The following is a 57671-nucleotide window of genomic DNA, read 5'->3' as shown; positions in this document are numbered from 1 at the left end:
AGGCTTAGATGCATTAGTTGAAATGCCGGATGTAGATCCAGAACCAAGAGATTATCGTACTGGCGGTTACATCAAGCGTTTACCGCAAGACCCTTGGGGTAATGAATATCTATTAGTTAGCCCAGGTGAACATGGTCAAGTTGATATTTATTCTATTGGTTTAGATGGTGAAGAAGGTTCCGATGACGATATCGGCAACTGGAACATGCATGATAAGTAACTAATTGTTTTATTGAGGCACAGGTTCTTTTCTGTGCCTTTTTTTATCCAACTGAATGCATTCGATGTTAATTCTTACTCTATCAGAACGCATATCAACAATGAGCAAAGGTACACAATGAAAAATCGTACTCATCAAGAATCTGGCTTTACACTATTAGAGATAATGTTAGTTATATTCTTAATGGGCATGATGGTCACCGGTGTTGTCATGACAATGAGTTCTTCTGGCCCTGATAAGCAACTCAAAAAAGAAGCTGCTCGTTTTATCGGAGTGCTAGAACTGGCTGAAGAAGAAGCCTTACTTAGTAGTATTGAAATGGGGATCGTGATTGAAGAACAGCACTATCAATTTGTTTATTTAGATGACAATGATAAATGGTCCGCATTTAATGATTCTAAGTTTTTTGTAAAAAAAGAGCTACAAGAAGACATGCTTATGTCACTTGAGTTAGCTGGGCTGAAAGCGGAAGGCAGCTTGTTAGGTGATCGCAAGCTATTTGCTGATGATGATGGTTTGTTTGAGGATAATGGCGGGCTATTTGAAGGTGATGAAAAAGACGAACGTATCGAACCGGATGTGTTTATTTATTCAAGCGGTGAAATTACCGATTTTACGTTGACGTTTACCTATATGGATGCGGATGCAGGGGACAGTAGTATCAAGGTCCAATTTGATGAATATGGAAAATTAATGATTAATACCACGATGGATGGATTTTAATGAAACCATGTTTAGGAAAAAAAACATTCTTTAAGCAAGCTGGCATGACATTATTAGAAGTCATGGTGGCGATGGCGGTATTTGGCACGGCTGGTTTAGCCGTGATGAAAGTCGCGACTGAAAATCTCAGCAGCTTAGCCTATTTGGAAGAAAAAACATTCGCTAATTGGGTGGCTGCTAATACTTTAACTGAATTAAAGTTAGCAAAAACAATACCTGGAAAGTCATGGCGAAAAGGTGAGTCTGAATTAGCGGGTCGAACTTGGTATTGGCGTTATAAAGCAGAATCGACAGACAGCAATGATTTTGTCGGGGTGACAGTCGAAGTGGCGACAGATAAGAAGTATGACTCAACGATTAGCCATTTACTCACCTATGTGGTGCGCTAAGATGATGCGAGAACCGACAATAAAACAAAATGGCTTCACATTGATCGAGATGATGATTGCGATCGCTATTTTTGCCTTACTCAGTCTGGGGGCTTATCAAGTATTACAAGGTGTATTACGCAGCGATGAAATTTCGACAGAACGTGGGAATGCATTAAAACAATTACAACGAGCAATGGTTATTGTCGAACGTGATTTTCAACAAATGAATGCGCGTAATAATCGTAGTGATGATGACCAGACAGCAATGCCATTACAGTCTGGGAAATTTATGTTTGATAGTGATGACGATGGTATTGCTTTCGTTCGCAGTGGTTGGCGTAATCCATTATCACAGTTACCACGCTCATCGTTACAGCGGGTAATGTATCGTGTTAAAGATGCGCACTTAGAACGTTTAAGTTATGTCTATTTAGACCCCATTACAGGGGAAGAGCCCAAAAGGCAATTGATCTTGGAAAATGTCGAATCATTAACGTTCGAATTTTATCATAAAAATAAATGGAATGAGACTTGGACAAACAAGACCGCATTACCTGATGGCGTTAAAATGACGCTAACATTAAAAGGTTTTGGTGAAATTCAGCGCTTATTCCTATTACCTAAAGCGACAATCGACAAATAAAGATGAAGATAAAGATAAAGGAAAGGGCAGCTAATGATATATGCCTCTAAACAGCGTGGTATTGCACTATTAACCGTCTTACTTATTTTGGCTGTGATGGTGATTATTGCCAGTAATATGTCATCACGTTTACAGCTGGAATTACGCCGTACCAGTAACATAATGACGCATCAACAAGCCCTTTGGTATGCTTATGGTGCAGAGGCGTTGGTTGAAAAGGGCTTAAAGCAAGCATTGAAAGACGATGATACGATCAACTTAGATCAATATTGGGCCACAGAAGGCATGATGTACCCAGTTGAAAATGGACTCATTGGTGGTCAGGTTTTTGATATGCAAGCCTGTTTTAATGTTAATGCTGTTACTGGAGAAGATGATAAAAACGGTCAAGCCCCACTGAAGGTCCGTTTATTCCGTAACTTATTAGAACAGCTTGACCTAGAAGTGTATGACGCGGAGCAATTAAGTGATGCCTTACGTGACTGGATTGATACTGATACAAATGTGGTGTCGAGTTACGGTGTTGAAGATGCTTACTATGAATCCCTTGATTACCCTTATCAAGCGGGTAACCAACGTTTAATTAATGTCAGTGAACTACGGGCAATAAAAGGATTTAACCAAGCTGTTTACCGTAAGGTTCGTCCTTATCTTTGCGCCTTACCTACAGCAGACTTAAAGATAAACGTGAATACCATTGTGATTGATAAGCCTGAGATATTAGCTGGATTATTTGCAGGGCAATTATCACTAGATGTAGCGAAAACAATATTGGAAGAACGGCCTAACGGCGGTTGGAAAACAAAGGCGGATTTCTTGGCGTTACCGTTATTGGCTGGTATTAAGCTGGATACGGAAGAGCAAGCTGTGTTTGATATAACAAGTGGTTATTTTGTTGCGCTATTACAAGCTGAATTTGCTAGCGCAACCATGAAAGTAGAATCGTTATTTAAAGCTGAAAGCAAAGATAGTGTTTATGTTATTCGTCGACAATTCGGAGGAGCTCAATGAGTGAGCAATTAGTAGTAAGGCTTGGTAGTGAAAGTCGACAAGCAATACATTGGTTAGTGTGGTCAACCGTTGAAAGCGAGATCATTGCATCAGGTGTTTTGACCAGTGCCGCTGAACTTATCGAGCTAAAATCCCGTGCTGGTGGGCGACCTATCATTGCATTAGTACCAAGCTGTGATATCACGTTTAAAGAGGTGGAATTACCTGGGCGTAGTAATAAGCAATTACTCAATGCATTACCCTACATGCTAGAACAAGAATTGAGTAGTGATATTGATAAGCTACACTTTTCTGTTCTAAGTAAGACTGCGAATACAGTATCCGTTGCGGTGATTGCGCATGACAAAATGCAGCAGTGGCAATCATGGTTATCGGATGCCGAACTAGTTTGCACACAAATTATTCCTGATGCCTTAACACTGCCGTACAGTGAAGAGAGTTGGAGTGCGATTGAATTAGATGGGCAATGGCTTATTAGGAAAACTCGTACACAAGGTATGTGTATTGAGACCGCATTATTAGGTTTTGTCTTGCCAACGGTTGCTCATGTAGACGTTGATGATGAGAGTGCTGTGCAGACGGTGACTAGCTATTCTACTATCGATCATCTTGAGTTAGATAATTGGCAACAGAATACAATTGAGTTGCCAATGAAACTTTGTGCTGAGGGCGCTGTTACCAGCCGTTATAACTTATTACAAGGCGAGTACAAAATAGTACGTGAAGAAAATGTCGCATTAAAATTATGGCGTGGTACGGCTATCGCAGCAGGTCTAGCTATCGTGATGATATTTGTGAATCAATTTGTGATGTTAAATAAGTTAGAACAGCAACAAATGGCATTAGAGAATGAGATTAAGCAGGTATATAAAACGGTATTTAAACCGAAGAAAATGCGCCTAAATACGCGTTTAGTTAAAAAACAGATGCAGAATCGTTTAAATGATTTACGCGGTGGGGGCAGTGATTCAGGATTCTTAGTGATGTTAAGTCAGCTGACCCCTACATTTAAACAATCACCGGATATTAAACCTATTTCAGTTCGATTTGATACGAAACAGGCAACATTACGATTGCAAGCAAGTGCGGCGGACTTTCAGGCCTTTGATCAATTCAAATCATCGTTATCGACTGAGTTTGATGTTGAACAAGGGACGTTAAGTCAACGAAATGGCCGCGTTCAGGGCACGCTGGATATTAAGGGTAAAAAATGAAGGCATATTGGCAACAATTAGAGCAAAAAGAAAAGCAGCTCATTAGTTTATTAATCGCCACATTATTGCTTGCAGGTGGTTACTGGCTGGTTTGGCAACCGTTACAAAATGATATTAGCAATACCCAACGAAAAGTTAATGTTCAAACGCAAACACTCGCCGATGTGAAAGTGATAGGGCAAAAAATTATGAATTTACAGGGAGGCCAAGTAAACCGTCCTGAAGCGGGTGATCTTAACCAGCTTGTTAGTCGTAGTGCTAAACGTCATAAGATAATACTCACACGTATTCAAGCAAAAGCAGATAATCTGCAAGTATGGATTGATGATGTTAATTTTAATCAGCTTACCGATTGGTTAGAGCAATTGAACAAACAATACGGTATTGAAATCCAGAATATTGATCTGAGTGTGTCAGATAAAAAAGGGATGGTTAAGGTTCGCCGATTACAGTTAGGAAAAAGAGCATGAGAAATAAACTTCTAGGGCTATGTTTTGTCATGATTACGTATGTATTCTTTCTTATCGGCACACTACCAGCTACATTAGTATTATCATATATTCCATTGCCAGCGAACTTAACGATTAGCCAAGTTGAAGGTTCGGTATGGAAAGGGGAAGCAAAACAGGTATCTTTTAATCATATAGAAGTGAAAGATGTAAGCTGGGATACATCGGTAATTGCGCTATTAACGGGATCTGCACAAGTTTACGTTGAGTTTGGTCGTGGTAAGAATAGCTTACGCGGCAGTGGTGAACTAGGCTATTCAAGTGCTGGTGTCTATGCGCAAGATTTCACCGTTACGGCAAGTTCTGAATGGTTAGTCACGGCGAGTAATATTCCATTACCAGTGACGACTAAAGGTAGCGTTAAATTGACAATAGCAGAGATGCAGCAAGGAAACCCTTGGTGTGAACAACTTGATGGACAGCTGAGTTGGTCTAATGCAGGCATTGACTCACTGTTGGGCAATGTAGAAATTGATTCTGCTGTCGCTAATTTAACTTGTGATAAGGGGACTATTGTTGCGAATATCAAGCAGAGCTCTAATCAGCTGAAATTATCTGGTATTGCTACGTTAGAAAATCAAGGTAAATACACGTTTTCAGGCGTACTTGTACCAAGTAATGAATTACCGCAATCAATACGCAGTAATTTACGTTATGTTGGGCAAGAAAATGCCAAGGGTGAGTATAAGATTAATTACGCAGGCCGCATATAATGTTGTTATATAACGCGTACTCGTTATGACAAGGATGCAGAATTAAAATGACACATCAGAAACCTAAAATATTAAGCACGAAAATTGTCGCAGAAAGTCGACTATTTAAAATTGAGTCTGTTGCACTGCGCTTTTCTAATGGTGTTGAACGTACTTACGAAAGAATGAAAGGCGGTGGTCACGGCGCCGTTATGATGGTGCCAGTCGATGCGGATAATAATCTTATCTTGATCCGTGAATACGCTGTCGGTACTGATAGTTACGAACTTGGTTTTCCCAAGGGGGCGATCGATAAAGGTGAAACAGCATTGATTGCTGCTAATCGAGAGTTAATGGAAGAGATTGGATATGGGGCTAAAAGACTAAGCTTACTGAAAGAAGTTAACTTAGCACCGAGTTATTTTTCAGCTCGAATGCAGATTTATCTTGCACAAGATCTGTACCCTGAATCTTGTGAGGGTGATGAACCTGAGCCACTCGAAATTATAAAGTGGCCATTAGCCAGAGCAAATGAGTTACTTGATAATGATGAAATCACTGAATCACGCGCTATTTGCGCATTATTACTTGCCCTAAAACAACTAGATAAGTAATACTAAATCATTAAGCGATGGCGAGAATAAAGTAGGAAGTGCGATATGCAAATAATGACCTTAATTCCAGAGTTAAAAAAAATTGCACGCGCCACTGGTGCAGTGATTTATGATATTTATCAATCGGGTGAGTTTGAGCAAGAAGTTAAACTCGATCATACACCGGTCACCAGTGCTGATATCGCGGCCCATCACTATTTATCTAAGCAACTTGCGTTACTGACGCCTGACATTCCAATCTTATCTGAAGAAGATTGTGATATTGCCGTTGAAGAGCGTCAATCTTGGGAAACTTATTGGTTATTAGATCCGTTAGATGGCACCCAGGAGTTTATTTCTCGTAGTGGTGATTTTGCGACGATTATTGCATTGGTACACAAGAATAAACCTATCTTGGGGATGATTTACGGCCCTAAAGATGACGTTCTCTATTGGGCTGTTGACGGGGAAGGTGCATACAAAGAAACATTGGAAGGTGAAGAAAGAATCTTCAGTCATACATGTCTGCAACCTTTAACCAGTTTAAATGTGGTTGTGAGCCGCGTTCAGAACCCAGACAACATCCGTAAGTTAGTTGAAGATGATATTGACTTAGAATTACAATCTCTCGGCTCTGCGAGCTTAAAAGGCTGCTTAGTTGCAGAAGGTAAAGCGGATTGTTATATACGCTTAGGCATTACTGGTGAGTGGGATACAGCAGGTACGCAATGTATCGTGACTGAAGCGGGAGGGGCTATTCTTGATTTGAATTTAAACCCACTCTCTTATAACCAGCGCGATACATTAAAAAATCCTGACTTTATTGTACTCGGAGACCGTAATCTGACATGGTCTGAGATCTTAACGGGTTAAATAAATTAGTTTTATATCAAATAGTGAAAAGGTCAGCGTATTGCTGACCTTTTTATTATTCATTGAACCGTATGTTCGTTTATTGGAATGACGCGAATACTAGGATTAGTACTAATACTGGGCAAACAAATTTTACGTATACAGGCCAGATCTTCCAAAAGATAGAATGCTCTGTTACACCTTCTTGTTCTCTGATTTCTGCCATTAAGCCTTTACGGCTCCAAACCCAACCTGCAAAGATTGCTACGCCTAAACTAATGAGTGGTTGTGCGTATTGCGTCGTGAGTGTGATAACAAAACCAAACAGTGTTGAGAAGTTAAATACAATCACTAAGCTAAGTGCAGTGACGATCGTACCAACGATATAGGCCGCTTTCTTACGTGTCATAGATGCACGTTCTGCAAGATAACTTGTTGGTGATTCCATCATACCAATCGCCGATGTTAATGCGGCAACAAACAATAATGCAAAGAATAAAATTGAAACCGGGTATTGTGCAGCGCCCATCGTTTCAAATAATGCCGGTAATACCGTAAACACTAATGTATCAGAACTCAGTAGACTGCCGTCAGCAGCGAAGATCTCAACGCCATTATGTGAAGCCACATACATAGCAGGTAAGATCACCATACCTGCAAAAAATGCGACAGCGGTATCCATCAGTGTCACTTGCGCGGCTAATTTAGCAATATTTTCTTTTTTGTTTAAGTAAGAACCGTATACCATCATGCAACCACTGCCTAATGATAGTGAGAAGAATGTTTGACCGAGTGCTCCAATCAGTACGTCACGGTCTAGGATGCGGCTAAAATCAGGAATAAGTAACGCTCGTAAACCTAGCTCTGCACCTGGTTGAGTCAAGATATAAAGCATTGCAGCGATAAGCATTATAAATAACAGTGGCATTAAACGCTTCGACCATTTCTCGATACCGTCTTCTACACCTTGTTGGATAACTAGGACTGTGAACATCGCGAATATCACTGTAAATACCACGTTGCGTGATAATGACATATCTACTAACCAGTTAGCAGTTGTTGTAGAGCCCATCATGTCTGCAATTGGTGCTAAGGTATTGCTGATGAACCAACCTGATAAAATACCGTAGAAAGAAAAAATCAGTGCTGACGTTATGATTGCCGCAAGACCAATGGTAATACCAATTAATTTAACGCTTTTACTTTTAGCGAGTTTACTTAATGCATTAGCGGGGTTTGTTTGTCCATGGCGGCCGATCATCAATTCAGCAATTAGCATTGGATAACCAAGCATAAAGATGAGAACAAGATAAACCAGTAAAAAAGCACCGCCGCCGTTACTTGCTGCTTGTGTTGGGAATCCCCAAATATTACCAACACCAACAGCAGACCCTGCTGCCGCCATAATGAAACCAAATTTAGAGCTAAACTGGCCGCGTTTAGCTGATTCTATTGTTGTACTGATGGTCGACATAACTCTCCGTGTAAACTTTTATTTACTGTAGGTTTGGTTGTAACTAAATATTTACGATTAATATCCTATTTAAGCGTGTTTTCGTCAACGTTTTATTTTGGTATTGGTCGTTTATTTGGGTTTTAAGTGTTGTTTGATGATATTTTATGCGGAGTTTATTTTAAGTTGGAGTTTGTAAATAATTATTTACAAGCTCTGTTTTTAGGTTTGTTTATAACGTATTTGTACCTGTCTTAAAAACGATAAAAATAAGTTAGTTGCTGATAATGTTGAAAGTAGTATTATAATATCAATGTTAACAATCCCTACCCCTTAATGAATGACATTTAAATTATGACCGGAATTAGAGCTCAGCAAAAAGAAAAAACCCGCCGTTCACTGATCAACGCGTCATTCAGACTCGTGACTGCAGAACGAAGCTATTCAAATTTAAGCTTACGTGAAGTTGCACGTGAAGCTGGGATCGCACCTACGTCTTTCTATCGCCATTTTTGCGACATGGAAGAGTTGGGCTTAACCATGGTTGATGAAGGAGGGCTGACATTAAGACAGCTGATGCGTCAAGCACGACAACGTATTGAAACTGGTGGTAGCGTGATCAAAACCTCTGTAGAAACATTTATGGAGTTTGTTGAACAAAATCCAAATATTTTTCGAGTTTTATTGCGTGAGCGTTCTGGTACATCGGCAGCCTTTCGAGCTGCGGTATCTAGAGAATTACGTCACTTTAGCGCTGAGCTAACCGATTATATTGAACTCGCAAGTAAACTAAGCCGTGATGAAGCGACGATTCAATCTGAGGCAATGGTCACAATTGTTTTTAATGCGGGGGCTGAAGCGTTAGATTTATCGAACGAAGAACGTCGAATATTGTCTGACCGTACTATAATGCAATTGAGAATGATTGCAAAAGGTGCAGCGGTATTAAAAATGACAAGAGGTATTGCGCTGTAAACTTTGAACATTGAGGTATTTAAATGACGACAAAGAATCAAGCGGGTTATAAACCATTATACTTTGCCTTTTTAGCAGGCTTATGTGGTAACGCAACATTAGCAACGTTAACGACAAGTGAAGTTCCATTCAGTATTTTTCCGCTCATTGCATTAGTGCTGGTGGCTTATAATTGGTATCAAGTTTATATGACTAGCGCTATTGAAAGCCATATAAGCAAATCGTCATTAGGTTTGTTTGTTATTGGTGTTTTGATATACACGACATTTGTACGTATGGAATATCCTGAGTTAGGCAGTAATTTCTTCCCCTTGATATTGGTATTAGGTCTATCTGCTTGGGTAGCAAAAACCATCGGTGTGTTCAGATCTAAAAAACAGGCATAATATCGGACTTATAAAAAAGCTCGTTAGCAACAATGTTGTTAACGAGCTTTTATCTATTCAAATTAATGTTGAGTTAACTTTTCGTTAGCTCTTTTTCGTTAAGTACACACCTGATTCAATATGGTGGGTATACGGAAATTGATCGAACAATGCAAAGCGGTCGATATTGTGCGTTTGACTTAATGCTTCGAGGTTGTCACTCAATGTTTCTGGGCTGCAAGAAATATAAACGATATTATCGTATTCTTGCACCATTTTAACTGTGTCAGCATCCAAACCTGCACGTGGAGGATCGACAAAAATAGTGTTGCAATTAAATGTCGTTAAATCAACTTTTGCATCTTTAAGGCGGTTGAACTCTCGTTCACCATTAATCGCAATTGTAAATTCTTCTGCAGATAAACGTAAGATAGTTAAATTGTCTAATCCGTTTTCGGCGATATTGTATTGTGCAGACTGCACTGATGATTTAGATATTTCTGTCGCTAATACTTTTTCAAAGTTTGGTGCTAATGCGATAGAGAAATTACCATTACCACAATACAACTCAAGTAAATCACCACTACAATCTTTAGTTACGTCTAATGCCCACTCAAGCATTTTCTGATTGACGATACCGTTTGGTTGCGTGAAGCTGTTTTCAACTTGCTTGTATTTTAATTTTTTACCCGCAACGTTAAGTTCTTCAACCACGAATTCACGATCTAATACGACCTTTTGTTTTCTAGCACGGCCAATAATGTCGATATTGAAGCGTTCACTTAGTTTTTCTTTTAATGCTTTCGCTTCAGTGATCCATTCATCACTTAATTGACGATGGTAAAGTAAGCTAACCAACAGTTCACCGCTTAGTGTTGATAAAAAATCGACTTGGAAAAGTTTGAAACGCAATAAGTTTGATTTTTTTAGTTCCAAAATCAGTGCTGGCATTATCTCGTTAATCAATTTACTACCAGGCAGGAAATAATCGATTTTTATTTTTTGCTTAGTTTCTTTATCAAACATGATGTAGTCAAGATCGTCGCCATCATGCCAAACACGAAATTCAGCACGTAAACGATAGTTCTCTGCCGGAGAGTCAAAGACTTCTAATTCAGGTGGTGAGAATTTTTTAAATGTGTCACGTTGACGAGCTGCTTTATCGTCAAGCTGTGATTGGTAGTTGTCGGGGTGCATTTCGATCATGTGGGCTCACCGTAGTTAGATACTAAACAAAAGAGTAGGGATTGTAAGACCCAAATAGAGTTTGTCCAGCATATTTTACCTTCAGTTCGATACTTACCTTACCTTATCTTGAAAATATAAATAACCGAATTATAAATATACATTTATCTCACATGACTCTATACTTTTTTTTGTTATTACTTGTAGAAGTAAATCTCTAGTTTAGTAACATACATTTATTGGGGGAATCCAGTTAGATTCTGGACCTGTCGCGCAACGGTGATAGTGCTTAGCACTTAAGGCCGGTCTCCAATAGGAACCTGAGTAATTAATAAAATAATAAATACTCAATTTTGCTGAATGATTCGGCTTATTTTTCTACGCGTAAATAGGAAAAATTTACAATGTCTAAAAAACTCTTAGCAACTGCATTACTGCCGTTTGCTGCTCTTGCCCAAGATCCATCTACTACCAATAATGAAGAAGTAACAGTAGTTACTGCCAACCGTATTGAACAAGCTGTTGCTGATGTACTTGCGCCTGTAAGCATAATCACTCGTGATGATATTGAACTCACACAAGCTAAATCTGTTATTGATGTATTTCGTATGCTACCAGGAGTAGATATCGGTGTTAACGGTGGTAGAGGACAACTAGCAAGCGTATTTATTCGCGGTGGTGAGTCAGATCATGCGTTAGTACTCATTGACGGAATTCGTATGGTAACGTCAGTATCCGGCTCTCTTGATTTTAACCAAATTCCAATTAATCAGGTTGAAAGAATAGAGTTTATTCGTGGTGCTAGAGCTGCTGTATATGGTTCGGAGGCCGTGTCTGGTGTAATCAATATTATTACTAAATCAGGCCATCAACAGGGTAGCACATCATTAACAGCTGGTGTTGGTAGTGATGATTATATCGAAGGTAATTTATATTCACTTTTTAGTATTGGCGATAATACTAAGGTTAAGTTAAGTGCAAATTATGAAACTACAGATGGCTATAATGTAAAACCTCAGGCTGCTAATGCTGGAGACACGCACGGATTTGATAGCGAAAGTTACCTCGTTGCTTTAGATCATAAGTTTTCTAAAGGTTGGAGTGCTTATGTCCAGTCGCGTTATTATCAGAATACATACGAATACGATAGCTCAGGAGCAAAGAGAGAATCTTGGATAAGTAATCTAGCTGCTGATGTTGGTATTAAATATAACAAGGATGCAATAACATCTAGTTTCCAATACCGAATTTCAGAACAAGATACGTATGATTATGATGCGGGCTCTGATAAATCATCAGATAGTGATGGTGCGAACAATTACAAGCAACAGGATGCAAACTGGATAGCGACATATACTCTTAATAATTCGACGCTATCAGGCGGCGTTGATTGGCGCGATGAAGAAATGTATGCGTATGGCGGCAGTTCTGATGACTCGCGTCGAAATGCGGGTGTGTTTTCAAATATTGTTACGTCTTATCAATCGTTTACTTTTGAAGGTGCGGTTAGACTAGATGATAATGAATTTTATGGAACTCATAATACGTGGAGCGTCGGCAGTGGTTGGCAGATAAATCGTGCGTACCAGCTAAAAGCTTCAGTTAGTACGGCATTTAAAGCGCCAAGCTTAAATGAATTACATTCAAATAGTGCAAATCAGGACTTGAAACCTGAAGAGGCTATTAACTATGAATTAGGTCTGAGTGTAACTGAAGAATTATTTGATTTATCTCTGCAAGTTTATCGAAATGAAGTGTCAGATATGATCACTTATATTGGCGGTTGGCCAAATAGTGTCTACGATAATGTTGATGGTGAAAGTGTATTACAAGGTGCGGAGCTGGGATTAGGCTTTGATCTTGGAATATTATCAAATAATATTTCTTTAGAGTACCTAGATGCGCATGATGCTAAAGGTAATGAGTTATCTAGAAGAGCCAAACATAAAGCAAAGTGGCAAGGTATTATTAGCACTAATAATATAGATTGGTCTCTGCAGTATCTATATCAAGGCGAGAGAATTGATGGATCTAATACTCTTGATGCTTATAGCTTAGTTAATGCATCGGCACAATTTTTTGTTACAGACGAGTTGACTCTTTCTGCTCGCATTGAAAATTTATTTAATGAACAATATGAAACAGCGTATGGTTATGCAACAGCTGATCGTTCTGTTTACGTATCAGGTAAATATAGTTTCTAAGTAAGTATTTTTAGGATGGTATCTGATTATTTAATACCATCCTTTTTGTTTTCTTTTATACTGGATTGTTTCAATTTATTCCCCCCTTGATTATCATAAGCCTTTTGTAATAACCGAATGGCTGATACATGAGTAAGATATTGATTTTTGATTCTGGTGTAGGTGGTATATCTATATATAAAGCAATCAAAGAGCAATTACCAAACGCTGATTATCTTTACTTGTTTGATAATAAGTATTTCCCTTATGGTGAACTTGAACCTGAGTTTCTTATCGAGCGTGTTTGCCAGTTAATCGGACATATGTATGAAGAGTACAACCCTGACCTTGTTGTTATCGCATGTAACTCTGCGAGTACATTAGTACTACCCGCTTTACGTAAACGTTTTCCTATTCCTTTTGTTGGCGTTGTACCCGCAATAAAACCCGCAGCATTACAAAGTCGAAAGAAAAAAATAGGTTTGTTGGCAACGCCTGGCACTGTTTCTCGAGACTATACGCAATTACTTGTAAGTGAGCATGCCCAAGACTGTGAGATCGACATGATTGGAACAACAAGTCTTGTGTTACAAGCTGAAAACAAACTATATGGTAAACCTGTTGACTTAGATGAAATAAAAAAGGTTGTATCAAAATGGACCGTTGCTATTAATAGTCCTGATATTGTTGTATTGGGCTGTACTCACTTCCCGCTGTTAGCTGAGGAGTTAGGGCTGATTGTTGGTGAGCATATTAAATTTATCGATTCAGGGATGGCTATCGCATCTCGTGTTAAACATATCCTCGGCGATAGTGTGCTTTTTGGTGGTGACAATGATGGTGGAAAAGCGTTTTGTACCAAAATACAGGCACAAAAAAAGCTGACTTGCCTATTTAATGAAATAGGGTTAAGCCAGCCTTTATATATAGACGTATAATTTAATGAAACAAATTATTCAGCAGAATGAACCGTGCGTTCATTTGCTTCACGTACTTTTAATGTCCGTTGTTGATATTCTGCATCGTTAAGCGATTGAATTGCTTCTTTCGCGTCAGCCTCTGGCATTTCTACAAAACCAAAACCACGACGTTTACCTGTATGTTTATCTTTCATTAAGCGAACTGATAATACCTGACCATGTTCTGCAAACAATGTACGTACTGATGTTTCATTTGCTCGGTAAGGTAAGTTCCCTACGTATAATGTCGTTGTCTCTACAGCTACGCTGTCTGAAGATGAAGGTGTTGTGAATTTAATTGTAATACCAGTAATAATTGCACCAATAGCAAACGCAATAGGCGCTGGTATTGTATTTCCTATAAAGGAAAGCGCTGCAAAACCAATTGCTGCAATCGCTACCGAAATAATGGATGCTCGAGTTGCATTAGATAAAGTTGAAAAGCCCATCGTTTTAAAGAACCTCTGAAAAAACATAAGTGATTAATATTAAAGAATAATTCATCAATTGTTACTCTTGTCCCTAATAGTAACTAATATCTAGAAGAGCGACAATCAGTCTCAATGTATCAATAAAAAGCTACAAAAAATCATAGCTGTGTCTTATTTTGTCAAAAAATGTATGAAATACAAACAAAAATATTGCATTCATTCAAATATAAATGGTTACTCTGTGTATAAGCTGGTAGTAAGTTGTTATTAATATTATCTTTCGTGTTTTTATATGAAAATGCTTGTCATCATCAGCTATCTCTCTATAATGCGACCTCACTGACACGGCAGTAGCCGCTAAGTAAAGGTGTTTATCAGTATCGAAAGTTACTTTTTAACCTCCTGAAATAAAGTGCAAATATGCACTTGACTTCGAAATTGGTTTGCGTAGAATACGCAGCCTGACTACGACGCAAAGCGTTGTTGTCAATGCTCTTTAACAATTTATTCAAGCAATCTGTGTGAGCACTTGCAGAGATATAATGACCAAAAATTATATCAATGTAATTGTGAACATTAAATTAAATCGAAAGATTTGGTTTTATAAACAACAAACCTCGGTTTGTTGTTGAAGTACAGAATTCATTGAGCCGACTTAATCAACATCGTTGATTAGTCAAAAAACTTTTAATTGAAGAGTTTGATCATGGCTCAGATTGAACGCTGGCGGTAGGCTTAACACATGCAAGTCGAGCGGAAACGAAGAATAGCTTGCTATTCTGGCGTCGAGCGGCGGACGGGTGAGTAATGCTTGGGAATCTGCCTAGTCGAGGGGGACAACAGTTGGAAACGACTGCTAATACCGCATACGACCTACGGGTGAAAGGGGGCCTCTTCTTGAAAGCTCTCGCGACTAGATGAGCCCAAGTGGGATTAGCTTGTTGGTGAGGTAAGAGCTCACCAAGGCGACGATCCCTAGCTGGTCTGAGAGGATGATCAGCCACACTGGAACTGAGACACGGTCCAGACTCCTACGGGAGGCAGCAGTGGGGAATATTGCACAATGGGGGAAACCCTGATGCAGCCATACCGCGTGTATGAAGAAGGCCTTAGGGTTGTAAAGTACTTTCAGCGAGGAGGAAAGGCAGTAGATTAATACTCTACTGCTGTGACGTTACTCGCAGAAGAAGCACCGGCTAACTCCGTGCCAGCAGCCGCGGTAATACGGAGGGTGCAAGCGTTAATCGGAATTACTGGGCGTAAAGCGCATGCAGGCGGTTTGTTAAGCGAGATGTGAAAGCCCCGGGCTCAACCTGGGAACTGCATTTCGAACTGGCAAACTAGAGTTCTTGAGAGGGTGGTAGAATTTCAGGTGTAGCGGTGAAATGCGTAGAGATCTGAAGGAATACCAGTGGCGAAGGCGGCCACCTGGCAAGTAACTGACGCTCAGATGCGAAAGCGTGGGTAGCAAACGGGATTAGATACCCCGGTAGTCCACGCCGTAAACGATGTCTACTCGGAGTTTGGTTCCTTGAGAACTGGGCTCTTAAGCTAACGCATTAAGTAGACCGCCTGGGGAGTACGGCCGCAAGGTTAAAACTCAAATGAATTGACGGGGGCCCGCACAAGCGGTGGAGCATGTGGTTTAATTCGATGCAACGCGAAGAACCTTACCTACTCTTGACATCCATAGAACTTTCCAGAGATGGATTGGTGCCTTCGGGAACTATGAGACAGGTGCTGCATGGCTGTCGTCAGCTCGTGTTGTGAAATGTTGGGTTAAGTCCCGCAACGAGCGCAACCCTTATCCTTATTTGCCAGCACGTAATGGTGGGAACTCTAAGGAGACTGCCGGTGATAAACCGGAGGAAGGTGGGGACGACGTCAAGTCATCATGGCCCTTACGAGTAGGGCTACACACGTGCTACAATGGCGCATACAAAGGGCTGCAAACCAGCAATGGTAAGCGAATCCCATAAAGTGCGTCGTAGTCCGGATTGGGGTCTGCAACTCGACCCCATGAAGTCGGAATCGCTAGTAATCGTGAATCAGAATGTCACGGTGAATACGTTCCCGGGCCTTGTACACACCGCCCGTCACACCATGGGAGTGGGCTGCACCAGAAGTCATTAGCTTAACCTTCGGGAGGGCGATGACCACGGTGTGGTTCATGACTGGGGTGAAGTCGTAACAAGGTAGCCCTAGGGGAACCTGGGGCTGGATCACCTCCTTACGTAAAGTTGTTAATTTTTGTAAGTGCCCACACAAATTGCTTGAATAGAGAAATTAAAGACATAGTAAATGTCAGTAGGACTGTAGCTCAGTTGGTTAGAGCGCGCCCCTGATAAGGGTGAGGTCGGTAGTTCAAATCTACTCAGTCCTACCAATTTACTAGCCACAATGATGTGGGGCTATAGCTCAGCTGGGAGAGCGCCTGCCTTGCACGCAGGAGGTCTGCGGTTCGATCCCGCATAGCTCCACCACATCATGTTCTCAGGAAGAGACCAAAGTTAAATCTGCTTATGTATAGCAAGCGACTTAACTTTGGTTTTTTTAACTCTAAAATTCAGGGTTAGAGACGAAAACTTTGCTTTTTAGCAAATGCTCTTTAAAAATTTGGAAAGCTGAATAAATAAAGAAGTTCTTAAAACACGTTATTGCTTCGGCAATAACAATATAGTGTTCTTGAGTATTCTTGAGGCGAAAAAAAACTAGATAATACCTAGTTATTTCAATTGTACGGTCGACTTTAGATTGTATGGTTAAGTGACTAAGCGTATACGGTGGATGCCTAGGCAGTCAGAGGCGATGAAGGACGTGTTAATCTGCGTTAAGCTGTGGGGAGTTGATAAAAAGCGTTAATCCACAGATTTCCGAATGGGGGAACCCACTCTACTTTGTAGAGTATCGTAACGTGAATACATAGCGTTGCGAAGCGAACCGGGAGAACTGAAACATCTAAGTACCCCGAGGAAAAGAAATCAATAGAGATACCCTTAGTAGCGGCGAGCGAACGGGGTCTAGCCCTTAAGCAGTTTGGAAGTTAGTGGAAGATTCTGGAAAGTTTCACGATACAGGGTGATAGTCCCGTACATGAAAACGACCTTACTGTGAAATCGAGTAGGACGGCACACGTGATATGCTGTTTGAATATGGGAGGACCATCTTCCAAGGCTAAATACTACTGACTGACCGATAGTGAACCAGTACCGTGAGGGAAAGGCGAAAAGAACCCCTGTGAGGGGAGTGAAATAGAACCTGAAACCGTATACGTACAAGCAGTGGGAGCAGACTTGTTCTGTGACTGCGTACCTTTTGTATAATGGGTCAACGACTTAATTTCAGTAGCAAGGTTAAGCGAATAGCGGAGCCGTAGGGAAACCGAGTGTTAACTGCGCGAATAGTTGCTGGGATTAGACCCGAAACCCGGTGATCTAGCCATGGGCAGGTTGAAGGTTGAGTAACATCAACTGGAGGACCGAACCGACTAATGTTGAAAAATTAGCGGATGACTTGTGGCTGGGGGTGAAAGGCCAATCAAACCGGGAGATAGCTGGTTCTCCTCGAAAGCTATTTAGGTAGCGCCTCGCGTCTAACTATTGGGGGTAGAGCACTGTTAAGGCTAGGGGGTCATCCCGACTTACCAACCCTTTGCAAACTCCGAATACCAATAAGTTCAATCGCGGGAGACACACGGCGGGTGCTAACGTCCGTCGTGGAAAGGGAAACAACCCAGACCGTCAGCTAAGGTCCCAAAGTGTATGTTAAGTGGGAAACGATGTGGAAAGGCTCAGACAGCCAGGAAGTTGGCTTAGAAGCAGCCATCTTTTAAAGAAAGCGTAATAGCTCACTGGTCGAGTCGGTCTGCGCGGAAGATTTAACGGGGCTAAACATACCACCGAAGCTACGGATGCAAGACTTGTTCTTGCATGGTAGAGGAGCGTTCTGTAAGCCGTCGAAGGTGAGTTGAGAAGCTTGCTGGAGGTATCAGAAGTGCGAATGTTGACATGAGTAACGATAATGGGGGTGAAAAACCTCCACGCCGAAAGACCAAGGGTTCCTGTCCAACGTTAATCGGGGCAGGGTGAGTCGACCCCTAAGGCGAGGCCGAAAGGCGTAGTCGATGGGAAACAGGTTAATATTCCTGTACTCACTTATATTGCGATGGGGTGACGGAGAAGGTTAGGCTAGCATGGCGATGGTTGTCCATGTTTAAGGTTGTAGGCTGTGTGCTTAGGTAAATCCGGGCGCACATTAAGGCTGAGAGCTGATGACGAGTCTCTACGGAGATGAAGTAGTTGATACCCGGCTTCCAGGAAAAACCTCTAAGCTTCAGATATAAGAGAATCGTACCCCAAACCGACACAGGTGGTTAGGTAGAGAATACTAAGGCGCTTGAGAGAACTCGGGTGAAGGAACTAGGCAAAATGGTACCGTAACTTCGGGAGAAGGTACGCCGATGATGGTGAAGGACTTGCTCCGTAAGCTATTGTCGGTCGCAGAGAAATGGTGGCTGCAACTGTTTATTAAAAACACAGCACTGTGCAAAATCGAAAGATGACGTATACGGTGTGACGCCTGCCCGGTGCCGGAAGGTTAATTGATTGGGTTAGACTTAGGTCGAAGCTCATGATCGAAGCCCCGGTAAACGGCGGCCGTAACTATAACGGTCCTAAGGTAGCGAAATTCCTTGTCGGGTAAGTTCCGACCTGCACGAATGGCGTAATGATGGCCACGCTGTCTCCACCCGAGACTCAGTGAAATTGAAATCGCTGTTAAGATGCAGTGTACCCGCGGCTAGACGGAAAGACCCCGTGAACCTTTACTATAGCTTGGCACTGAACATTGAACCTACATGTGTAGGATAGGTGGGAGACGTTGAAGCATTGTCGCTAGATGATGTGGAGTCAACCTTGAAATACCACCCTTGTACGTTTGATGTTCTAACGTAGGTCCCTTATCGGGATTGCGGACAGTGTCTGGTGGGTAGTTTGACTGGGGCGGTCTCCTCCCAAAGAGTAACGGAGGAGCACGAAGGTTGGCTAAACATGGTTGGACATCATGTGGTTAGTGCAAAGGCATAAGCCAGCTTAACTGCGAGACAGACACGTCGAGCAGGTACGAAAGTAGGTCTTAGTGATCCGGTGGTTCTGAATGGAAGGGCCATCGCTCAACGGATAAAAGGTACTCCGGGGATAACAGGCTGATACCGCCCAAGAGTTCATATCGACGGCGGTGTTTGGCACCTCGATGTCGGCTCATCACATCCTGGGGCTGAAGTTGGTCCCAAGGGTATGGCTGTTCGCCATTTAAAGTGGTACGCGAGCTGGGTTTAGAACGTCGTGAGACAGTTCGGTCCCTATCTGCCGTGGGCGTTTGAGAATTGAGAGGAGCTGCTCCTAGTACGAGAGGACCGGAGTGGACGAACCACTGGTGTTCGGGTTGTTATGCCAATAGCATTGCCCGGTAGCTAAGTTCGGAACTGATAACCGCTGAAAGCATCTAAGCGGGAAGCAGGCCTCGAGATGAGTTCTCACTGGGACTTTAAGTCCCCTGAAGGGCCGTTGGAGACTACAACGTTGATAGGCAAGGTGTGTAAGTGCTGTGAGGCATTGAGCTAACTTGTACTAATTACCCGTGAGGCTTAACCATACAAATTAAAGTATGATTAATTGAAATATCGACTTAAGAATAGATTGAACACTACTATTTATCGAAAGATAGGTTTTAAAGACTTCTTTATTTATAGCTTTTCAGATTTTAAAGATACAACTTGAAAGCAAACCAAATTTGCTTGGTGACCATAGTGTTGCGGTACCACCTGATCCCATTCCGAACTCAGTAGTGAAACGTAATAACGCCGATGGTAGTGTGGGGCTTCCCCATGTGAGAGTAGGGCATCGCCAAGCGCCAAATTAAATTGTTGTAACGATAGTTACAGCAATTTTCAGATAACACTCCTTGAGTGATATTTGAAAATTGCCGTGTTTAACACGCCAATGCTCTTTAACAATTTATTCAAGCAATCTGTGTGAGCACTTGCAGAGATATAATGACCAAAAATTATATCAATGTAATTGTGAACATTAAATTAAATCGAAAGATTTGGTTTTATAAACAACAAACCTCGGTTTGTTGTTGAAGTACAGAATTCATTGAGCCGACTTAATCAACAACGTTGATTAGTCAAAAAACTTTTAATTGAAGAGTTTGATCATGGCTCAGATTGAACGCTGGCGGTAGGCTTAACACATGCAAGTCGAGCGGAAACGAAGAATAGCTTGCTATTCTGGCGTCGAGCGGCGGACGGGTGAGTAATGCTTGGGAATCTGCCTAGTCGAGGGGGACAACAGTTGGAAACGACTGCTAATACCGCATACGACCTACGGGTGAAAGGGGGCCTCTTCTTGAAAGCTCTCGCGACTAGATGAGCCCAAGTGGGATTAGCTTGTTGGTGAGGTAAGAGCTCACCAAGGCGACGATCCCTAGCTGGTCTGAGAGGATGATCAGCCACACTGGAACTGAGACACGGTCCAGACTCCTACGGGAGGCAGCAGTGGGGAATATTGCACAATGGGGGAAACCCTGATGCAGCCATACCGCGTGTATGAAGAAGGCCTTAGGGTTGTAAAGTACTTTCAGCGAGGAGGAAAGGCAGTAGATTAATACTCTACTGCTGTGACGTTACTCGCAGAAGAAGCACCGGCTAACTCCGTGCCAGCAGCCGCGGTAATACGGAGGGTGCAAGCGTTAATCGGAATTACTGGGCGTAAAGCGCATGCAGGCGGTTTGTTAAGCGAGATGTGAAAGCCCCGGGCTCAACCTGGGAACTGCATTTCGAACTGGCAAACTAGAGTTCTTGAGAGGGTGGTAGAATTTCAGGTGTAGCGGTGAAATGCGTAGAGATCTGAAGGAATACCAGTGGCGAAGGCGGCCACCTGGCAAGTAACTGACGCTCAGATGCGAAAGCGTGGGTAGCAAACGGGATTAGATACCCCGGTAGTCCACGCCGTAAACGATGTCTACTCGGAGTTTGGTTCCTTGAGAACTGGGCTCTTAAGCTAACGCATTAAGTAGACCGCCTGGGGAGTACGGCCGCAAGGTTAAAACTCAAATGAATTGACGGGGGCCCGCACAAGCGGTGGAGCATGTGGTTTAATTCGATGCAACGCGAAGAACCTTACCTACTCTTGACATCCATAGAACTTTTCAGAGATGAATTGGTGCCTTCGGGAACTATGAGACAGGTGCTGCATGGCTGTCGTCAGCTCGTGTTGTGAAATGTTGGGTTAAGTCCCGCAACGAGCGCAACCCTTATCCTTATTTGCCAGCACGTAATGGTGGGAACTCTAAGGAGACTGCCGGTGATAAACCGGAGGAAGGTGGGGACGACGTCAAGTCATCATGGCCCTTACGAGTAGGGCTACACACGTGCTACAATGGCGCATACAAAGGGCTGCAAACCAGCAATGGTAAGCGAATCCCATAAAGTGCGTCGTAGTCCGGATTGGGGTCTGCAACTCGACCCCATGAAGTCGGAATCGCTAGTAATCGTGAATCAGAATGTCACGGTGAATACGTTCCCGGGCCTTGTACACACCGCCCGTCACACCATGGGAGTGGGCTGCACCAGAAGTCATTAGCTTAACCTTCGGGAGGGCGATGACCACGGTGTGGTTCATGACTGGGGTGAAGTCGTAACAAGGTAGCCCTAGGGGAACCTGGGGCTGGATCACCTCCTTACGTAAAGTTGTTAATTTTTGTAAGTGCCCACACAAATTGCTTGAATAGAAACGTTAAAGACAGTCTTATGAAAATAAGACAACGTTTGGGATGAAATCCAAACGTAGAAAGTAAATAGTGTCCCGTTCGTCTAGAGGCCTAGGACACCGCCCTTTCACGGCGGTAACACGAGTTCAAATCTCGTACGGGATACCATCTTTCTTCTGTAAGGAAGATGGAGTATTTTTTCTTTCTGATTAAAAATCAAAGCTAAGCAGCGAATGCTTATCTTTGCTTTTTAGCAAATTGCTCTTTAAAAATTTGGAAAGCTGAATAAATAAAGAAGTTCTTAAAACACGTTATTACTTCGGTAATAACAATATAGTGTTCTTGAGTATTCTTGAGGCGAAAAAAACTAGATAATACCTAGTTATTTCAATTGTACAGTCGACTTTAGATTGTATGGTTAAGTGACTAAGCGTATACGGTGGATGCCTAGGCAGTCAGAGGCGATGAAGGACGTGTTAATCTGCGTTAAGCTGTGGGGAGTTGATAAAAAGCGTTAATCCACAGATTTCCGAATGGGGGAACCCACTCTACTTTGTAGAGTATCGTAACGTGAATACATAGCGTTGCGAAGCGAACCGGGAGAACTGAAACATCTAAGTACCCCGAGGAAAAGAAATCAATAGAGATACCCTTAGTAGCGGCGAGCGAACGGGGTCTAGCCCTTAAGCAGTTTGGAAGTTAGTGGAAGATTCTGGAAAGTTTCACGATACAGGGTGATAGTCCCGTACATGAAAACGACCTTACTGTGAAATCGAGTAGGACGGCACACGTGATATGCTGTTTGAATATGGGAGGACCATCTTCCAAGGCTAAATACTACTGACTGACCGATAGTGAACCAGTACCGTGAGGGAAAGGCGAAAAGAACCCCTGTGAGGGGAGTGAAATAGAACCTGAAACCGTATACGTACAAGCAGTGGGAGCAGACTTGTTCTGTGACTGCGTACCTTTTGTATAATGGGTCAACGACTTAATTTCAGTAGCAAGGTTAAGCGAATAGCGGAGCCGTAGGGAAACCGAGTGTTAACTGCGCGAATAGTTGCTGGGATTAGACCCGAAACCCGGTGATCTAGCCATGGGCAGGTTGAAGGTTGAGTAACATCAACTGGAGGACCGAACCGACTAATGTTGAAAAATTAGCGGATGACTTGTGGCTGGGGGTGAAAGGCCAATCAAACCGGGAGATAGCTGGTTCTCCTCGAAAGCTATTTAGGTAGCGCCTCGCGTCTAACTATTGGGGGTAGAGCACTGTTAAGGCTAGGGGGTCATCCCGACTTACCAACCCTTTGCAAACTCCGAATACCAATAAGTTCAATCGCGGGAGACACACGGCGGGTGCTAACGTCCGTCGTGGAAAGGGAAACAACCCAGACCGTCAGCTAAGGTCCCAAAGTGTATGTTAAGTGGGAAACGATGTGGAAAGGCTCAGACAGCCAGGAAGTTGGCTTAGAAGCAGCCATCTTTTAAAGAAAGCGTAATAGCTCACTGGTCGAGTCGGTCTGCGCGGAAGATTTAACGGGGCTAAACATACCACCGAAGCTACGGATGCAAGACTTGTTCTTGCATGGTAGAGGAGCGTTCTGTAAGCCGTCGAAGGTGAGTTGAGAAGCTTGCTGGAGGTATCAGAAGTGCGAATGTTGACATGAGTAACGATAATGGGGGTGAAAAACCTCCACGCCGAAAGACCAAGGGTTCCTGTCCAACGTTAATCGGGGCAGGGTGAGTCGACCCCTAAGGCGAGGCCGAAAGGCGTAGTCGATGGGAAACAGGTTAATATTCCTGTACTCACTTATATTGCGATGGGGTGACGGAGAAGGTTAGGCTAGCATGGCGATGGTTGTCCATGTTTAAGGTTGTAGGCTGTGTGCTTAGGTAAATCCGGGCGCACATTAAGGCTGAGAGCTGATGACGAGTCTCTACGGAGATGAAGTAGTTGATACCCGGCTTCCAGGAAAAACCTCTAAGCTTCAGATATAAGAGAATCGTACCCCAAACCGACACAGGTGGTTAGGTAGAGAATACTAAGGCGCTTGAGAGAACTCGGGTGAAGGAACTAGGCAAAATGGTACCGTAACTTCGGGAGAAGGTACGCCGATGATGGTGAAGGACTTGCTCCGTAAGCTATTGTCGGTCGCAGAGAAATGGTGGCTGCAACTGTTTATTAAAAACACAGCACTGTGCAAAATCGAAAGATGACGTATACGGTGTGACGCCTGCCCGGTGCCGGAAGGTTAATTGATTGGGTTAGACTTAGGTCGAAGCTCATGATCGAAGCCCCGGTAAACGGCGGCCGTAACTATAACGGTCCTAAGGTAGCGAAATTCCTTGTCGGGTAAGTTCCGACCTGCACGAATGGCGTAATGATGGCCACGCTGTCTCCACCCGAGACTCAGTGAAATTGAAATCGCTGTTAAGATGCAGTGTACCCGCGGCTAGACGGAAAGACCCCGTGAACCTTTACTATAGCTTGGCACTGAACATTGAACCTACATGTGTAGGATAGGTGGGAGACGTTGAAGCATTGTCGCTAGATGATGTGGAGTCAACCTTGAAATACCACCCTTGTACGTTTGATGTTCTAACGTAGGTCCCTTATCGGGATTGCGGACAGTGTCTGGTGGGTAGTTTGACTGGGGCGGTCTCCTCCCAAAGAGTAACGGAGGAGCACGAAGGTTGGCTAAACATGGTTGGACATCATGTGGTTAGTGCAAAGGCATAAGCCAGCTTAACTGCGAGACAGACACGTCGAGCAGGTACGAAAGTAGGTCTTAGTGATCCGGTGGTTCTGAATGGAAGGGCCATCGCTCAACGGATAAAAGGTACTCCGGGGATAACAGGCTGATACCGCCCAAGAGTTCATATCGACGGCGGTGTTTGGCACCTCGATGTCGGCTCATCACATCCTGGGGCTGAAGTTGGTCCCAAGGGTATGGCTGTTCGCCATTTAAAGTGGTACGCGAGCTGGGTTTAGAACGTCGTGAGACAGTTCGGTCCCTATCTGCCGTGGGCGTTTGAGAATTGAGAGGAGCTGCTCCTAGTACGAGAGGACCGGAGTGGACGAACCACTGGTGTTCGGGTTGTTATGCCAATAGCATTGCCCGGTAGCTAAGTTCGGAACTGATAACCGCTGAAAGCATCTAAGCGGGAAGCAGGCCTCGAGATGAGTTCTCACTGGGACTTTAAGTCCCCTGAAGGGCCGTTGGAGACTACAACGTTGATAGGCAAGGTGTGTAAGTGCTGTGAGGCATTGAGCTAACTTGTACTAATTACCCGTGAGGCTTAACCATACAAATTAAAGTATGATTAATTGAAATATCGACTTAAGAATAGACAGAACACTACTATTTATCGAAAGATAGGTTTTAAAGACTTCTTTATTTATAGCTTTTCAGATTTTAAAGATACAACTTGAAAGCAAACCAAATTTGCTTGGTGACCATAGTGTTGCGGTACCACCTGATCCCATTCCGAACTCAGTAGTGAAACGTAATAACGCCGATGGTAGTGTGGGGCTTCCCCATGTGAGAGTAGGGCATCGCCAAGCGCCAAATTAAGACTGATGGAAACATTAGCACAGATTGTGCGGAGTGGTAGTTCAGTTGGTTAGAATACCGGCCTGTCACGCCGGGGGTCGCGGGTTCGAGTCCCGTCCACTCCGCCAACAACAAAAAAAGCCTGAATCGAAAGATTCAGGCTTTTTTTGTGCCTGAAATTCAGGATACAAAAAATACAGATTGTTCGGAGTTGTCGTTCAGTTGGTTAGACTCTTTACCTAAAAAAGGCGGCCTGTCACGCTGCCGAAGGCTTCGCGGGTTCTAGTCCCGGCACTCCGCCAACAACAACGAAAGCCTGAATCGAAAACTTTTTGTTAGAAATAGAGGCTTTTTTTGTGCCTGAAATTCAGGATACAAGAATACAGATTGTTCGGAGTTGTCGTTCAGTTGGTTAGACTCTTTACCTAAAAAAGGCGGCCTGTCACGCTGCCGAAGGCTTCGCGGGTTCTAGTCCCGGCACTCCGCCAACAACAACGAAAGCCTGAATCGAAAACTTTTTGTTAGAAATAGAGGCTTTTTTTGTGCCTGAAATTCAGGATACAAGAATACAGATTGTTCGGAGTGGTCGTTCAGTTGGTTAGACTGTTTACCTAAAAAAGGCGGCCTGTCACGCTGCCGAAGGCTTCGTGGGTTCGAGTCCCGGCACTCCGCCAACAACAACGAAAGCCTGAATCGAAAACTTTTTGTTAGAAATAGAGGCTTTTTTTGTGCCTGAAATTCAGGATACAAGAATACAGATTGTTCGGAGTGGTCGTTCAGTTGGTTAGACTGTTTACCTAAAAAAGGCGGCCTGTCACGCTGCCGAAGGCTTCGTGGGTTCGAGTCCCGGCACTCCGCCAACAACAACGAAAGCCTGAATCGAAAACTTTTTGTTAGAAATAGAGGCTTTTTTTGTGCCTGAAATTCAGGATACAAAAATACAGATTGTTCGGAGTGGTCGTTCAGTTGGTTAGACTCTTTATAAAACCATAAGCGGCCTGTCACGCCGGGGCTCGCGGGTTGTGTTTGTAGAAAGCCGTCCGCTTTCTCTTTGCCAACAACAACGAAAGCCTGAATCGAAAACTTTTTGTTAGAAATAGAGGCTTTTTTTGTGCCTGAAATTCAGGATACAAGAATACAGATTGTTCGGAGTGGTCGTTCAGTTGGTTAGACTCTTTATAAAAAGATAATCGGCCTATCACGCAGGGGCTCGCGGGTTGTGTTTGTAGAAAGCCGTCCGCTTTCTCTTTGCCAACAACAACGAAAGCCTGAATCGAAAACTTTTTGTTAGAAATAGAGGCTTTTTTTGTGCCTGAAATTCAGGATACAAGAATACAGATTGTTCGGAGTGGTCGTTCAGTTGGTTAGACTCTTTATAAAAAGATAATCGGCCTATCACGCAGGGGCTCGCGGGTTGTGTTTGTAGAAAGCCGTCCGCTTTCTCTTTGCCAACAACAACGAAAGCCTGAATCGAAAACTTTTTGTTAGAAATAGAGGCTTTTTTTGTGCCTGAAATTCAGGATACAAGAATACAGATTGTTCGGAGTGGTCGTTCAGTTGGTTAGACTCTTTATAAAAAGATAATCGGCCTATCACGCAGGGGCTCGCGGGTTGTGTTTGTAGAAAGCCGTCCGCTTTCTCTTTGCCAACAACAACGAAAGCCTGAATCGAAAACTTTTTGTTAGAAATAGAGGCTTTTTTTGTGCCTGAAATTCAGGATACAAGAATACAGATTGTTCGGAGTGGTCGTTCAGTTGGTTAGACTCTTTATAAAAAGATAATCGGCCTATCACGCAGGGTGACGCGGGTTGTGGTATATAAAAAGCCGTCCGCTTTCTCTTTGCCAACAACAACGAAAGCCTGAATCGAAAGATTCAGGCTTTCGGATAAACACTAACCATTTAATTTTAGGTTGGGACTGCTCGCTAACTTAGCACTCATTATTACCTTGCTGTCTTACCTGCCAAGTTAATGTTGGTTTTATACGGGGAAATGATAAATCATCGATGTATTGTTGAATTCTCGCTCCGCACCAGGATTCTGCCGCTGCACGACTTGTAATTGGTGAAGTACTAAAGCACTGACGTTCATCTGTTTTTTTATACAACCAGCTAGAGGATGTTAATACATCACAAGTTACGTAAGAGCCTTCTTCGTAAACATTAATTGTTTCTGTTTTTGTATTTGTGACACCTTCTTTACTCGCGACAGTTAAAACCACGTTGTAAGGGCCTTCTGATGGGTAAGTTGCGGAGGCCGTAATCCCCGTTGCTGATTCTCCATTACCAAAATCCCAGTTATAAGACGAGATATCGCTGCTTTGGTTGGAACTTTCGCTCGCATCGAAGCTTACAACTAACTTATCCTTTGTATAGTTTAACTTTGCAGTTGGAGTTGTTATTTCATCAACAACGTAAACAGTCGTTGCTGTTGTTGCTTGGGTGTTATCTTCGGCTGTGACTTTTAAATGAACAATATGTTGCCCTGTTTTGCTAAAACTATGGGTGACTTGAGGTCCTGACAACTCTTGACCTTCAATCACCCAATCAATTTGAGATAAAGAGCCTTCACTATAGCTAGAGGAATCGCTATTAAACGTATATACCGTTGTTGCTCTATCCGTAATGCCTATTATTGCGCGTGGGGATAGGGGCTGTGTAGCTATATCTTCTGCACTGATTGTTAAATTTTTTGAAAACTGAGCTAAAGCTTCTCCAGTATGATTCTCTACAGTTAACTTTACTTTGTAGGTGGAAGCTTCTTTAAACTCATATTGAGGTGCTTGTTCTGGATATAATGAGGTTACTTGTCCTTCACCTTCTAAGCTTACTGACCAGTTAAAAGTCATGTCGTCAGTGGATTGCTCAACATCATTTACGGTATAAACGGAACTGAAATTATAAATGGGTGAGTTTATATCACTAGGTGTAGCTGAAAAACTCACGGATGATATCGTTTTTAATTTGTCATCCTTATCGTCATTATCAAATACATCCTCAGAACCGCAAGCTGTAAGCGTTGATAATAGTGCTACCAGTAGTAATTTCTTCATCGTATTTCTTCCATGAGTTTATATTTTGAGTAACAGATCCATCTTGGCTACTCGGGTTGGAAGCACATTATCATTATAACGATTATAAGAAGTACCAATTTGATTGTGGTACAAAACGTTGTGTCACCTTTTGTCTGGTGCTCTTATTGAAATGATTTAATTTATTTTAAATGAATTATATCAAACTTAATTATTTAGACTTAAATGAGCCTAATTAGTAGTAATGATTAACAATTAAAATTAATTAATTTATTACGTAATTTTAAGGTATAAGAAGTTATTAAAAGTGGGATTACGATCTCACATTTTATAGTTGTTAACATTTGAACAACAATTGCACTGAATTGGGGTTAACAACTTCGCTGCTGCACCAAGTTAGTGCTTTATAGATGCGTAAATGTGGGGGTGTTATATTAAACTGTTGAATTTACTTTGTTTTAATTGTTGGCACGGACGTTGAATTAAGTTTAATCATATAGATACTCAATACACTCAGGCAAGGAGCTCTTTATGAAGCTAATAAGCGCAATCATTAAACCATTTAAACTCGATGATGTTCGTGAAGCAGTAGCAGATATCGGTGTTGAAGGATTAACAGTAACTGAAGTGAAAGGCTTTGGTCGTCAAAAAGGTCATACCGAATTGTATCGTGGTGCAGAATATCAAGTTGATTTTTTACCTAAAGTTAAGTTAGAAATCGCAACACAGAGTGAAAATGTTGATCGCGTAATTGAAGCTATTAATAGTGCTGCTTATACGGGAAAAATTGGTGATGGTAAGATTTTTGTTTACGATTTAACACAAGTTGTGCGTATCCGTACGGGCGAAATGGACTCAGAAGCAATTTAAAGGAAATAAATTATGCAAGAGCTAACAACTACAGTTACTGAGCTGCGTTTTGCACTCGATACTTTTTACTTTTTAATGTCAGGTGTACTTGTGATGTGGATGGCGGCAGGTTTTGCTATGCTCGAAGCTGGCCTCGTTAGATCTAAGAATACAACTGAAATTCTGACAAAGAACATCGTGCTTTATTCTATCGCATGTATCATGTTTTTATTAGTCGGTTATAACATCATGTATGTTGGTAATGCTGAAGGCGGCATCATCCCATCATTTGGTTCTTTAATTGGCTCACAATCTGAGGGCGCTGATCACTCATTAGAATCAGACTTCTTCTTCCAAGTTGTATTTGTTGCAACAGCAATGTCGATTGTATCAGGTGCGGTTGCTGAACGTATGAAACTATGGGCTTTCCTCGCCTTCACGGTCGTTTTGACTGGTGTTATTTACCCGATGGAAGGTTACTGGACTTGGGGTGGTGGTTTCTTAGCTGAAGCTGGTTTCTCTGATTTTGCGGGTTCAGGTATTGTTCACATGGCTGGTGCGACGGCTGCATTTGCTGCAGTACTTCTATTGGGCGCTCGTAAGGGTAAATATGGTAAGAACGGTGAAGTGTATCCAATCCCTGGTTCAAATATGCCACTAGCAACATTAGGTGCATTTATCTTATGGATGGGTTGGTTTGGTTTTAACGGTGGCTCACAACTACTACTTTCAGATGCTGAAAATGCAACGGCTGTTGGTCAAATCTTTCTGAACACGAACGCGGCGGCGGCTGCCGGTGCTGTAGCTGCATTGCTCATTACTAAATTAATGTGGGGCAAAGCTGATTTAACAATGATTCTTAATGGTGCATTAGCTGGTTTGGTTACTATCACGGCAGACCCTCTGAGTCCTGCACCAGCATTTGCTACATTATTGGGTGCTTTAGGTGGTGCGTTAGTCGTATTTAGTATCGTAGCATTAGATAAAGCGAAGATTGATGATCCAGTTGGTGCTATCTCAGTACATGGTGTTTGTGGTCTATTTGGCTTAATGGTTGTTCCATTTAGCAATTCAGATGCAACATTTAGTGCTCAAATATACGGCGCAGCGATTATCTTTGCTTGGGTATTCGCAGCAAGTATCTTAGTGTGGGCTGTACTGAAAGCGACAATGGGTATTCGTGTTACTGAAGAAGAAGAAGTTACAGGTATGGATATGGCTGACTGTGGTATCGATGCTTACCCTGAGTTTGTATCAGTTAAATAAATTGAGCTAATAGCAGGTTATAAATAACAAAAGCTCAGCAACTGCTGAGCTTTTTCTTTGTTTCTTTAAACATAAAGATGACTCAGTCGTGTCGATTTATTCGAAGGCACATTATTAGAATCCAATTTCTACCTATGATATTATTCACTCAGTTTCCTCATTAGAATTTTAATTCCGCATGTTACTTATTATCGATAACTACGATAGTTTTACGTTTAATTTATTTCAATACTTCTCAGAGCTTGGGCAAGAAGTTGTCGTTAGGCGTAATGACGAAATTTCACTGGAGCAAATATCTATCTTGTCTCCTGATTATTTGGTTATTTCTCCAGGACCGTGTACACCCAACGATGCTGGTATTTCATTATCTGTTATCGAACAGTTTGCGGGGAAAATACCAATTTTAGGCGTTTGCCTTGGTCATCAATCTATTGCCCAAGTATTTGGCGCAAATGTCATTAAAGCTAAAAAAGTGATGCATGGTAAAACATCGAAAATACAGCATAAAGGTAAAGGCGTTTTTGCGGGGTTAAATAACCCTTTAACAGTTACGCGTTATCATTCTTTGATTGTTGAGACCTTGACGTTGAGTGACGAATTTGAGATCACAGCATGGACTGAAGATGATAAAGGTGAATTTGATGAGATTATGGCATTTAAGCATAAAGACTTTGCATTAGAAGGTGTGCAGTTTCATCCAGAAAGTATTTTAACCGAGCAAGGCAAAGAGTTATTAAATAATTTCCTTCTCAAAAATCAATTTATTTCAAGGGATTAATCTTAGCTCAAGAATTAATGAAATTTCTGCTGTGTTATTACATATTAAACTTGACGCGTGACTATTTATTTATAATTATTGAATATGTATGCACCTATCTATTGGTGTAACTAAAGGATTTAGACATTCACTGAGAGGAAAGGGATATGAGCAATAATGTAATGAATGTTACTCGGGTAGATTTTGATAATGTAATGGTTCCTAACTATGCTCCGGCTGTTATGATCCCAGTTCGAGGTCAAGGGTCACGTGTTTGGGATCAAAATGATAATGAATACATTGATTTTGCTGCTGGCATTGCCGTTAGCTGTTTAGGCCATTGCTATCCCCTTTTAGTTAAAACGCTACAAGCACAAAGCCAGAAATTATGGCATGTGAGTAATTTACTCACTAATGAGCCAGCATTAAGGCTAGCCAACAAACTGATAAATGCGACGTTTGCGGATAAAGTATTCTTTGCTAACTCCGGTGCGGAAGCAAATGAAGCAGCGTTAAAATTAGCGCGTCGTTATGCACACGATAAATTTGGTGAAGGCAAAGATCAGATCATCGCCTTTAATCAGGGATTCCACGGCAGAACTTTCTTTACAGTCACTGTGGGGGGGCAATCGACTTACTCGGACGGGTTTGGTCCTAAGCCTGGAGCTATAGAGCATGTTAACTTCAATGATCTTAATGCATTCGAAGCATTAATCAGCGACAAAACCTGTGCAGTAATAGTGGAACCTTTACAAGGTGAAGGGGGCATACATGCGTCTAATCAACAGTTTTTGATTGGTGTGCGTGCGCTTTGTGATAAATATAATGCGCTGCTGATATTTGATGAAGTACAAACAGGTGTTGGTCGTACAGGGCATTTTTATGCTTATCAACATACCGATATCAAACCTGATATTTTAACGTCAGCAAAAGGCCTCGGTGCCGGTTTCCCTATTGCGGCAATGTTAACAACAGCGACTATTGCTGATAGTTTTACCGTGGGTACGCATGGCAGTACTTATGGGGGTAATCCGCTTGCTTGTAGTGTTGCCGAGGTTGTTGTTGATACAGTTAATGATGAGTTTTTTTTAGCGCAAGTTAAAGCAAAGTCTACGATTTTCCAAGACGCATTAACCGAGATAAATAATCAATATGCTATTTTTTCTGACATTCGTGGTGAAGGCTTGTTATTGGGTGCCGAATTAACTGAGCAATATCAAGGTCAGGCAATTGCGATTATGAGGCAAGCGGCTCAAGAAGGGTTATTACTATTGGTCGCTGGTGCGAATGTTTTACGTTTTACACCCGCTCTGAATATTCCAGAAGAAGATATTCATGCAGGTATGAAAAAGCTTCGTCTTGCTATTGAAAAATGGTTATCCGCTTAACATATACTAATACGTGAGTCAGGTAGTACCTATAGCACCCCTTGCAGCGTTTAATACTGACTTATCATTTATAGGTGTTGGTTATGATCATGATGTCCGTAGCGTTGTCTATGGTGGCACTGCTATTTGTTTTGAAGAAGGAGTGCGTAATGGTTCTTTGGTGTCGATTGCGAAGTGAGTTGATAGTTTTATGCTGAATTACAAGATGAAGGTGAGTCGTGAAGTGATACGTCAGTGTTAATTAAGCTATTGAATAAACTACAAGGTAATTCAAAATAAACCATACATAATTAAAAATAACGCCTGATTTATTATATAACAAATCAGGCGTTGCTTTTATTATTTTAGTTAACGAGTTGGATTAGCGCGTGCCAAATACAACAATCGTTTTACCATGAGCTGAGATTAGCTCTTGCTCTTCAAGCATTTTCAAAATACGGCCAACGGTTTCACGTGAACAACCAACGATTTGACCAATTTCTTGACGAGTAATTTTAATTTGCATGCCGTCTGGGTGCGTCATTGCGTCAGGCTGTTTTGCTAAGCTTAATAGCGTTTGTGCAATACGGCCAGTTACGTCTAGGAATGCTAGATCACCAACTTTTTGACTTGTTATCTGTAGACGTTCAGCCATTTGACCTGATAAACGCATTAGGATTTCAGGGTTGACTTGGATTAATTGACGGAATTTCTTGTATGAAATTTCTGCTACTTCACATGGTGATTTAGCACGGATCCATGCACTACGTATAGGTTCTTCAGTATCTTCAAATAGGCCTAGTTCACCCATGAAGTCACCTTGATTTAGATAAGAAAGGATCATTTCTTTGCCTTCTTCATCTTTAATTAGAACTGCCACAGAGCCTTTAACGATAAAATACAAAGTTTCCGCTTTTTCTCCAGCATGGATCAGTGTACTTTTTGAAGGGTACTTATGAATATGGCAGTGAGATAAAAACCATTCTAAAGTAGGGTCAGATTGTGGCTTGCCGATAACAACCATGGGTATTCCTCTGTAAGTTATTATAATCGCAAATTATGTCCGTGTTGCGATATTTTAATTTTATTATTATTACTGACTTGATAGCATAAGAGACAATAACACTAATAAGCAAGAACTGAGTTGATTTCTGTTCAATATCAACGTGAATATATCATTTTTTGAATATTGACTTGCTGTTTATTTGTGACTTTTAACTATATTTGGGATATGAGACAGTATTTGATTACTAATCTGGTGTTAAATATTGTCTAATGCCTTCGAATTAGACATTAACGAGGTGTTTTATGAAAGCAAATGTGAAGTGGATCGACAAAATGCAACTGATGGGTACGTCAGAAACGGGTCACGGTATCCTTATGGATGGTGATCGTAATGGTATCGCAGCAAGCCCGATGGAAGTTGTACTTATGGGAATGGGGGCGTGTAGCTCTATTGATGTTGTCGATATTTTGAAGACAGGCCGTCAAAACATCCTTGGTTGTGAAGTTAATTTAACCAGCGAACGTGCTGCAGAACCGCCACGTGTATTTACTAAAATTAATGCCCATTTTGTTGTTTCGGGTAATGACCTAAATGAAAAAAAAGTAAAACGCGCTGTTGAATTGTCGATGGAGAAATATTGCTCAGTCGCTAAAATGCTAGAAAAAGCAGCGGAAGTGACCTCAAGCTATGAGATTGTAGCTAAATAAATTGCCTTGATCGCCAATTATTAATGGTCGGTATACTGCATGCTTATTGTTAATTTGTCTCTCCCAAGTTATTGCATCCTTGTAATATAACAATGATGAAAATATACACAATAGGGTTATTGATAATATAATGTGTTTCAGATTGAACATTAATTGTCATTTTCCTTATTGTTTACAATCGTTTATGTTTTTTATGTGTTAGCATAATGATAGATTATTTTGTTGTGTTAAGTTGTAGAGGCTGTAATGTGCCGTCGTAATTCTGTTATCTGTAAAATTACCTTATGTGTTGTATTTAGTTTTATCGCGTTGATTTGTATCGCATTGGGTTATTTATCAATATTACGTGAAGAAATGCTGGCAGAAAGAAAGTCGCGTCTTGTTAATATTATTAATAAAACGGAAATTATCTTTCAACGCTACGATTTGTATTACCAGTCTGGCGTGTTGTCACTTGAGCAGGCACAAAAGCAAGCTTTAAAGCACCTGTCTCTACTGGATAGGAATTATATTTTTGTCTTCGATGATAATTACACCTTGCTTGCTTCTTTAGGTGGTTTGGATAACTCAACCCATAATGTTAAAATGCTTCAAGACGCTCATGGTAATTACACCTATCAAGTCATCTATGAAAAAGCAAAAAAACTAACGACTGGTAGTTTTGTAAGTTATTGTTTTCCCTTGTTTGTGGGCGGTAAGGCCGTGCGTAAAATCTCTTATAGTAAGCGTTTTGAGACCTGGGGCTGGACCTATGGTGCTGGTGTTTATATTGATAATATTGATTCGATTATCAGTCATACGCTTATTTCGTTCGATGAACACGTTGTATAATAAATATGTCATTCTTTATTCGTTAATATAACTATGTTTAGGTGTAAGCTATCCCCCCGATATAATTAAGCGTAAAATACTCGAACTATTGAATAATTCATACGATTAGAATTATTTATCGATAATGGTTATCTATACTCTCCGCGGGTATTTATTTTAGGCTAAGCTATGCACTCTATTTCAAAAAAAACGCTGCTGCTGACATTGGGCTACTTTGCTCTATGGTGTGCAGGACCGTTATTATTACAAACGCAAGGTGACTGGTGGGGACTTCCCGTTTGGTTCTGGTTTTCTTGCCTGTTTGCACCCTTATTACTTATTTTCATCCTTATTTTAATGATTAAATCGACTTATCATGACTAATCTTATCCCTATTCTTATCTATCTTGTTGCCAGTTTGCTCATTACCCGTTGGTGGAGTGCTCGTCAATCAAAACAATCAGGGGACTTGTACCAAGATAAAGCCAAACGCTTTTTTATTGGTGGACGTTTTCTTAATGGCCCGTTACTCGCACTGACATTAGTGGCGACCTACACCAGCGCCAGTTCATTTATTGGCGGACCTGGTGCAGCCTATAAAATAGGATTGGGCTGGGTATGGCTTGCGCTGATCCAAGTACCAGTCGCTATGCTTACATTGGGTGTATTAGGGCCTAAGTTATTGGCGCAACGTAAAGCCGAGCACGCGACGTTAATCGAGTGGCTTGATGCGCGGTATCAGAATAGTTGGCTAACTAAATTAGCATTAGTGAGTCTGGTTATGGGTTTCATTGCCATGATATCGGTGCAGTTTATTGGTGGTGCACGTTTATTCTCGGGGGTTAGTGGTATTAGCTATGAACTAGGGCTCGGGCTATTTGTTATTACTGTATTGGCTTATACACTTACCGGCGGCTTTCGTGCTGTGGTGATTACCGACGCATTTCAAGGTATTTTGATGATCATTGGTGTATTAGTCATCTTCTTGACATTGTTGTCACAGGGAGGGTTAACAGCACTTATGGCGGATGTTAGCGCGCAATCTCCGACGTTATTAAGTCCACAAGGTAATGATGGTCAGCTTGGGTGGCCAATGATGTTGTCATTTTGGATGCTGATTTGTTTTGGTACGCTAGGTTTACCGCATACTGTCGTGCGATTATTAGCGGTCAAAGATACCAATGCATTAAAACGTGGGATGATTTGGGGAACAATTATTAGCTTTCTAATGACTTTGATTCCGCATTTGAGTGGTGTGTTAGGCCGTGCTTTATATCCTGATCTAACGATACCTGACGAAATCATGCCTAGATTAATTACCGGCTTGTTTACCCCGTTCTGGGCTGGCGTATTGTTGGCTGCGCCTATTGCAGCAGTGATGTCATCGGTGGATTCGATGCTATTGCAATCAGCGGTTAGCTTGGTACGCGATGGCGCTGTGCGTTGCTATCCAACGATGACAGCAAGTAAGCAAGTATGGCTAACTCGTCTTGCCATGTTGCTGATTACCTTGATTGCAACTTATTGTGCGATTGAACCACCGAAAATGATTGTTTGGCTTAATCTTGCTGCTTTTGGGGCATTGCAGGCTGTGTTTTTATGGCCTGTATTGGCGGGACTTTATTGGCCAAAAGTTTCGGGGCATGCCGCTTTATCTGCAATGCTGACAGGTCTTGTGAGTTATTTGTTATTACTGTGGTTTAAACCTGCGATGTTTGGTATTCATCCTATTGTCCCAGCATTATTAATATCCATGTTTGGGATGTTGGCTGTTCATCGTTTTCAGCAAGTTTATAAAAACCAAAAAGCATAGCTGAATAAGCAACACTAGGGCAGACCTTTACGACAGTTAAGGTCTGCTTAACACTATTGCAAGATATAAACACTAAATACGGTTTTAAACTGGCCCTATCATATCGATACTTTTATCCATTAAAGCTTCTATATCAAGCACATCTGTTGTTATATCATGTTGAATACCTGTTACTGGATCGGTAAATTTGAGCTGTTGGGCTAGCAGCTGTAATGGCTGATTAAAATTATCATCACATCGGTCTAATAATGTTGGATACAAGCGGTCGTTTACCAATGGCATGCCTAAACTATGCATGTGTAAGCGTAATTGGTGTGTCTTACCGGTAATTGGGGACAGTTTAAATAAACCAAACTCACCTTTAACGTCAATCAGTTCTATCTGAGAGTGACTGTTAGCTTCGCCATCGCTGATCTGCATCGTGAAGCTTGGCTCACCTTTTACAATTCTATTTTTTACTGTCCAATTGCGTGGAAACGTGAGGCTACCTTCATTGTGTTGTCGTTGTAAGTCCGGTGTTAACCGAGCAATGGCTTGGTAATGTTTGGTGATATTGCCATGTTTAAATAAGTCATGGTATAGATGGCGCTGCTCAGGGTGTTTAGATAGCAGCATTAAGCCAGCGGTCGCACGGTCAAGGCGATGCGCAGTTACTAGTGTTTCGATACCGGTTTTTATTCTTAGGCGATTCACTAAGCATTCATTAACAAATTGCCCGCTGGGACTGACCGCTAAAAAGTGTGGCTTGTAGGCAACAATAATGTGGTCATCTTCGTAAATAATTTTTTCTGCAAAAGGGATCTTTTTTTCTACCGCTACCTCACGGTAATAATAGACCCGCTCTCGTGGTACAAATGCACAATCTAGTGTAATTAAGCGACCATCACGCCAATGCACTTTGCCATCGATGATCCGTTGTTGCCATATCGTCGCGTCAATCTGTTTGAAATGATTGATAAGAAAGCTGAATACGGTAGGCTTATCGGTCACGCTTTCTGGTAATACAATATGCGAAGCATGGGTGGCACGAACGTGAGACATAAGATTAATAAACTCGGTTAAAACGGGAATAGGGTTAAGTGGGGGAGTGTACCTCAATTCTCCTCGAAAAACCCTATATCGAAAATGAAGAAATACCAACTTGATAAAGAAGACTTCATCGTAAAGTGAAGTTGTAACCAGCTGTTATATAGGAAAATTAATAATTGTAATGATGAGTGCAATTACATATTAGGTGATTTAGTATCACCAGTACTGATAATTATTTGATGCTTATTCACATTACTTATAACAGTAGATAAGCGAACACAGAAATAATAATTAATCAGCCAAATGGATAATTGCTTATTAAAAGGAAATACAAAATGAAGCAAATACTAAAGGGCTCAATCGTGCTCATACTCGGGTTAACTTCAATCACAGCTTGGGCTCATGAGTCGGCTAATTTAGGTCCTCGTCCAGCATATTTAGTCAATAATATGGATGATAGCGTCCTCAAAACTAAATTACAGCAATGTAGTGCAGGGCCATTTCAACGAAGTAGCTTTTCTATTGGCCACCGTGGCGCTGCCATGCAGTTCCCTGAACACACCAAAGAGTCTTACCTTGCAGCCATTGAAATGGGTGCCGGTGTGGTTGAGTGTGATGTGACGTTCACTAAAGACAAACAACTTGTTTGTCGACATTCACAAAACGATCTACACACAACAACCAATGTATTATCAAAACCAGAACTTGCTAAGAAGTGTACTGTACCGTTTACACCTGCGAACGCTGCAACAGGCGAAGATGCCAAAGCAGAATGTAGAACGTCTGATTTCACTCTGGCTGAATTTAAGACGCTTAAAGGTAAAATGGATGGTTCAAATCCGAAAGCAACGACTGTCGAAGAATACATGAATGGTACACCAGGCTGGCGTACTGACCTTTATACGCAAAATGGTACATTAATGACCCATGCAGAAAGTGCTGCATTATTTAAAGCGCATGGTGTGAAAGTAACACCAGAACTTAAGTCGACTGCCGTTGCTATGCCATTTAATGGCTTTACTCAGGAGATGTATGCACAGAAATTAGTTGATGAACTAAAAGCAGCAGGTATTTCAGCATCGGATACCTATTTACAGTCATTTGATTTGAATGATTTAAAGTACTGGATTAAAAATAATCCAAGCTTTGGTAAACAAGCCGTATATCTTGATGAGCGTGTTTATGAACAAAAAGATTTTGTAGCATCGAAAGCCAGCATGAAAGCACTCAAAGATGCTGGTGTAAATATTATCGCTCCACCTTTGTATGCACTTGTCGATTTAGATAAGAAGAAAAACCTTGTACCTTCAAATTACGCCAAACTGGCGAAACAAGCTGATCTTGACATTATAGCATGGACACTAGAACGTTCAGGACCACTGGAACAAGGCGGAGGTTGGTATTATCAAAGTGTCAGCGAAGGTATTAATAATGATGGCGACATGATGAATATGCTTGATGTATTAGCACAAGATGTCGGTGTAATTGGTGTTTTCAGTGATTGGCCAGCAACAGTGACCTATTATGCAAACTGCATGAATTTAAAATAGCGAAGCAGTATTAATATTGTTAATAAGGACACGGTTTTAACATTATTAATCCACTGTAGACAATAAAAAGGGCTTTCGAGCTCTTTTATTTTGTCTGCGTTAAAAGTGAGAGATATATGACCAATATACCTCTTTAATACATGGGAAGTTATAATCAATATTTGAAATAAGCTTATTTCGGTATCATCGATATTCGCATTCAGGTTCTTACTTTAAATGTTAGCATTGATATCAATCCCTGTTCGTTCAACGATTTCAGTTTCAAAACCATCAATACTTTGTTGATTTTGTTTAACCCAGTATTTTTCAATACCTTCTTTACCTTGACGAGTCGACCAGTTAGCTAAGTCATCGCGATCTTCATTATAATTGAAGTAAGGTACAGATTTGCCACAAGATGATTGAACCATTTCTATATCTAAAATGAATATTTGTCGGGCTGCCACACTTTGTGGGAATAGCGCGCAGTATTTATCCCATTCAGGATCTTTTTGATGGATTACTTTTGCATTGCCATAAGCGCGAAGGATCAAAGGTGCCCCTTCAAAAGCGCAAAACATGACTGTCATTCGTGGGTTAATGAGCACGTGAGAAGCTGACTCATTACCGCTGCCCGTCAGGTTAAGCCAAGCAATGGTGTTTGTATTGATAACACGAAGTGAGTCTCCACCTTTAGGTGAAAGGTTCACATTGCCAGTATCTGCTGCAGTGCCGACAAAATAAAGGCGCTGTTCGCCAATAAATTTAATATGCTGTTCTGTTAACGCCGAAAATTGCTTCCCCATGTCATATTCCCTCGTGACTTGTATTTATGTTGAATACTATATGTCGTTTATTGTCATGATTTATCTATGTATATTTTTAGCATACCTAAGCCGTAACAACTACCAATCACGACACAGATTAATGACGATATAACCATAAATGTGATATCAGTTGCCAGTTCAACCATGTAGTCTGAGCTCGCAAATAAAACGACAGGAATACCGATAAGACCTCTGGCCAAAAAAGCAAAGGCAATCAAGAATAAAGCCGTTTTTAAAAATGGCATTTTTTTGATAATGCCTGCACCAGAAATAGCGTAGATAGATGAGATAGCTAAGAGCAGGGCAATGATACTGGTGATGATGGTTGGATAAATAGAGCCTTGTTCACTCATTACTGCCATTTCTTCACCCGCACCAAAAAAACGGTACCAGTCTGCACCGCCAAAGATAATGGCGATATGTAGAAATGATGCGATTAATGTAAATATTCCCGCTAATTTTAATGACCTCATTATGCAACTCCTTTGCATATAATTTAATTCTTAACGTACGACGTTAGCAGCACTTTGTTTATGCAGCAATAAGACTGTAAAAGTTATGCTTAGTTAAGCCGTTCAACTTAACCTCTATTTAAACATAGGTTTAGCTGATTTGATGAACTTTAGTTTATATTCACTCATTGAAAAAAACGATTAAACATATAGTTTTAATCAATTACCCCAAAAGTATTAATGAGGATAATCTTATTGGCAATAATCCACAATAAAAATAAGGTTATAACCATGAATAAAAAAGTAGCATTATTAGCTTTAATCTCTTTATCTTCGGTAAGTTTTATACAAAATGCGAGGGCAGCTGATTTAGACTTAGGACCATTAATTAATTTAATAGGTATATGGGAAAGTACAAAATTCGGAGGTGTAGATGTTGCACCAGGGCAGGCCGGTAGTAATGTTGGTAAAGGAGGTCCTGCTGTTGAACCATATTATGAAACTATTACATTTGAACCTGCAGCAGATGCAACAAATGCAAGTGAACAATATCTAACAGCTCTATATTACAAACAAGAAGTTTTTAGAAAAAGAGATAATGGTAAATTTCATGATCAAAGAGGTTATCTGATTTACGATAAAAAAAATCAGATGGTATATAACTCTTTCTGTATTCCAAGAGCGGTATGCGTAGTGGCCGAAGGTAAAGCAGGGCAGGTCATTAACTTTGAGAGTTCAACGAGGGGGGTTGCTGAAAGTAAATTTATGACAGAAAAAGATACAACAACTAAATTTAAAATGTCTTTGGATATGTCAGAAAAAGACATATTGAAATACTCTCAAATTACGAGTTTGGAAGTATATGGAGGGGCGTTTACGCACACGGATTCAGGTACTTTTAAAAGAAAGAATGAACAAACACCTAAATCTTAGATCGCAGGGTCTGTCATATGAGTCAGGCCTAGCTTAGCTTAGCTGTCAGAACCAGAGATAGGCAAGAGTCACTTTCTTACAGGCATAAAAAAACACCCGATATTGCTATCGAGTGTTCTAAGAATTGGTGGGCCCTCCCAGACTTGAACTGGGGACCTGCCGATTATGAGTCGGATGCTCTAACCAACTGAGCTAAGGGCCCTGATCTTTCAAACGTTCTTACGACGCTTTAAGATGCAGAAAGTATATAAGTATACTTTCTGCGTGTCTAGGCTATATTCAATAACTTAGACAAGAAATCAGCTAACTGTTCAATTATTCATCGAAGACGCTACCTGAATGCCTACCGTTAATAAATAGGGCCGTCATTATTGATTTTATTGCGGGCATAAAAAAACACCTAATGTCGCCATCAGGTGTTCTTTGTAATGCAGAAGAGCATTAACTGTTCAATTATTCGTCTAAGAAGCTACGTAGTTGTTCGCTACGGCTAGGATGACGTAATTTACGTAATGCCTTTGCTTCAATTTGACGAATACGCTCACGCGTTACATCGAACTGTTTACCCACTTCTTCAAGTGTGTGGTCTGTATTCATATCGATACCAAAACGCATACGCAGTACTTTAGCTTCACGGGCTGTTAGGCCTGCTAAAACGTCGTCTGTCGCGCCTTTAAGACTATCTTTTGTTGCAGCGTCAACTGGTAAAGAAAGCGTTGTATCTTCAATGAAATCACCTAAGTGAGAATCTTCATCATCACCAATAGGCGTTTCCATTGAGATTGGCTCTTTAGCAATCTTCAATACTTTACGAATACGATCTTCTGGCATCATCATGCGCTCGGCCAATTCTTCTGGCGTTGCTTCACGGCCCATCTCTTGCAGCATTTGACGTGAAATACGATTCAGTTTATTGATTGTTTCAATCATATGCACTGGAATACGGATTGTACGCGCTTGGTCAGCAATAGAACGTGTGATTGCCTGACGGATCCACCATGTAGCGTAAGTCGAGAATTTGTAACCACGACGGTATTCAAATTTATCTACAGCTTTCATCAGACCGATGTTACCTTCCTGAATTAAATCGAGGAACTGTAGACCACGGTTGGTGTATTTTTTTGCTATCGAAATTACCAGACGTAAATTCGCTTCAACCATTTCTTTTTTCGCACGACGAGCTTTCGCTTCACCAATACTCATACGACGGTTGATGTTTTTGATCTGTGAAATAGACAGACCAGTAGTACTTTCTACTAATTTTAATTTGTTGACACAGCGGCGTACGTCAAAGTCGATACGTTGTAATGCTTGCGCATAAGGTGCTGCTGATTGCTGTGCTTTTTCAAACCAAGTAATGTCAGTTTCGTGGCCAGCGAATGCTTCAACGAATGCTGCTTTTGGCATTTTGCATTGTTCAACACACATCTTGATGACAAGACGTTCTTGAACACGTACGTGATCCATCATGTCACGCATGCTATTTACAATGCGATCAAACTGTTTTGGGATCAGACGGAAAGTACGGAATACTTCACTTAGCATTTCAACGTGTAGGCGTGTTTTCGGATGTTCTAACCCGTCTTCTTTAATGCCTTTCAGTAATGCTGCATGATATTTGCGTAACTCGGCAAATTTCTCAGCTGCTTCTTCTGGATCCGGGCCTTTATTACCTTCTTCCTCATCTTCGTCATCATCAGCATCATCAGAATCAGTTTCTTTGGTTGGAACTTCAGAACCAATATGTGTTGCTGTTGGTGCCACATCTTCTGCATTCGGATCGATGAAACCAGTGATGATGTCACTTAAACGTGTTTCTTCAGCAAGGAACTTGTCATATTCAGCTAATAACGAGTTAATTGCTTCTGGGTATTCTGCAACGGCAGTTTGTACCGCATAGATACCTTCTTCAATTCGTTTGGCAATTTTGATCTCGCCTTCACGAGTCAATAATTCAACGGTACCCATCTCACGCATGTACATACGTACAGGATCGGTAGTTCGGCCAATTTCAGATTCTACAGAAGCAAGCGCTGCAGCTGCAGCTTCTGCGGCATCATCATCTGGCGCCGTTGTATTTTCGGCCATCAACAAATCATCTGCATCAGGTGCTGTTTCTAGCACTTGAATACCCATGTCATTGATCATTTGAATAATATCTTCAACCTGATCTGAGTCCACAATATCTTGTGGTAAGTGATCATTTACTTCTGCATATGTTAGGTAACCTTGTTCTTTACCTTTAGCTACAAGAAGTTTTAATTGTGATTGAGGGGATTCCATAGAATACTTCCACTCCGGTGACGTGGTTCAAAGATACAGACGCAAAAGCACTGCGCAAACAAAGCAGTATAGTGCTAAACGGTGCTTTTTTCTACTTGTTGGTATAATTATGTGGTCAAAATGCGCGTAATTTTAACTTTTATCACGTTATATTAGGCGAAAGCTTTTAACTCAGTGTAATAAATCGATTTAATTCGACTCTTTTTTGTTAGTACATTAAATGGGGTTTAATGGATCATATTTCAAGCGTTATGATGATTTTAATTCATCGAGAATACTTTTATATTCTAAACGCTCAGCTTTAGTCAATCCACCTTGCGCTAATTTCAATTGTAGTTCACTGAAACGTTGTTCGATGACTTGTGTTGAAAGAACAAATAAAGTATCGAAAAACTCTGCTTCGACCGCTTCATCTGCTCCATGATCCCAAACAGCTAGTTTTATCAGTGCTTTCTGCTCTGGTGTATCGTGCCAATATTCTAATAACTGTGCTGTATTGATCTGATCGCTACTGTTTGTTTGTGCTAATAATTTTAATAAAATATTAATGCCGGGTAATTTTAATTGCTTTAAATCATCGAATACCGGCAGGTTAAAACCAATGTGAGGATTTTGTAATAATAAACCAATCGCGCGGCGTATTGGTGTTATTTGGAGCGATTTTTTGGCCGGCTTACTCGTCGCTACAGTAGTAAATAGTTTATTTAACTTGGCTTCATCCCAAGCTAAGAAACGTGCTAATTTTTTTAATACGATACCACGGTAGAAACCGTCAGGCATTTTTTCAATCAGCGGCTTAGCTTGGCTGGCTAATTTACTACGCCCTACATCGGTATGGGTATCGATATCTTGGCTTAAGCGGCTGAATAAAAAATCCGGTAAGGTCTGTGCATCTTTAAACAGTTGCTCAAGTGCATCTTTACCTTGGTTACGAACCAATGAATCAGGGTCTTCACCATCGGGTAAAAATACAAATTTTAGATCTTTACCATCACGTAATTGCGGTAAGGCATTTTCGAGTGCACGCCATGCAGCGGCACGACCTGCTTTATCGCCATCGTAACAACAGATCACTTCATTGGTATTGCGGAACAAGGTCTGCATGTGATCGCCAGATGTCGATGTACCCAGTGACGCGACTGCATAATCAATCCCAAACTGGGCTAATGCCACCACGTCCATATACCCTTCAACCACGACAATTTTGGGTATCTCTTTATAAGCCTGACGTACTTCATATAGTCCATAAAGCTCTTTACCTTTATGGAAGATCGGTGTTTCGGGTGAATTCAGGTATTTTGGTTTTTCATCACCCAGTACTCGACCACCATAACCAATGACACGTCCACGTTTATCCCGGATCGGGAACATGACGCGTTCACGAAAACGATCGTAACGACGTGATTGACCTTCGTTCTCAATTAACACACCTGTGGTGAGCAACTGTTCTTCGGTGTGTTTGTCACGGCCAAAGCGTTTTAATACGTTGTCCCAACCTGGGGCTGCATACCCAATGGCATATTTAGTAATGACTTCTGCAGACAGTCCGCGCTGCTTTAAATAGTCATTAACCACACGTTTATTCGGGTGTTCTTTTAATTGGTACTGATAGAAGCGCGTGACACTTTCGAGTAGTTGGTAATAATCTTTACGCTCAGGTGCTGTCGGGCCGTTATTATTGCCACCTTCTTCTCTGGGTACTGTAACACCGTAAAAGCCCGCTAAATCTTCAATGGCGTCGACAAACTCAAGGTTGTCGTATTCCATTAAAAAACCAATGGCGTTACCGTGCGCACCACAACCAAAGCAATGGTAGAACTGTTTATCTTGGCTGACAGTAAAAGAAGGGCTTTTCTCATTATGGAACGGGCAGCAAGCATGGTAGTTTTTACCTGCTTTTTTAAGCTTTACGCGTTTTTCGACGATATCTACGATATCAGCTCGACCTATCAAGCCATCGATAAAGTCGCGAGGTATTCTACCGGCCATATGTACCTAACTAATGAGTGTGAAGATTATTGGGAATCGCAATTACAGTAACAATTACAGTAAATACGTGACTTATTTTGAACAAATCAGTTATGTACTGGCATCGTTATAAGACTAGGGTAATAAATTTTATGAGTCTTGAAAAGCAAACAAGCCGTGACTCTAGGAGTTCACGGCTTGTTAATAGGCGTTATCTTCAGCAGACTAAGTCAGAAACTTACTCAGTGGGATAAGCCTAAAATGCATACAGTAGTTATACTAATAGAGATTAGTATAGACGTACGCGACGTGCATTTTCACGAGACAGTTTCTTAGCTAGACGCTTAGATGCTGCTGCTTTAGCACGTTTACGAACTGTAGTAGGTTTTTCGTAATGCTCACGACGACGTACTTCAGACAAGATACCTGCTTTTTCGCAAGAGCGTTTGAAACGACGTAGTGCAACGTCAAACGGTTCGTTTTCACGTACTTTAATTACTGGCATGTTTTCTTCCAACCTTTGGGCTTGATGGTTCCAAGTTATCTGGAACCTAAAAATATTTTTATAGAAATTCTATAAAAATGGTGCCGAATTGTACTCTAGAACGCAATTAAATGTAAAGCGTAATAATTTGGCGCTGGAGAAATAAGTATAGCGCAGGTACTATTGTGCAGTCATGTATAAGGTGAATGAATAAAATGCGCGTAATAGGAATAGAAACATCATGTGATGAGACCGGCATTGCAATTTATTGTGATGAACAAGGGCTAATGGCTCATCAACTTTATAGCCAAGTAAAACTGCATGCCGATTATGGCGGTGTGGTACCGGAATTAGCGTCACGTGATCATGTGCGTAAAATTATTCCACTGATTAAAGCCGCATTAGCAGAAGCGGGCTGTACTAAAGATGATATTGACGGTATTGCCTATACAACGGGTCCTGGACTGGTTGGTGCATTAATGGTGGGGGCGACGGTTGGTCGTAGTATCGCTTATGCGTGGGATATTCCGGCATTAGGTATTAACCATATGGAAGGTCATATGTTAGCGCCAATGCTTGAAGAGAAAACCCCAGATTTTCCTTTCTTAGCGATGCTAGTGTCGGGTGGTCATACTCAGATCGTGCGTGTTGATGGTATTGGTCAATATGAATTACTGGGTGAATCTGTTGATGACGCTGCCGGTGAAGCATTTGATAAAACCGCGAAACTGCTGGGCTTAGATTACCCTGGTGGCCCAAGATTATCAGCATTAGCAGATAACGGTGTCGCTGGACGTTATAAGTTTCCACGCCCAATGACTGATCGTCCCGGCTTAGACTTTAGTTTTTCAGGGCTAAAAACATTCGCGGCGAATACGATTGCTAAAGAAAAGAAGTTAGCAGAAGAAGCGGGTGCAGATGCGGTTGATGAACAAACCCGTGCTGATATTGCGTTTGCATTCCAAGAAGCGGTTGTAGATACCATTTCGATTAAGTTAAGAAGAGCAATTAAAGAAACCGGTATTAAGCGTCTGGTTGTTGCTGGTGGTGTAAGTGCAAATAAATACTTACGCATCAAATTAGCAGAAATGATGAATAAGCAAAACGGCGAAGTATTTTACCCGCGTATTGAGTTCTGTACTGATAATGGCGCGATGATCGCGTATGCCGGTTTACAGCGTTTACGTCACGGTGGCGATGACAGTTTAGAGATCACTGCACGCCCACGTTGGCCATTAGATCAAATGGATGCGATATAAGTCATAACTATTTGATAATTTAGTTGTCATAGCTACCGATATCGGTAAATTTGAACAAAATAAACCAGACTATCGGTAGATTGTCTGGTTTTTTTTATGCTTGTGTAAAGGCTACGTAAGTGTATTTGGCTAAATATTATTTTAAATTATAATACTATATATTATCTAAACACTTTTTAGGGATAAGTTAATCATGAAAATAGCAACATTGAAAGTTACGGTCGCAGCCGGAATAATGGCTTTATTATCAGCATGTTCTAGTCAAACTAGCATTGACAGCGACTTAGGCGTTAGTGGTGCACCTGATTGGGTTAATATTGGTACACAAGCCGTTGAAAATGATTCAGGCCGTCTATTACACGGTGTAGGGATGTCAAATGGCATTGCTGACGAATCTTTACAAAAATCTGTTGCAGATAGTCGTGCACGTGCCGAAATAGCGCGTATCCTAGCTACATCTGTTGATGCGATGCAGGCTGATTATACAGCCGCTGCCAATGGTGAAGTAAGCGCTAATGTTGAGCGCGAAATTAAAGCGAAAACGAAATTAGCACTGAATGGCGTGAAAATTATTGGCCGTTGGAAGAACCCAGACAATGGCGATATTTATGCTTTTGCAGAATTAGACCTGTCTGATCTTGAAGCGGCAATTAAGCGTGCAGCAGCATTAGAATCAAAGCAGTAACCGTATTTAGTAAGTTATTAATAGTCGTTCGTCAAATTGGAAAGGAAAATAGCAATGAATAAGTTATTCAAATTAGTATTAGGCTCGATCTTAGTATCGTCATTATTAGCCGGCTGTAGTACCTCTGTAGAGCGTATTGATGCGGGTCAAACGGTAGATTTAAGTGGTGCTTGGAATGATACTGATTCACAAATGGTAGCGCAGGAAATGATCAGCGATGCGCTAGCGCGTCCTTGGTATAGCAACTTCGCGGCAAAAACAGGTAAAGCACCTGCTGTGATCGTGGGTTCTGTGCGTAATTTAAGCCATGAACACATTAATACCAAAACATTTGTTAATGAAATGGAACGTGAATTAATTAACAGTGGTCGTGTTGAGTTTGTTGCATCAAGTGACGAACGTAGCGAGATCCGTGAAGAGCGTATTGACCAAGATTTAAATTCTTCTGAATCAACACGTAAAGCTGCAGGCCAAGAGAAAGGTGCAGACTTTATCCTAAAAGGTCAGATCAACACAATTCTTGATACTGCATCTAGCGAGCAAGTACGTTATTACCAAGTTGATTTAAGCCTAATCAGCCTAGCGGATAACCGCAAAGTATGGGTTGGTCAGAAGAAACTGAAGAAACTCGTGTCTAACGGTAAACTACGTTATTAATAGGTCGTAATGAAAGCTGTATTAACATTTTTACGTTCGCGGCGTTATCTCGCGGTTATCGTATTTAGCTTGTTGCAAGGCTGCTCGTTGCAGCAGCATCAACTCAATGATTTGGCACAAACGCTAGATAATGGTAATGCCAGTCAGGTATTGGCCGACGTTGCGCAACGGGAATACCCCGAGCGTGACTTAGCCCAATATAAACTGACATTAGGCTTATTGCGCGCTGTAAATGGTGATTTTGCGGGTGGTATTCGTGAACTACAAGCCGCTAAAACTGAAATTAATCAGTTACAAGCGTTAAGTGTTAGCGAAAACATTGGCGCTGTAACTGTTAATGAAACGTTACGGAGCTATACCAGTACTGCCAGTGAACGAATGTTATTACAGCAGTTATTGATCTTGTCTTACTTGATGGAGGATGACCTTGATGGCGCCCGTGTTGAAGTATTGCAAATGCAAGAGTTGGCAAAAGGGCTGTCGGATAATGGATTATCAGGGCTAGTATCAAGTAGTTATTATTTGGGCGGTTTGGTGTATGAACTTGGCGGTGAAACCGATAATGCCATGATCAGTTATCGCCAAGCTTACCAAGTAATGCAAACCAGTAAGATCAAGATACCGAGAGTATTGCAAGACAGCTTACTGCTTGCGTCTAAGCAATTAGGTCTCAGCTCTGAACATGCTAAATATGTGAAAAAATTTGGCCATGACGTAAAGTCGCCTGATCGCAGTAAAAGTCAGTTGGTCTTAGTATATTGGGGCGGTGTTGTATCAGCGAAGCAACAACGTTATTTAAGTGTTTATGTACCAAGTTTAGGCTATAACATTTCCTTGGCATTACCTTATTATGACAATGATTATGTTAAACCTGTACCTTGGCGCTTTAGCGTACTTGGTAAAACGGCCGAAACTGAAATATTTGATGATGTAAACTTATTAGCACGTGCCGATCTTGATGCTGAGTCTGCTGATATATATGCAGCAGCATTAGCGCGGGTTATTATTAAACAAACTGCATTACACGAAGTGAAGAAAAATGACGAGGGTGGATTAGCGACCTTGTTATTGAATGTTACTAGCATGGTCAGTGAAATGGCTGATGTACGTAGCTGGAATATGCTACCGGCGAGTATTCAAGTGCAACGTTTGGCATTAGATCCAGGCGCTTATTATTTACAGCAACCAAGCCAGACTAGAGGCTTATCTGTTACTGATATCGCGCCCGTTATACCTGTATTAGCAGCATCAGTTGACCCAACATTAGTTAATGCAACCGCAAGTATTACCGATAAGACTAGCAATAGTGCCGCTGAATCTGACAACGGATTTAGTTTACCGCAGTCAAATACAACACTTGCTAATGATAAAGATAATCTTGTTAGTATGGATGACCCGAGTTCAGAGACGGTAGCAATGACGAATATTAGCGATGTTCCGGTTGTTGTTAGTGCGAAGCCTTTGTTATTGAAGCCGGGTAAAACCGTTTTACTATTCTATTCAAGTGCCGCTAAAAAGGCATACTACACCTTATCACCTTAGTTATTCATGAATTGCTGGCCCTATATTCAATGTGGGCTAGCGTTCAAGTAACGGCTTGTTACAGGACTCGAACATATGATAAATAAATTCTTTTCTACCAGTTTAATTTCTGCTGCTGCAATCTTGATGAGCGCGTGTAGTAGTACCCCTGAACGTCCAGCTTGGTTAGACGGTGCTGATGTTAACTATCCTGAAAACGTTTATTTAAGCGCATCTGGTCAAGCGAAATCGGCTAGTGTGGCAGATAATCGTGCATTAGCTAATTTAGCAAAAATTTTTGAAGTATCGATTGCTGATGAAAGTATTGATTTTAGCGAAGCAAGTATCAGTCAAAGTAATGCCAGTGGCAGTACTATTCGTCAGGTCGATAACAAGCAAACCTTATCTCGTTTTGTAAACACGCAAGCGCAACAAGTTCTGCAAGGCACCCGTATTGTCGAACGCTGGCAGGATCCGGTTAGCGGTGAGCAGTCTAGTCTCGCAGTAATGAAAAAAGCACCTGCGGCGGCATTATTTATGCAGTCAATACGCGCTGCAGATGAACAAACAAGTGCAGCAGTGAAGTATGCTGAGCAGCAAGCGCCGAACCCTCTTATTGCCCTTAGTTCATTAGAAAGTGCCCGTCAGCGCCAAATTACACGCTTAAATGACAATAATAATCTACGAGTTGTGACAGGGAATGACATTAACGTTGAATATTCGGTCGAAACCTTAACTAAAATGATTAAAAGCCGTTTAGCTGCATTATCATTTTCAACGTTGGCAACAGATGAGCAAGCGTTATTGTCTTTGCAGGGAGGGGCGTCAGAGGTTGGCGTACAGCTAAAAGATGATAGCCAATACAAACTAGTATTAACATTGGATAAAGGCGCTGTAGAACAACGTCAGGCGTGGTATTGGTTACGTGGCAACATTGTATTGAATGTGATGGATGGCAACAGCAGTATTAGTAATAAACGTTGGCCATTTAAGATCTCTGCACAAAGTGAGCAATTATTAGAGCAACGATTAGCGACTAAGTTGAGTTCTGAATTACCCGGATATGTATATCAAGTATTAACGCCGGAAATATAATTTATTCATTTTATTGGCACATCTTATTTTGTGTATAAAAAAAGCCAGTCCTGATTTATCAGGGCTGGCTTTTTATTACATTACGTTATGACAATGACGCTTAGTTCATACCGTAACGTTTTAGTTTCTTCCGAAGAGTACCACGGTTGATGCCCATCATCACAGCTGCACGGGTTTGGTTACCGCGAGTATACTGCATAATGATATCTAGCATTGGCGCTTCAACTTCTGCTAATACCAAGTCATAAAGGTTTTCTACGTCTTGGCCATTTAATTGTGCAAGGTAATTTCGTAGTGCTTGTTGGACAGAATCACGTAATGGTTTCTGTACAATTTGCTCAGCTTGTTGCACGGTTGCAGTAGTTGTTAGGGCACTAGGAGCCAGATTTTGTTCAAACATATATTGCTCTTCTCGTTAGCTTAAATCATCAAAATATTTCATTAATGCAAGGTGTTGTTCAGCAGAACTCTCCAATGCATTAAAGCTTTTACGAAACTCAACACCATTAGTCTGGTGTTGTATGTACCAACCGACGTGTTTGCGTGCAAATCGAACGCCCTTAAACTCACCGTAAAACTGGTGTAGGTTTTCGACATGTTGCAAAATGACTCGGCGAACTTCGTCTGCAGTTGGTACGGGTAATTTTTCACCTGTTTTAAGATAGTGATTTATTTCCCGAAAAATCCAAGGATTACCTTGAGCGGGACGTCCGATCATAAGACCGTCTGCACCTGTGTACTCAAGTACCTGCTTTGCTTTTTCTGGGCTATCAATATCACCATTCGCGATCACAGGAATGCTAATGCTAGCTTTAATCGCTTTTATAGTGTCGTATTCTGCATTGCCCTTATACAGGCAGGCTCGAGTACGACCATGAACCGCAAGGGCTTGAATTCCAGCTTGCTCTGCGATTTCTGCTATCTGTATACCATTGCGATTTTCTGGATCCCAACCGGTACGTATCTTTAGTGTTACTGGTACATCAACCGCGTTCGTTACCGCGTCTAAGATTAGCTTCACTTGCTCCGGATGTTGCATTAATGCAGACCCAGCCATTTTTTTATTCACTTTTTTCGCAGGACAACCCATGTTGATATCAATGATCTGCGCACCATTTTTTACATTATGCTGCGCGGCTGCTGCCATCAACGCCGGATCTGCACCTGCGATTTGCACTGAACGGATCCCGGTTTCGCCAGCATGATCCATACGCTGTTGCGATTTTTCTGAAGACCAAACTCGAGGGTTACTCGATAACATCTCTGACACGGCCATACCAACACCCAATTCACGACAAAGTTGACGGAATGGGCGGTCAGTAACACCAGCCATTGGAGCCAAGAATAGTTGGTTATCCAGAAGATAAGGACCTATTTTCATCTGTTGCGGCTCATTTGCTCTAAGGCGGCGTATGTTACGCAGTTTTCACCCGAGTTAAAAGGTTAATAATTAGACTATTGAATATTTTTTTAGTTAAAATCATTAAATAGTAAAAAAAACACCTCAAAATCAAATTATAACAACAGATAATCGAGCTAAATTACTTATTATTCAATTTTCACTTAGATTAAATGTGAAATTGAGATAGCTTGCATTTTAGCCTGATTAATTACTGTTCGCACGTTTTTTACGTACTTACTGTTCGTTTTATCTACACAAGCCTCGTTTTTGAATTTGCTTATGTAGAATAAACAGTATGGCTAGTATTATTTGATTTGGCCGTTTAAGCGTGCCCACTCATCAGAGAATGTTGGTTCATCCATGATACAGTGCTGACGATAAATTTCGTTCAATTCTGCTGCTTGGTGATCCAAAATACCAGATAAGGCCAGTTTACCACCTGGTTTTAAGAAGCTGACGATAAGCCCTGATAGCTCACGTAGTGGTGCTGCAAGGATATTCGCAACCACGATATCAGCTTTGATACCTTCAGGTTGATCTGCGGGTAAATACAATTCAATTTGGTCTGCAACGCCATTACGTTCAGCGTTATCACGACTTGCTAAGATAGCTTGTGGGTCGATATCTACCCCGATCACACGTTTTGCGCCTAGTTTAAGTGCTGCGATTGCTAAGATACCAGAGCCACAACCGAAATCGACAACGGTTTTACCAGCTAAATCTTGGCCATCTAACCATGTTAGGCATAAGGCGGTAGTCGGGTGGGTACCAGTACCAAATGCTAAACCTGGGTCAAGCATGACGTTAACGGCATTTTCATCTGGCACTGGGCGCCAGCTTGGGCAGATCCATAGACGCTCACCAAACTGCATTGGATGAAAGTTTTCCATCCATTCGCGTTCCCAATCTTTATCTTCTAATAATTCTAATTTATAGCGGAAATCTGGACCTAATACCTTGGTTTTTGCTAAGAAAGCGAGGATTGGCTGCATGTCTTTATCTGCATCAAACAAACCTGTTACATCAGTATCACCCCAAAGCAGTGTTTCACCCGGCAGTGGTTCAAAGATTGGTGTATCTTGTGAGTCCATAAATGTGACAGCACTTGCTCCTGCGCCAGATAGCATGTTGCTTATCTTCTCAGCTGTTTCTTCGTTAGCATTAATTTTTAATTGGATCCAAGGCATCGATTTTCTCTCAGTTATTTCGTGGGCATAATTGTACGCACCTAAGCCATAAGACACCATCGGAATATGATAATTAAATGCAATTTTACGTTTTTTATGGACCTAACTATGGCGCATTAACATCTACAGTTGTGCGCTTATGGACTAAGCGTTATTAAAATTAGTCTAACACTGACATAGTTATCAACAAATTTATACGTTATCATTCGTTCTTGGTTATTCATTGTCATCTTCTACATTCTATTTTTAGAGTATAAACTCTATTTGTGGTTGTTATTGTATAAACGTGACCGTGTGTACAGTTATTGAAAATATTACCCATCGTTGTTTAATTGTTTGATATTAATTAATTAATATCAACGGGCTATGCCACAACGGCGTGATTTTAGGAATAAAGTATGAAAACAGTCTTTTATGGCGTTATTTCTGCCATTGCATTAAGTTGTAATGTACAAGCTGCTGCTATCGATTTTTCTGAAGCTTGGTATCAAGTAGTGCAGAAAAATGATGCATTGCAAGCAAAAAAAGAAGAAGTGAAGCACTCTGAAGCATTACAGAGTGCAGCGAAGTCGCTCTATTTGCCGAATGTTGATATTACGGGGTCATATACTCATTTAGATAAACCGATAGAAATCGATACATCAGGGGTGAAAGGAAAAGTGGGTGCTATTTCCCCTATAATAGCTGGAATGCTCCCTAATAGCGTCCCGTTATCCAATCAAAATGTAGCTCACTCTTCATTGAATGCAGTATTGCCGATTTATACTGGCGGTCGAATTACCGCGGCACAAGATATTCGTGAAGCACAAGTGAGTGAAGCGGAAAGTAATTATGATTTAGCTACGCGTGCGACATTTACGCAATTGGTGCAGTATTATTTTGGGGTGGTGTTATCCGAGCAAGTGTATCAAGTTCGTCTCGATGCGGTGGATGCTTTAGCCGATCACCTTAATCACGCGATTAAATTAGAACAGCAAGGTCAAATAGCCAAAGTTGAACGACTTATGGCGCAAGTCTCGTTAGACAAAGCGCAAATTGAAGCGCAAAAATCGCTACGTGATTATGAAATTGCCAAACTTGCGTTAACCAAGATGTTAAAACAGCAAGATTCGGTATTACCAACCACGCCGTTATTTGTGAATAACAGTGCGACTTCTGTAACGCCATATTTAAGCAAAACATTAACAGACCATCCTGGTATTGCGGTTTTAAATGCCAAGCGTGAGCAAGCTAAAGGCATGGTTGAAATGGCTTTCGCTAAGCATCTACCAGAAGTGATGCTGTACGGTAATTATAATTTATATTCTGATGACTCTGTTATGGGCCAATCGGTACCAGAATGGATGGTCGGTGTTGGTGTTCGTATTCCTATTATTGAGCGTTCGGGTACTTCGCAAGAAGTTGTTGCAGCAAAAAGTTCAGTACGTCGTGTGAACTTATTACAAATGCAAATGCAGCAAGATTTATCCATTCTAGTGGAGAAAACCTATGCCGAAATGAGCCAAGCGTTAGAAGAATATAATTCTTTGGCATCGAGCCAAGCGTTATCAGAAGAAACTGTGGTACTGCGTCAAAAGGCATTTAGCCAAGGTCTATCAACATCACTGGAAATGGCCGATGCACAGTTATATGCAACGAGTATTCGTGTTCAGCGTCTATCTGCAAGCTATAACTATGTTAAATCACTTGCACAATTACTATCTGTTAGCGGCGATATCGATCGCTTTATGGACTATCTAAAAATCAATGGTATCGAGGTTAAATAAATGAGTAACGTTAAAACAGGCATCATTGCGGTAGTCGCACTCGCTGTTATTGGCTGGCTGGTATTTGAATTCAATAGTGCTTACGAGCCGAAAAGCATATTGTTACAAGGTCAAATAGAAGCCGAGCAATATAATATATCGTCTAAGATCCCGGGGCGTATTGCCTCGGTAGACGTAAAAAAAGGCGAATTGGTTAGCCAAGGGCAATTAATCTTCTCACTGGCGAGTCCTGAATTAGAGGCTAAGTTGGCGCAAGCAAAAGCGGGTCGTTCTGCGGCAAGTGCGATGCGTAAGCAAGCTGAATCAGGTGCCCGTGAACAGCAAGTTATTGCGGCTAACGATCAGTGGAAAAAAGCTCAAGCGGCAGCGGAGTTGATGGAAAAAACCTATCAGCGAGTTGATAATCTTTATAAAGACGGAGTATTGCCTGAGCAAAAACGTGATGAAGTCTACACCAAGTGGCAAGCAGCTAAATATACTCAAAATGCCGCGTATCAAGGTTATCAAATGGCTAAAGAAGGGGCGCGTAAAGAAACCAAACAAGCGGCTATCGAGCAAGAACGCATGGCGGAAGGTGTGGTTGCTGAAGTCGAGTCTTATACTAAAGATACCAAGCAATACGCACAGCGTGATGGTGAAGTGGTACAGATATTATTAAAAGAGGGTGAGCTTGCACCGACTGGTTTTCCTGTGGTGAGTATTGTCGATATTAACGATAGCTGGGCGGTATTTAATATTCGTGAGGATTTATTACCACGGTTGAAAAAAGGCACGATATTAACGGCGCGTATTCCAGCGTTAGGTGAGGCAACATACCAATATCAAATATCTCATATTGCAGTGATGGGGGATTATGCGACTTGGAGATCGACAGACAGTGCGAAAGGGTTCGATTTACGTACTTTTGAAATTGAAGCAAGACCTGTTAAGCCTATTGCTGATCTACGTGTCGGTATGAGTGTATTAGTTGAGCTGGCTCCGTCAGCGACAGCGCAGTAAGTTGGTTTGATGATGAGTTTATTTATTACTCAGGTCAAAGCGGTTTGGCAGCGGGAAAACCAACTGATATTGGCATCGAAATGGCAACTATCATTGGTGACTTGGTTACCAATTGCTTGCATGTTGTTGGTGTATGCTATTTTTTCACAGGGGATTCCACGTGATCTTTCTGTCGCGGTTGTTGATCAAGACCACAGCCGATTGTCACGCAGCTTGGTGCGTTATATTGATGGCAGTCCTTCGCTTGCGGTGACGGCTCAATTGACAAGTCTTGCCGAAGGTAAAG

General features: G+C 41.4%; 46 protein-coding genes, 5 tRNA genes and 6 rRNA genes (2 of these 57 only partly in view). 42 read left to right on the top strand and 15 right to left on the bottom strand.

What is annotated here, in order from left to right; genetic code table 11:
• From gspG to cysQ, 10 genes are all read left to right on the top strand, one after another.
• A protein-coding gene (gene gspG, locus HWV03_RS20785) for a type II secretion system major pseudopilin GspG (RefSeq protein ID WP_211677752.1) crosses the window boundary here: on the top strand, positions 1-220 show its 3' portion. The gene continues 215 nt to the left of window position 1, outside the view; only the last 220 of its 435 coding nucleotides appear in the window; its start codon lies beyond the left edge, outside the window; it ends in the stop codon at positions 218-220.
• 117 nt (positions 221-337) lie between these two features.
• A complete protein-coding gene (gene gspH / locus HWV03_RS20780; RefSeq protein WP_211677751.1) occupies positions 338-943 on the top strand; it encodes a type II secretion system minor pseudopilin GspH in 606 nt (201 codons plus the stop codon).
• Positions 943-1332, top strand: coding sequence for a type II secretion system minor pseudopilin GspI (gene gspI / locus HWV03_RS20775; RefSeq protein WP_211677750.1), 390 nt, complete (start codon positions 943-945; stop codon positions 1330-1332). Before gspH ends, gspI begins: the two co-directional genes overlap by 1 nt.
• Positions 1289-1957 (top strand): type II secretion system minor pseudopilin GspJ, encoded by a 669-nt coding sequence (gene gspJ, locus HWV03_RS20770; RefSeq protein WP_255546965.1) that lies wholly within the window; start codon positions 1289-1291, stop codon positions 1955-1957. The genes gspI and gspJ overlap by 44 nt, the downstream gene beginning before the upstream one ends.
• A 33-nt stretch (positions 1958-1990) precedes the next feature.
• Entirely contained in the window at positions 1991-2968 is a 978-nt protein-coding gene (gspK, locus tag HWV03_RS20765) for a type II secretion system minor pseudopilin GspK (protein ID WP_211677749.1), read from the top strand.
• The gene (gene gspL, locus HWV03_RS20760; protein WP_211677748.1) at positions 2965-4182 is read left to right on the top strand and encodes a type II secretion system protein GspL; all 1218 of its coding nucleotides are present in this window, start codon (positions 2965-2967) and stop codon (positions 4180-4182) included. Before gspK ends, gspL begins: the two co-directional genes overlap by 4 nt.
• Entirely contained in the window at positions 4179-4652 is a 474-nt protein-coding gene (gene gspM / locus HWV03_RS20755) for a type II secretion system protein GspM (RefSeq protein ID WP_211677747.1), read from the top strand. Before gspL ends, gspM begins: the two co-directional genes overlap by 4 nt.
• Entirely contained in the window at positions 4649-5404 is a 756-nt protein-coding gene (locus tag HWV03_RS20750) for a type II secretion system protein N (RefSeq protein WP_211677746.1), read from the top strand. The genes gspM and HWV03_RS20750 overlap by 4 nt, the downstream gene beginning before the upstream one ends.
• A gap of 47 nt (positions 5405-5451) precedes the next feature.
• Positions 5452-5997, top strand: a complete 546-nt coding sequence (gene nudE / locus HWV03_RS20745) for an ADP compounds hydrolase NudE (RefSeq protein WP_211677745.1) — start codon at positions 5452-5454, stop codon at positions 5995-5997.
• A 45-nt stretch (positions 5998-6042) separates the two neighbouring features.
• Positions 6043-6849: a 3'(2'),5'-bisphosphate nucleotidase CysQ gene (cysQ, locus tag HWV03_RS20740; protein ID WP_211677744.1), complete on the top strand. Its 807-nt coding sequence runs from the start codon at positions 6043-6045 to the stop codon at positions 6847-6849.
• A gap of 79 nt (positions 6850-6928) precedes the next feature.
• Here the strand turns inward: cysQ and HWV03_RS20735 are convergent, their stop codons facing one another.
• On the bottom strand, positions 6929-8302 hold the full coding sequence (locus HWV03_RS20735; RefSeq protein ID WP_211677743.1) for a sodium-dependent transporter: 1374 nt from the start codon (positions 8300-8302) through the stop codon (positions 6929-6931).
• Between the two features lie 333 nt (positions 8303-8635).
• Here HWV03_RS20735 and fabR point away from each other — a divergent pair, with 333 nt between their 5' ends.
• Positions 8636-9256: an HTH-type transcriptional repressor FabR gene (gene fabR / locus HWV03_RS20730; protein ID WP_211677742.1), complete on the top strand. Its 621-nt coding sequence runs from the start codon at positions 8636-8638 to the stop codon at positions 9254-9256.
• 23 nt (positions 9257-9279) lie between these two features.
• Positions 9280-9642 carry a DUF1422 family protein gene (locus HWV03_RS20725; protein WP_211673286.1) on the top strand — a complete coding sequence of 121 codons (363 nt, stop codon included), beginning with the start codon at positions 9280-9282 and terminating at the stop codon, positions 9640-9642.
• An 84-nt stretch (positions 9643-9726) separates the two neighbouring features.
• Here HWV03_RS20725 and trmA read toward each other — a convergent pair whose 3' ends face one another.
• The gene (gene trmA / locus HWV03_RS20720) at positions 9727-10827 is read right to left on the bottom strand and encodes a tRNA (uridine(54)-C5)-methyltransferase TrmA (RefSeq protein ID WP_211673285.1); all 1101 of its coding nucleotides are present in this window, start codon (positions 10825-10827) and stop codon (positions 9727-9729) included.
• A gap of 383 nt (positions 10828-11210) precedes the next feature.
• On the opposite strand from trmA, the gene HWV03_RS20715 reads away from it, so the two are divergent.
• A complete protein-coding gene (locus HWV03_RS20715; RefSeq protein ID WP_211677741.1) occupies positions 11211-13010 on the top strand; it encodes a TonB-dependent receptor domain-containing protein in 1800 nt (599 codons plus the stop codon).
• Positions 13011-13138: 128 nt separating this feature from the next.
• Entirely contained in the window at positions 13139-13927 is a 789-nt protein-coding gene (murI, locus tag HWV03_RS20710; RefSeq protein ID WP_211677740.1) for a glutamate racemase, read from the top strand.
• Between the two features lie 14 nt (positions 13928-13941).
• Here murI and HWV03_RS20705 read toward each other — a convergent pair whose 3' ends face one another.
• Positions 13942-14397 (bottom strand): RNA recognition motif domain-containing protein, encoded by a 456-nt coding sequence (locus tag HWV03_RS20705; protein ID WP_211677739.1) that lies wholly within the window; start codon positions 14395-14397, stop codon positions 13942-13944.
• Between the two features lie 670 nt (positions 14398-15067).
• Between HWV03_RS20705 and HWV03_RS20700 the strand changes: the two genes are divergently transcribed.
• The 10 genes from HWV03_RS20700 (at position 15068) to HWV03_RS20655 (ending at position 25831) form a co-directional block, all read left to right on the top strand.
• Positions 15068-16612: ribosomal RNA gene (locus HWV03_RS20700) — 16S ribosomal RNA — on the top strand.
• 76 nt (positions 16613-16688) lie between these two features.
• Positions 16689-16765, top strand: a tRNA-Ile gene (locus tag HWV03_RS20695).
• A 21-nt stretch (positions 16766-16786) separates the two neighbouring features.
• Positions 16787-16862 (top strand) — tRNA-Ala (locus HWV03_RS20690).
• 277 nt (positions 16863-17139) lie between these two features.
• Positions 17140-20031, top strand: a 23S ribosomal RNA gene (locus HWV03_RS20685).
• Between the two features lie 141 nt (positions 20032-20172).
• A 5S ribosomal RNA gene (rrf, locus tag HWV03_RS20680) occupies positions 20173-20288 on the top strand.
• Between the two features lie 289 nt (positions 20289-20577).
• A 16S ribosomal RNA gene (locus HWV03_RS20675) occupies positions 20578-22122 on the top strand.
• 119 nt (positions 22123-22241) lie between these two features.
• Positions 22242-22317 (top strand) — tRNA-Glu (locus HWV03_RS20670).
• Between the two features lie 248 nt (positions 22318-22565).
• Positions 22566-25457: ribosomal RNA gene (locus HWV03_RS20665) — 23S ribosomal RNA — on the top strand.
• Positions 25458-25598: 141 nt separating this feature from the next.
• Positions 25599-25714: ribosomal RNA gene (gene rrf, locus HWV03_RS20660) — 5S ribosomal RNA — on the top strand.
• The 16S, 23S and 5S rRNA genes sit together here with 4 tRNA genes alongside, the layout of an rRNA operon.
• 40 nt (positions 25715-25754) lie before the next feature.
• Positions 25755-25831, top strand: a tRNA-Asp gene (locus HWV03_RS20655).
• Between the two features lie 1802 nt (positions 25832-27633).
• Here the strand turns inward: HWV03_RS20655 and HWV03_RS20650 are convergent.
• Positions 27634-28755, bottom strand: coding sequence for a PKD domain-containing protein (locus tag HWV03_RS20650; protein WP_211677738.1), 1122 nt, complete (start codon positions 28753-28755; stop codon positions 27634-27636).
• 510 nt (positions 28756-29265) lie between these two features.
• Here HWV03_RS20650 and glnK point away from each other — a divergent pair.
• The 4 genes from glnK (at position 29266) to HWV03_RS20630 (ending at position 32994) form a co-directional block, all read left to right on the top strand.
• On the top strand, positions 29266-29604 hold the full coding sequence (gene glnK, locus HWV03_RS20645) for a P-II family nitrogen regulator (RefSeq protein ID WP_211673280.1): 339 nt from the start codon (positions 29266-29268) through the stop codon (positions 29602-29604).
• A 12-nt stretch (positions 29605-29616) separates the two neighbouring features.
• Positions 29617-30849, top strand: a complete 1233-nt coding sequence (locus tag HWV03_RS20640; protein ID WP_211677737.1) for an ammonium transporter — start codon at positions 29617-29619, stop codon at positions 30847-30849.
• A gap of 178 nt (positions 30850-31027) precedes the next feature.
• Positions 31028-31627 carry an anthranilate synthase component II gene (locus tag HWV03_RS20635; RefSeq protein WP_211677736.1) on the top strand — a complete coding sequence of 200 codons (600 nt, stop codon included), beginning with the start codon at positions 31028-31030 and terminating at the stop codon, positions 31625-31627.
• Positions 31628-31788: 161 nt separating this feature from the next.
• Entirely contained in the window at positions 31789-32994 is a 1206-nt protein-coding gene (locus HWV03_RS20630; protein WP_211680353.1) for an aspartate aminotransferase family protein, read from the top strand.
• A gap of 361 nt (positions 32995-33355) precedes the next feature.
• Here HWV03_RS20630 and crp read toward each other — a convergent pair whose 3' ends face one another.
• Positions 33356-33997: a cAMP-activated global transcriptional regulator CRP gene (crp, locus tag HWV03_RS20625; protein ID WP_006032405.1), complete on the bottom strand. Its 642-nt coding sequence runs from the start codon at positions 33995-33997 to the stop codon at positions 33356-33358.
• Positions 33998-34281: 284 nt separating this feature from the next.
• Between crp and HWV03_RS20620 the strand changes: the two genes are divergently transcribed.
• The 4 genes from HWV03_RS20620 (at position 34282) to panF (ending at position 37309) form a co-directional block, all read left to right on the top strand.
• On the top strand, positions 34282-34686 hold the full coding sequence (locus HWV03_RS20620; RefSeq protein WP_067041997.1) for an OsmC family protein: 405 nt from the start codon (positions 34282-34284) through the stop codon (positions 34684-34686).
• 246 nt (positions 34687-34932) lie between these two features.
• Positions 34933-35517 (top strand): cache domain-containing protein, encoded by a 585-nt coding sequence (locus tag HWV03_RS20615; RefSeq protein WP_211677735.1) that lies wholly within the window; start codon positions 34933-34935, stop codon positions 35515-35517.
• 168 nt (positions 35518-35685) lie between these two features.
• Positions 35686-35880, top strand: coding sequence for a DUF997 family protein (locus HWV03_RS20610; protein WP_211673276.1), 195 nt, complete (start codon positions 35686-35688; stop codon positions 35878-35880).
• Positions 35873-37309, top strand: a complete 1437-nt coding sequence (panF, locus tag HWV03_RS20605; RefSeq protein WP_211677734.1) for a sodium/pantothenate symporter — start codon at positions 35873-35875, stop codon at positions 37307-37309. Before HWV03_RS20610 ends, panF begins: the two co-directional genes overlap by 8 nt.
• An 84-nt stretch (positions 37310-37393) precedes the next feature.
• On the opposite strand, the gene HWV03_RS20600 is transcribed toward panF, so the two are convergent.
• Positions 37394-38350, bottom strand: coding sequence for a pseudouridine synthase (locus tag HWV03_RS20600; RefSeq protein WP_211677733.1), 957 nt, complete (start codon positions 38348-38350; stop codon positions 37394-37396).
• A gap of 323 nt (positions 38351-38673) precedes the next feature.
• Here HWV03_RS20600 and HWV03_RS20595 point away from each other — a divergent pair, with 323 nt between their 5' ends.
• Positions 38674-39888 carry a glycerophosphodiester phosphodiesterase family protein gene (locus HWV03_RS20595; RefSeq protein ID WP_211677732.1) on the top strand — a complete coding sequence of 405 codons (1215 nt, stop codon included), beginning with the start codon at positions 38674-38676 and terminating at the stop codon, positions 39886-39888.
• 212 nt (positions 39889-40100) lie between these two features.
• Here the strand turns inward: HWV03_RS20595 and HWV03_RS20590 are convergent, their stop codons facing one another.
• The gene (locus HWV03_RS20590; RefSeq protein ID WP_211677731.1) at positions 40101-40673 is read right to left on the bottom strand and encodes a pyridoxamine 5'-phosphate oxidase family protein; all 573 of its coding nucleotides are present in this window, start codon (positions 40671-40673) and stop codon (positions 40101-40103) included.
• Between the two features lie 53 nt (positions 40674-40726).
• Positions 40727-41167 carry a hypothetical protein gene (locus tag HWV03_RS20585; RefSeq protein WP_255546962.1) on the bottom strand — a complete coding sequence of 147 codons (441 nt, stop codon included), beginning with the start codon at positions 41165-41167 and terminating at the stop codon, positions 40727-40729.
• A 270-nt stretch (positions 41168-41437) separates the two neighbouring features.
• Here HWV03_RS20585 and HWV03_RS20580 point away from each other — a divergent pair, with 270 nt between their 5' ends.
• Complete coding sequence (locus HWV03_RS20580; RefSeq protein WP_211677729.1) at positions 41438-42079, top strand: heme-binding beta-barrel domain-containing protein; 642 nt, start codon at positions 41438-41440, stop codon at positions 42077-42079.
• Positions 42080-42204: 125 nt separating this feature from the next.
• On the opposite strand, the gene HWV03_RS20575 is transcribed toward HWV03_RS20580, so the two are convergent.
• The 4 genes from HWV03_RS20575 to rpsU all read right to left on the bottom strand — a co-directional run bounded on the left by HWV03_RS20575 (position 42205) and on the right by rpsU (position 46835).
• Positions 42205-42281, bottom strand: a tRNA-Ile gene (locus HWV03_RS20575).
• Between the two features lie 251 nt (positions 42282-42532).
• Positions 42533-44362, bottom strand: a complete 1830-nt coding sequence (rpoD, locus tag HWV03_RS20570) for an RNA polymerase sigma factor RpoD (RefSeq protein ID WP_211677728.1) — start codon at positions 44360-44362, stop codon at positions 42533-42535.
• A 249-nt stretch (positions 44363-44611) separates the two neighbouring features.
• The gene (gene dnaG, locus HWV03_RS20565) at positions 44612-46351 is read right to left on the bottom strand and encodes a DNA primase (RefSeq protein WP_211677727.1); all 1740 of its coding nucleotides are present in this window, start codon (positions 46349-46351) and stop codon (positions 44612-44614) included.
• A 268-nt stretch (positions 46352-46619) separates the two neighbouring features.
• Entirely contained in the window at positions 46620-46835 is a 216-nt protein-coding gene (gene rpsU / locus HWV03_RS20560; protein WP_006032380.1) for a 30S ribosomal protein S21, read from the bottom strand.
• A gap of 194 nt (positions 46836-47029) precedes the next feature.
• Here rpsU and tsaD point away from each other — a divergent pair, with 194 nt between their 5' ends.
• The 5 genes from tsaD (at position 47030) to HWV03_RS20535 (ending at position 52031) form a co-directional block, all read left to right on the top strand.
• Positions 47030-48073 (top strand): tRNA (adenosine(37)-N6)-threonylcarbamoyltransferase complex transferase subunit TsaD, encoded by a 1044-nt coding sequence (gene tsaD, locus HWV03_RS20555; RefSeq protein WP_211673267.1) that lies wholly within the window; start codon positions 47030-47032, stop codon positions 48071-48073.
• Positions 48074-48266: 193 nt separating this feature from the next.
• The gene (locus HWV03_RS20550) at positions 48267-48758 is read left to right on the top strand and encodes an LPP20 family lipoprotein (protein ID WP_211673266.1); all 492 of its coding nucleotides are present in this window, start codon (positions 48267-48269) and stop codon (positions 48756-48758) included.
• A 54-nt stretch (positions 48759-48812) separates the two neighbouring features.
• Entirely contained in the window at positions 48813-49415 is a 603-nt protein-coding gene (locus HWV03_RS20545; protein ID WP_211673265.1) for a penicillin-binding protein activator LpoB, read from the top strand.
• Between the two features lie 9 nt (positions 49416-49424).
• A complete protein-coding gene (locus HWV03_RS20540; RefSeq protein ID WP_211677726.1) occupies positions 49425-50957 on the top strand; it encodes a hypothetical protein in 1533 nt (510 codons plus the stop codon).
• A 75-nt stretch (positions 50958-51032) separates the two neighbouring features.
• Positions 51033-52031, top strand: coding sequence for an LPP20 family lipoprotein (locus HWV03_RS20535; RefSeq protein WP_211677725.1), 999 nt, complete (start codon positions 51033-51035; stop codon positions 52029-52031).
• Between the two features lie 100 nt (positions 52032-52131).
• Here HWV03_RS20535 and fis read toward each other — a convergent pair whose 3' ends face one another.
• The 3 genes from fis to prmA form a co-directional block, all read right to left on the bottom strand.
• Entirely contained in the window at positions 52132-52431 is a 300-nt protein-coding gene (gene fis / locus HWV03_RS20530) for a DNA-binding transcriptional regulator Fis (RefSeq protein WP_045108812.1), read from the bottom strand.
• 15 nt (positions 52432-52446) lie between these two features.
• Complete coding sequence (gene dusB, locus HWV03_RS20525) at positions 52447-53412, bottom strand: tRNA dihydrouridine synthase DusB (protein WP_211673262.1); 966 nt, start codon at positions 53410-53412, stop codon at positions 52447-52449.
• Positions 53413-53738: 326 nt separating this feature from the next.
• The gene (gene prmA, locus HWV03_RS20520; RefSeq protein WP_211673261.1) at positions 53739-54620 is read right to left on the bottom strand and encodes a 50S ribosomal protein L11 methyltransferase; all 882 of its coding nucleotides are present in this window, start codon (positions 54618-54620) and stop codon (positions 53739-53741) included.
• A 398-nt stretch (positions 54621-55018) separates the two neighbouring features.
• Here prmA and HWV03_RS20515 point away from each other — a divergent pair, with 398 nt between their 5' ends.
• The 3 genes in view from HWV03_RS20515 to HWV03_RS20505 are tightly spaced (at most 9 nt apart) and all read left to right on the top strand, a layout consistent with a single transcriptional unit that may run on beyond the window.
• Positions 55019-56386: a TolC family protein gene (locus tag HWV03_RS20515; protein ID WP_211677724.1), complete on the top strand. Its 1368-nt coding sequence runs from the start codon at positions 55019-55021 to the stop codon at positions 56384-56386.
• Positions 56387-57385 carry an HlyD family secretion protein gene (locus HWV03_RS20510; RefSeq protein ID WP_211677723.1) on the top strand — a complete coding sequence of 333 codons (999 nt, stop codon included), beginning with the start codon at positions 56387-56389 and terminating at the stop codon, positions 57383-57385.
• A gap of 9 nt (positions 57386-57394) precedes the next feature.
• Positions 57395-57671: the start of an ABC transporter permease gene (locus HWV03_RS20505; protein ID WP_255546961.1), read on the top strand. The gene runs 932 nt beyond the window's last position; 277 of the gene's 1209 nt are visible here — the first part of the coding sequence; its start codon is at positions 57395-57397; its stop codon lies off the right edge, out of view.

Origin of the sequence: Moritella sp. 36 (genome assembly GCF_018219415.1) — a bacterium.
In the GTDB taxonomy this organism is placed as follows: domain Bacteria; phylum Pseudomonadota; class Gammaproteobacteria; order Enterobacterales; family Moritellaceae; genus Moritella.
The sequence above is the reverse complement of the archived record's forward strand: the minus strand, read 5'-3'. Positions and strand labels throughout refer to the sequence as shown.

What these genes read in the sequence shown, in the direction of transcription:
- gspH (WP_211677751.1), top strand. Translation starts at nt 338, where the DNA reads ATGAAAAATCGTACTCATCAAGAATCTGGCTTTACACTATTAGAGATA.
- gspI (WP_211677750.1), top strand. Translation starts at nt 943, where the DNA reads ATGAAACCATGTTTAGGAAAAAAAACATTCTTTAAGCAAGCTGGCATG.
- gspJ (WP_255546965.1), top strand. Translation starts at nt 1,289, where the DNA reads ATGACTCAACGATTAGCCATTTACTCACCTATGTGGTGCGCTAAGATG.
- gspK (WP_211677749.1), top strand. Translation starts at nt 1,991, where the DNA reads ATGATATATGCCTCTAAACAGCGTGGTATTGCACTATTAACCGTCTTA.
- gspL (WP_211677748.1), top strand. Translation starts at nt 2,965, where the DNA reads ATGAGTGAGCAATTAGTAGTAAGGCTTGGTAGTGAAAGTCGACAAGCA.
- gspM (WP_211677747.1), top strand. Translation starts at nt 4,179, where the DNA reads ATGAAGGCATATTGGCAACAATTAGAGCAAAAAGAAAAGCAGCTCATT.
- HWV03_RS20750 (WP_211677746.1), top strand. Translation starts at nt 4,649, where the DNA reads ATGAGAAATAAACTTCTAGGGCTATGTTTTGTCATGATTACGTATGTA.
- nudE (WP_211677745.1), top strand. Translation starts at nt 5,452, where the DNA reads ATGACACATCAGAAACCTAAAATATTAAGCACGAAAATTGTCGCAGAA.
- cysQ (WP_211677744.1), top strand. Translation starts at nt 6,043, where the DNA reads ATGCAAATAATGACCTTAATTCCAGAGTTAAAAAAAATTGCACGCGCC.
- HWV03_RS20735 (WP_211677743.1), bottom strand. Translation starts at nt 8,302, where the DNA reads ATGTCGACCATCAGTACAACAATAGAATCAGCTAAACGCGGCCAGTTT.
- fabR (WP_211677742.1), top strand. Translation starts at nt 8,636, where the DNA reads ATGACCGGAATTAGAGCTCAGCAAAAAGAAAAAACCCGCCGTTCACTG.
- HWV03_RS20725 (WP_211673286.1), top strand. Translation starts at nt 9,280, where the DNA reads ATGACGACAAAGAATCAAGCGGGTTATAAACCATTATACTTTGCCTTT.
- trmA (WP_211673285.1), bottom strand. Translation starts at nt 10,827, where the DNA reads ATGATCGAAATGCACCCCGACAACTACCAATCACAGCTTGACGATAAA.
- HWV03_RS20715 (WP_211677741.1), top strand. Translation starts at nt 11,211, where the DNA reads ATGTCTAAAAAACTCTTAGCAACTGCATTACTGCCGTTTGCTGCTCTT.
- murI (WP_211677740.1), top strand. Translation starts at nt 13,139, where the DNA reads ATGAGTAAGATATTGATTTTTGATTCTGGTGTAGGTGGTATATCTATA.
- HWV03_RS20705 (WP_211677739.1), bottom strand. Translation starts at nt 14,397, where the DNA reads ATGGGCTTTTCAACTTTATCTAATGCAACTCGAGCATCCATTATTTCG.
- HWV03_RS20650 (WP_211677738.1), bottom strand. Translation starts at nt 28,755, where the DNA reads ATGAAGAAATTACTACTGGTAGCACTATTATCAACGCTTACAGCTTGC.
- glnK (WP_211673280.1), top strand. Translation starts at nt 29,266, where the DNA reads ATGAAGCTAATAAGCGCAATCATTAAACCATTTAAACTCGATGATGTT.
- HWV03_RS20640 (WP_211677737.1), top strand. Translation starts at nt 29,617, where the DNA reads ATGCAAGAGCTAACAACTACAGTTACTGAGCTGCGTTTTGCACTCGAT.
- HWV03_RS20635 (WP_211677736.1), top strand. Translation starts at nt 31,028, where the DNA reads ATGTTACTTATTATCGATAACTACGATAGTTTTACGTTTAATTTATTT.
- HWV03_RS20630 (WP_211680353.1), top strand. Translation starts at nt 31,789, where the DNA reads ATGAATGTTACTCGGGTAGATTTTGATAATGTAATGGTTCCTAACTAT.
- crp (WP_006032405.1), bottom strand. Translation starts at nt 33,997, where the DNA reads ATGGTTGTTATCGGCAAGCCACAATCTGACCCTACTTTAGAATGGTTT.
- HWV03_RS20620 (WP_067041997.1), top strand. Translation starts at nt 34,282, where the DNA reads ATGAAAGCAAATGTGAAGTGGATCGACAAAATGCAACTGATGGGTACG.
- HWV03_RS20615 (WP_211677735.1), top strand. Translation starts at nt 34,933, where the DNA reads ATGTGCCGTCGTAATTCTGTTATCTGTAAAATTACCTTATGTGTTGTA.
- HWV03_RS20610 (WP_211673276.1), top strand. Translation starts at nt 35,686, where the DNA reads ATGCACTCTATTTCAAAAAAAACGCTGCTGCTGACATTGGGCTACTTT.
- panF (WP_211677734.1), top strand. Translation starts at nt 35,873, where the DNA reads ATGACTAATCTTATCCCTATTCTTATCTATCTTGTTGCCAGTTTGCTC.
- HWV03_RS20600 (WP_211677733.1), bottom strand. Translation starts at nt 38,350, where the DNA reads ATGTCTCACGTTCGTGCCACCCATGCTTCGCATATTGTATTACCAGAA.
- HWV03_RS20595 (WP_211677732.1), top strand. Translation starts at nt 38,674, where the DNA reads ATGAAGCAAATACTAAAGGGCTCAATCGTGCTCATACTCGGGTTAACT.
- HWV03_RS20590 (WP_211677731.1), bottom strand. Translation starts at nt 40,673, where the DNA reads ATGGGGAAGCAATTTTCGGCGTTAACAGAACAGCATATTAAATTTATT.
- HWV03_RS20585 (WP_255546962.1), bottom strand. Translation starts at nt 41,167, where the DNA reads ATGAGGTCATTAAAATTAGCGGGAATATTTACATTAATCGCATCATTT.
- HWV03_RS20580 (WP_211677729.1), top strand. Translation starts at nt 41,438, where the DNA reads ATGAATAAAAAAGTAGCATTATTAGCTTTAATCTCTTTATCTTCGGTA.
- rpoD (WP_211677728.1), bottom strand. Translation starts at nt 44,362, where the DNA reads ATGGAATCCCCTCAATCACAATTAAAACTTCTTGTAGCTAAAGGTAAA.
- dnaG (WP_211677727.1), bottom strand. Translation starts at nt 46,351, where the DNA reads ATGGCCGGTAGAATACCTCGCGACTTTATCGATGGCTTGATAGGTCGA.
- rpsU (WP_006032380.1), bottom strand. Translation starts at nt 46,835, where the DNA reads ATGCCAGTAATTAAAGTACGTGAAAACGAACCGTTTGACGTTGCACTA.
- tsaD (WP_211673267.1), top strand. Translation starts at nt 47,030, where the DNA reads ATGCGCGTAATAGGAATAGAAACATCATGTGATGAGACCGGCATTGCA.
- HWV03_RS20550 (WP_211673266.1), top strand. Translation starts at nt 48,267, where the DNA reads ATGAAAATAGCAACATTGAAAGTTACGGTCGCAGCCGGAATAATGGCT.
- HWV03_RS20545 (WP_211673265.1), top strand. Translation starts at nt 48,813, where the DNA reads ATGAATAAGTTATTCAAATTAGTATTAGGCTCGATCTTAGTATCGTCA.
- HWV03_RS20540 (WP_211677726.1), top strand. Translation starts at nt 49,425, where the DNA reads ATGAAAGCTGTATTAACATTTTTACGTTCGCGGCGTTATCTCGCGGTT.
- HWV03_RS20535 (WP_211677725.1), top strand. Translation starts at nt 51,033, where the DNA reads ATGATAAATAAATTCTTTTCTACCAGTTTAATTTCTGCTGCTGCAATC.
- fis (WP_045108812.1), bottom strand. Translation starts at nt 52,431, where the DNA reads ATGTTTGAACAAAATCTGGCTCCTAGTGCCCTAACAACTACTGCAACC.
- dusB (WP_211673262.1), bottom strand. Translation starts at nt 53,412, where the DNA reads ATGAAAATAGGTCCTTATCTTCTGGATAACCAACTATTCTTGGCTCCA.
- prmA (WP_211673261.1), bottom strand. Translation starts at nt 54,620, where the DNA reads ATGCCTTGGATCCAATTAAAAATTAATGCTAACGAAGAAACAGCTGAG.
- HWV03_RS20515 (WP_211677724.1), top strand. Translation starts at nt 55,019, where the DNA reads ATGAAAACAGTCTTTTATGGCGTTATTTCTGCCATTGCATTAAGTTGT.
- HWV03_RS20510 (WP_211677723.1), top strand. Translation starts at nt 56,387, where the DNA reads ATGAGTAACGTTAAAACAGGCATCATTGCGGTAGTCGCACTCGCTGTT.